This is a genomic window from Flavobacterium sp. HSC-61S13, from assembly GCF_024171535.1.
Classification (GTDB): domain Bacteria; phylum Bacteroidota; class Bacteroidia; order Flavobacteriales; family Flavobacteriaceae; genus Flavobacterium.
Genome location: NZ_JALJZV010000001.1, coordinates 461,371 through 519,041 on the forward strand (window position 1 = coordinate 461,371; position 57,671 = coordinate 519,041).

At 33.7% G+C, this 57,671-nt stretch carries 47 protein-coding genes, 1 other RNA gene and 1 pseudogene (2 of these 49 only partly in view); 33 read left to right on the plus strand and 16 right to left on the minus strand.

Annotated elements, in window-relative coordinates:
* The 3 genes in view from L1275_RS01965 to L1275_RS01975 are tightly spaced (at most 41 nt apart) and all read left to right on the plus strand, a layout consistent with a single transcriptional unit that may run on beyond the window.
* On the plus strand, positions 1–269 hold the end of the coding sequence (locus L1275_RS01965; RefSeq protein ID WP_253469159.1) for a DNA-3-methyladenine glycosylase I. The gene continues 310 nt to the left of window position 1, outside the view; 269 of the gene's 579 nt are visible here — the last part of the coding sequence; the start codon falls outside the window, past its left edge; it ends in the stop codon at positions 267–269.
* 41 nt (positions 270–310) lie between these two features.
* Positions 311–1,108 (plus strand): HipA family kinase, encoded by a 798-nt coding sequence (locus tag L1275_RS01970; protein ID WP_253469161.1) that lies wholly within the window; start codon positions 311–313, stop codon positions 1,106–1,108.
* Entirely contained in the window at positions 1,095–1,469 is a 375-nt protein-coding gene (locus L1275_RS01975; RefSeq protein WP_253469163.1) for a DUF3037 domain-containing protein, read from the plus strand. Before L1275_RS01970 ends, L1275_RS01975 begins: the two co-directional genes overlap by 14 nt.
* Positions 1,470–1,570: 101 nt before the next feature.
* Here the strand turns inward: L1275_RS01975 and L1275_RS01980 are convergent, their stop codons facing one another.
* The 4 genes from L1275_RS01980 to epsC form a co-directional block, all read right to left on the minus strand.
* On the minus strand, positions 1,571–2,641 hold the full coding sequence (locus L1275_RS01980; protein WP_253469164.1) for an alanine racemase: 1,071 nt from the start codon (positions 2,639–2,641) through the stop codon (positions 1,571–1,573).
* 2 nt (positions 2,642–2,643) lie between these two features.
* Complete coding sequence (locus tag L1275_RS01985; RefSeq protein ID WP_253469166.1) at positions 2,644–3,087, minus strand: GNAT family N-acetyltransferase; 444 nt, start codon at positions 3,085–3,087, stop codon at positions 2,644–2,646.
* A gap of 253 nt (positions 3,088–3,340) precedes the next feature.
* Positions 3,341–4,279: a cysteine synthase A gene (gene cysK, locus L1275_RS01990; protein ID WP_253469168.1), complete on the minus strand. Its 939-nt coding sequence runs from the start codon at positions 4,277–4,279 to the stop codon at positions 3,341–3,343.
* A gap of 7 nt (positions 4,280–4,286) precedes the next feature.
* Positions 4,287–5,114, minus strand: coding sequence for a serine O-acetyltransferase EpsC (epsC, locus tag L1275_RS01995; RefSeq protein WP_253469170.1), 828 nt, complete (start codon positions 5,112–5,114; stop codon positions 4,287–4,289).
* Between the two features lie 917 nt (positions 5,115–6,031).
* Between epsC and L1275_RS02000 the strand changes: the two genes are divergently transcribed.
* The 18 genes and pseudogenes from L1275_RS02000 (at position 6,032) to L1275_RS02085 (ending at position 30,494) form a co-directional block, all read left to right on the plus strand.
* Positions 6,032–7,018, plus strand: a complete 987-nt coding sequence (locus L1275_RS02000) for a helix-turn-helix transcriptional regulator (protein ID WP_253469172.1) — start codon at positions 6,032–6,034, stop codon at positions 7,016–7,018.
* Between the two features lie 3 nt (positions 7,019–7,021).
* A complete protein-coding gene (locus L1275_RS02005; RefSeq protein ID WP_253469174.1) occupies positions 7,022–8,026 on the plus strand; it encodes a helix-turn-helix transcriptional regulator in 1,005 nt (334 codons plus the stop codon).
* Positions 8,027–8,157: 131 nt separating this feature from the next.
* Complete coding sequence (locus tag L1275_RS02010) at positions 8,158–8,625, plus strand: peroxiredoxin (RefSeq protein WP_253469175.1); 468 nt, start codon at positions 8,158–8,160, stop codon at positions 8,623–8,625.
* 201 nt (positions 8,626–8,826) lie between these two features.
* Complete coding sequence (locus L1275_RS02015; RefSeq protein ID WP_253469177.1) at positions 8,827–9,732, plus strand: AraC family transcriptional regulator; 906 nt, start codon at positions 8,827–8,829, stop codon at positions 9,730–9,732.
* A gap of 77 nt (positions 9,733–9,809) precedes the next feature.
* A complete protein-coding gene (locus tag L1275_RS02020) occupies positions 9,810–11,264 on the plus strand; it encodes an aldehyde dehydrogenase family protein (RefSeq protein ID WP_253469179.1) in 1,455 nt (484 codons plus the stop codon).
* A gap of 99 nt (positions 11,265–11,363) precedes the next feature.
* A complete protein-coding gene (locus L1275_RS02025) occupies positions 11,364–11,999 on the plus strand; it encodes a LysE family translocator (protein WP_253469181.1) in 636 nt (211 codons plus the stop codon).
* Between the two features lie 239 nt (positions 12,000–12,238).
* Positions 12,239–12,430, plus strand: coding sequence for a cold-shock protein (locus L1275_RS02030; protein ID WP_219291584.1), 192 nt, complete (start codon positions 12,239–12,241; stop codon positions 12,428–12,430).
* A 587-nt stretch (positions 12,431–13,017) separates the two neighbouring features.
* Entirely contained in the window at positions 13,018–16,185 is a 3,168-nt protein-coding gene (locus tag L1275_RS02035) for a SusC/RagA family TonB-linked outer membrane protein (protein ID WP_253469183.1), read from the plus strand.
* An 11-nt stretch (positions 16,186–16,196) separates the two neighbouring features.
* Positions 16,197–17,669 carry a SusD/RagB family nutrient-binding outer membrane lipoprotein gene (locus L1275_RS02040; RefSeq protein ID WP_253469185.1) on the plus strand — a complete coding sequence of 491 codons (1,473 nt, stop codon included), beginning with the start codon at positions 16,197–16,199 and terminating at the stop codon, positions 17,667–17,669.
* A 7-nt stretch (positions 17,670–17,676) separates the two neighbouring features.
* Entirely contained in the window at positions 17,677–20,139 is a 2,463-nt protein-coding gene (locus L1275_RS02045) for a phosphocholine-specific phospholipase C (RefSeq protein ID WP_253469187.1), read from the plus strand.
* Between the two features lie 591 nt (positions 20,140–20,730).
* Positions 20,731–20,967 (plus strand): annotated as a pseudogene (locus L1275_RS02050) (DUF4138 domain-containing protein); the annotation flags it as partial.
* 206 nt (positions 20,968–21,173) lie between these two features.
* Positions 21,174–24,167, plus strand: a complete 2,994-nt coding sequence (locus L1275_RS02055; protein WP_253469189.1) for a P-loop NTPase fold protein — start codon at positions 21,174–21,176, stop codon at positions 24,165–24,167.
* 179 nt (positions 24,168–24,346) lie between these two features.
* Positions 24,347–26,227 carry a P-loop NTPase fold protein gene (locus L1275_RS02060; RefSeq protein ID WP_253469190.1) on the plus strand — a complete coding sequence of 627 codons (1,881 nt, stop codon included), beginning with the start codon at positions 24,347–24,349 and terminating at the stop codon, positions 26,225–26,227.
* Positions 26,227–27,087: a hypothetical protein gene (locus L1275_RS02065; RefSeq protein WP_253469192.1), complete on the plus strand. Its 861-nt coding sequence runs from the start codon at positions 26,227–26,229 to the stop codon at positions 27,085–27,087. The genes L1275_RS02060 and L1275_RS02065 overlap by 1 nt, the downstream gene beginning before the upstream one ends.
* Positions 27,074–28,396: a Qat anti-phage system QueC-like protein QatC gene (gene qatC / locus L1275_RS02070; RefSeq protein ID WP_253469194.1), complete on the plus strand. Its 1,323-nt coding sequence runs from the start codon at positions 27,074–27,076 to the stop codon at positions 28,394–28,396. The genes L1275_RS02065 and qatC overlap by 14 nt, the downstream gene beginning before the upstream one ends.
* Complete coding sequence (gene qatD, locus L1275_RS02075) at positions 28,397–29,122, plus strand: Qat anti-phage system TatD family nuclease QatD (protein WP_253469196.1); 726 nt, start codon at positions 28,397–28,399, stop codon at positions 29,120–29,122.
* A gap of 76 nt (positions 29,123–29,198) precedes the next feature.
* Positions 29,199–30,074, plus strand: a complete 876-nt coding sequence (locus L1275_RS02080; RefSeq protein WP_253469199.1) for a hypothetical protein — start codon at positions 29,199–29,201, stop codon at positions 30,072–30,074.
* A gap of 21 nt (positions 30,075–30,095) precedes the next feature.
* Positions 30,096–30,494 carry a hypothetical protein gene (locus L1275_RS02085; RefSeq protein ID WP_253469201.1) on the plus strand — a complete coding sequence of 133 codons (399 nt, stop codon included), beginning with the start codon at positions 30,096–30,098 and terminating at the stop codon, positions 30,492–30,494.
* Positions 30,495–31,455: 961 nt separating this feature from the next.
* Here L1275_RS02085 and ssrA read toward each other — a convergent pair.
* Positions 31,456–31,852: a transfer-messenger RNA gene (gene ssrA / locus L1275_RS02090) on the minus strand.
* Between the two features lie 376 nt (positions 31,853–32,228).
* On the opposite strand from ssrA, the gene L1275_RS02095 reads away from it, so the two are divergent.
* Positions 32,229–33,437: an NAD(P)-dependent oxidoreductase gene (locus tag L1275_RS02095; RefSeq protein WP_253469204.1), complete on the plus strand. Its 1,209-nt coding sequence runs from the start codon at positions 32,229–32,231 to the stop codon at positions 33,435–33,437.
* A gap of 65 nt (positions 33,438–33,502) precedes the next feature.
* On the opposite strand, the gene L1275_RS02100 is transcribed toward L1275_RS02095, so the two are convergent.
* Positions 33,503–35,746, minus strand: coding sequence for an FUSC family membrane protein (locus tag L1275_RS02100; protein ID WP_253469206.1), 2,244 nt, complete (start codon positions 35,744–35,746; stop codon positions 33,503–33,505).
* 171 nt (positions 35,747–35,917) lie between these two features.
* Between L1275_RS02100 and def the strand changes: the two genes are divergently transcribed.
* The 5 genes from def to L1275_RS02125 all read left to right on the plus strand — a co-directional run bounded on the left by def (position 35,918) and on the right by L1275_RS02125 (position 40,478).
* Positions 35,918–36,505, plus strand: a complete 588-nt coding sequence (gene def / locus L1275_RS02105; RefSeq protein ID WP_253469208.1) for a peptide deformylase — start codon at positions 35,918–35,920, stop codon at positions 36,503–36,505.
* Between the two features lie 56 nt (positions 36,506–36,561).
* Positions 36,562–37,002, plus strand: coding sequence for a DUF5606 domain-containing protein (locus tag L1275_RS02110; RefSeq protein WP_253469210.1), 441 nt, complete (start codon positions 36,562–36,564; stop codon positions 37,000–37,002).
* Positions 37,003–37,126: 124 nt separating this feature from the next.
* Positions 37,127–37,912, plus strand: coding sequence for a nucleoside triphosphate pyrophosphohydrolase (gene mazG, locus L1275_RS02115; protein ID WP_253469212.1), 786 nt, complete (start codon positions 37,127–37,129; stop codon positions 37,910–37,912).
* A 187-nt stretch (positions 37,913–38,099) separates the two neighbouring features.
* Positions 38,100–40,025 carry a S8 family serine peptidase gene (locus tag L1275_RS02120; RefSeq protein ID WP_253469214.1) on the plus strand — a complete coding sequence of 642 codons (1,926 nt, stop codon included), beginning with the start codon at positions 38,100–38,102 and terminating at the stop codon, positions 40,023–40,025.
* A 258-nt stretch (positions 40,026–40,283) separates the two neighbouring features.
* Positions 40,284–40,478 (plus strand): CsbD family protein, encoded by a 195-nt coding sequence (locus L1275_RS02125; protein ID WP_253469216.1) that lies wholly within the window; start codon positions 40,284–40,286, stop codon positions 40,476–40,478.
* Positions 40,479–40,710: 232 nt separating this feature from the next.
* On the opposite strand, the gene L1275_RS02130 is transcribed toward L1275_RS02125, so the two are convergent.
* The 3 genes from L1275_RS02130 to L1275_RS02140 form a co-directional block, all read right to left on the minus strand.
* Complete coding sequence (locus tag L1275_RS02130) at positions 40,711–41,547, minus strand: OmpA family protein (protein ID WP_253469218.1); 837 nt, start codon at positions 41,545–41,547, stop codon at positions 40,711–40,713.
* A gap of 78 nt (positions 41,548–41,625) precedes the next feature.
* Positions 41,626–42,624 (minus strand): glycosyltransferase family 2 protein, encoded by a 999-nt coding sequence (locus tag L1275_RS02135; protein WP_253469220.1) that lies wholly within the window; start codon positions 42,622–42,624, stop codon positions 41,626–41,628.
* A complete protein-coding gene (locus L1275_RS02140; RefSeq protein ID WP_253469222.1) occupies positions 42,625–43,077 on the minus strand; it encodes a type I restriction enzyme HsdR N-terminal domain-containing protein in 453 nt (150 codons plus the stop codon).
* Positions 43,078–43,128: 51 nt separating this feature from the next.
* Between L1275_RS02140 and holA the strand changes: the two genes are divergently transcribed.
* Both holA and L1275_RS02150 read left to right on the plus strand, forming a co-directional pair.
* Positions 43,129–44,133 (plus strand): DNA polymerase III subunit delta, encoded by a 1,005-nt coding sequence (gene holA / locus L1275_RS02145; RefSeq protein ID WP_253469224.1) that lies wholly within the window; start codon positions 43,129–43,131, stop codon positions 44,131–44,133.
* An 11-nt stretch (positions 44,134–44,144) separates the two neighbouring features.
* A complete protein-coding gene (locus L1275_RS02150; RefSeq protein WP_253469226.1) occupies positions 44,145–44,333 on the plus strand; it encodes a CAL67264 family membrane protein in 189 nt (62 codons plus the stop codon).
* A 67-nt stretch (positions 44,334–44,400) separates the two neighbouring features.
* On the opposite strand, the gene L1275_RS02155 is transcribed toward L1275_RS02150, so the two are convergent.
* Positions 44,401–44,616 carry a hypothetical protein gene (locus L1275_RS02155; RefSeq protein WP_253469229.1) on the minus strand — a complete coding sequence of 72 codons (216 nt, stop codon included), beginning with the start codon at positions 44,614–44,616 and terminating at the stop codon, positions 44,401–44,403.
* A gap of 385 nt (positions 44,617–45,001) precedes the next feature.
* On the opposite strand from L1275_RS02155, the gene ettA reads away from it, so the two are divergent.
* Complete coding sequence (gene ettA / locus L1275_RS02160; protein WP_253469231.1) at positions 45,002–46,690, plus strand: energy-dependent translational throttle protein EttA; 1,689 nt, start codon at positions 45,002–45,004, stop codon at positions 46,688–46,690.
* Positions 46,691–46,859: 169 nt separating this feature from the next.
* Here ettA and L1275_RS02165 read toward each other — a convergent pair whose 3' ends face one another.
* Together L1275_RS02165 and L1275_RS02170 are read right to left on the minus strand one after the other, a co-directional pair.
* Positions 46,860–47,648 carry an alpha/beta fold hydrolase gene (locus L1275_RS02165; protein ID WP_253469233.1) on the minus strand — a complete coding sequence of 263 codons (789 nt, stop codon included), beginning with the start codon at positions 47,646–47,648 and terminating at the stop codon, positions 46,860–46,862.
* A 51-nt stretch (positions 47,649–47,699) separates the two neighbouring features.
* Positions 47,700–48,227, minus strand: coding sequence for a hypothetical protein (locus L1275_RS02170; protein ID WP_253469235.1), 528 nt, complete (start codon positions 48,225–48,227; stop codon positions 47,700–47,702).
* A gap of 129 nt (positions 48,228–48,356) precedes the next feature.
* Here L1275_RS02170 and L1275_RS02175 point away from each other — a divergent pair, with 129 nt between their 5' ends.
* Together L1275_RS02175 and L1275_RS02180 are read left to right on the plus strand one after the other, a co-directional pair.
* Entirely contained in the window at positions 48,357–50,687 is a 2,331-nt protein-coding gene (locus tag L1275_RS02175; RefSeq protein WP_253469237.1) for an ATP-dependent helicase, read from the plus strand.
* Positions 50,688–50,714: 27 nt separating this feature from the next.
* Positions 50,715–51,335, plus strand: a complete 621-nt coding sequence (locus L1275_RS02180) for an L-threonylcarbamoyladenylate synthase (RefSeq protein ID WP_253469239.1) — start codon at positions 50,715–50,717, stop codon at positions 51,333–51,335.
* Between the two features lie 91 nt (positions 51,336–51,426).
* On the opposite strand, the gene L1275_RS02185 is transcribed toward L1275_RS02180, so the two are convergent.
* Positions 51,427–52,431, minus strand: a complete 1,005-nt coding sequence (locus L1275_RS02185; protein WP_253469241.1) for a hypothetical protein — start codon at positions 52,429–52,431, stop codon at positions 51,427–51,429.
* 455 nt (positions 52,432–52,886) lie between these two features.
* On the opposite strand from L1275_RS02185, the gene sucC reads away from it, so the two are divergent.
* On the plus strand, positions 52,887–54,080 hold the full coding sequence (gene sucC, locus L1275_RS02190) for an ADP-forming succinate--CoA ligase subunit beta (protein ID WP_253469243.1): 1,194 nt from the start codon (positions 52,887–52,889) through the stop codon (positions 54,078–54,080).
* Between the two features lie 108 nt (positions 54,081–54,188).
* On the opposite strand, the gene L1275_RS02195 is transcribed toward sucC, so the two are convergent.
* The 3 genes from L1275_RS02195 to L1275_RS02205 all read right to left on the minus strand — a co-directional run.
* Positions 54,189–54,632, minus strand: coding sequence for a DUF1456 family protein (locus L1275_RS02195; RefSeq protein ID WP_253469245.1), 444 nt, complete (start codon positions 54,630–54,632; stop codon positions 54,189–54,191).
* A gap of 113 nt (positions 54,633–54,745) precedes the next feature.
* Positions 54,746–56,728, minus strand: a complete 1,983-nt coding sequence (gene uvrB, locus L1275_RS02200) for an excinuclease ABC subunit UvrB (protein ID WP_253469247.1) — start codon at positions 56,726–56,728, stop codon at positions 54,746–54,748.
* Between the two features lie 105 nt (positions 56,729–56,833).
* Positions 56,834–57,671, minus strand: the 3' portion of a protein-coding gene (locus L1275_RS02205; RefSeq protein ID WP_253469249.1) for an OmpA family protein. 413 nt of this gene lie beyond the right edge of the window; only the last 838 of its 1,251 coding nucleotides appear in the window; its start codon lies off the right edge, out of view; it ends in the stop codon at positions 56,834–56,836.

Genomic DNA, 57,671 nt, shown 5'->3' on the forward strand with positions numbered 1-57,671 from the left:
CGGCTATCTATAACGCACAGCAAATATTGAAAATTCAGTCTGATTATGGTTCCTTTAAGCAATGGTTAGATTTGCAACACCCAAAGAGTAAGCAAGAATGGGTTTTAGTGTTTAAAAAAAACTTTAAATTTACCGGGGGAGAAATTGTCAATGAATTTCTAATGAGTACGGGATATTTGGCCGGTGCACATCAAGTGGATTGCCCTATTTATGCCCAGGTACTACTGCGTAAACCCAAATGGTGTGAAACACCAAATATCGGAGATTAAGACGGAAAAACTTATAAATATTAGTAAATCGCAGCAATATTATGAAGCAAGATCATTTACAACTTCGTACGGTTGATGTTACCAGATACATCACGCCTTTGAGAGAGGGCGGGTCTCTACCGGCTTTAGCCGATGCAGATGATGGTTTCAAGTATGTATTAAAATTTAAAGGCGCCGGGCATGGGGTAAAAGCATTAATAGCGGAATTGCTCGGAGGTGAAATCGCGCGATATCTTGGCTTAGCTGTTCCGGAAATCGTGTTTGCTCAATTGGATGAAGCTTTTGGAAGAACAGAAGCCGATGAGGAGATTCAAGATTTGTTGCAATTTAGTCAAGGGTTAAACTTGGCCTTACACTTTTTGTCTGGTTCATTGACCTATGATCCTGCTACAACGAAAATAGATGCTGTTTTAGCCTCTAAAATAGTTTGGCTAGATGCATTTATCACAAATGTAGACAGAACCTTTAGAAACACCAATATGCTGTTTTGGCATCAGGAACTCTGGTTGATTGATCATGGTGCGGCTTTTTATTTTCATCATGCTTTTACCAATTGGGAAAAAAGTGCCCTCACGCCATTCGCACTAATTAAGGATCATGTATTGTTGCCGCAAGCATCAGAGCTTGACGCAGTAGACAAACAATTTAAAGAGCTATTAAATAATCCCGTTTTAAAAGAAATAGTGAATTTAATACCAGAAGAATGGCTGATTTGGGAGGGTTCCGAATGGAGTTCTGATCAAATACGAGAAATTTACTTAACTTTTTTAACGACTCGCCTAGAAAATTCGGACTTATTTATTAACGAAGCAAAAAAAGCACGACATGCAATTATATGAGTATGCTGTTATTCGATTTGTACCACAGGTAGAACGCGAAGAGTTTTTTAATATTGGAGTGCTCGTCTTTTGTAAACGATCTAAGTATATAAAAGTGAAGTTTTTTGTGGATCCAAATAAATTCCAATTGTTTAAAACCGAAGTTGACTACCATAACTTATTGGAGTACGTTGACGCATTTGAAAACATAGTGGCGGGAAATGCATCCGGAGGACCGATAGCTACTATGGATGTAGCAGAGCGATTTAGGTGGTTAACAGCGGTTCGAAGTTCTTGTATACAAACATCACGACCGCATCCAGGCAGGACCTTAGATTTAGGGCTTCTCCTAGATAAACTATTTGTGGAAACAGTCTTATAGAATGTATAGTCAATCTTAGTTATACGTCGGGGATATAAAAAACGGGCTTGATTTTGTACACGACAAAATCAAGCCCGTTGTATGATGTATTATGATCGATTTTATTCGATTTTCTTATCGACATAGTCAGAGTTCATAATTCTCAATATTCCCATATAATCCATTTTAAATGGAATAAGGTCACCAACTTTGATAGTATCCTTATTTTTGTCCAAATCAATCACAATCATATCCGAACTTGCACCTACAATTTTCATGGAAGGGTCCATTGGACTGATGTGTTCTGTTTCTATATCGAGTAATCCCAAATCAATAATTGCGCGATAGTTGATAGAGCCCTCCAAAGCCGGGTCAAATTCGGTTTTATCACCTAATAAGTTTAGTCCCATTTCTCCCGAAGGAATCATCGGTTTTTCATGCAGTTCAATGACTTCCGCATAAAGCTTAAAAACATCGTGATGCATATGATCTATTAATGTATTATCGTATACGTTAGTTCCCAAATACAAAGTTTCTCCAACTCTAAAATGATTGATAGCAGCCGGTAGGGTAGCATTGAGAATTAAAGGAATCGTCACAGAGGCACCACCTGAAAGATATTTGATCTCCCTATTGAATTTTACCTCTAAAATTTGTTTGTATAGGGACAATTGAATCAATTTGTCTGCATTGGGCAAAACACCGTACATACAAGTTAGATTGGTCCCAATTCCGATGATTTCGATATGCGGTAATTCAAATACTTGCTCATAAAACGCAATAAGACTTTCGCCGAGTATACCTTCTCGCAATTCACCTAGTTCTACCATAATGACCACTTTATGCAGTACATTTTGTTTTACTGCCGATTTAGATAGTAGTTTGATGGTTTCGAGCTCTGTGTTAAAGCTGATGTTGGCATATTTTACAATTTTATCAATACTTCTCTTTGGAGGTGGTTTGATGTAGATCGTTTCAACATGGGGATTGATCTTTTTGACCATTTGGAGATTGGAAGCTCTCGAATCACAAATTTGTTTGGGTTGTAGTTCTAAGAGTTTTTCCAAATACAATTGATTACCGCACAGCAGTTTGGCTACTATAGCCCATTCAATGCCTCTTTTTTCAAAAATCCCCTCGAGAATGTCAAAGTTTTCTTTTAATTTTTGGGTGTTTAAAGTGATAAAAGCCATGATTATTTCTTTAAACGCATTTCTAAATATTTGTTTTCAAAGCCCAATTTTTCATATAACTTTTTAGCGGGATTTTGTGCTTCAACATGTAGGGCAATAGAACCGCTGGTTTGTTTGATGGCTTCCTCCATTAATCTCTTACCGATGCCTTGTCCTCGCAGCAATTGATCCGTTGCGATATAGACCAGTATGTGTTCGGGGATAAATCCGTCCATTTTAGTATCTAAAATCACGACAATACCTGCGATAGCATCCGTGCTTTTTTTAGCAATTAGAATAAAACCTCCCGGTTTATCTTCTTTGGCTAAAGCGTAATTCAAAGCTTTTTCAATATCTACTTTTTCATCGCCGTATTGTTCTAAATGCTGATATAAAAAAGCGATATAGCTTTGTAATTCATTTTCTGACGGTAGATGTTCGGGTGATTTTTTGTTGATTTGAATCATGTAATCTTTTTTTTGCTGATCGTAAAAAAAAATACAGCGAATACAATCTTTGAAAAATAAAGTAAGGTGAGAAAGGGGATTAGCCAGGGCTAAAAACAAAGAAAATATCAGAAGCTGTTTTTTACTAAATCAGCTGGTTTAAATAAAAATATAAGCAAATATAAGAATATTATATTTAAAAACCGCAAAAAAAATATGTTTTAGTCTTTTTTGTTAACAAAAAACCAGAGGTTAACCTCTGGTTTTTTTAACTTTATAGTTTGATTTCGGCACTGTTTTCATCAAATAAATCAGCTATAGACCAATAGCGTTCGCCCGTATCATAATTAAATGTAAGCACTTTGGACCCCTTAGGAATATCCCCTAAGGTTTTGTGTATGGCTGCTAGAGAGGCACCCGTTGAGATTCCGGCTAGTATACCTTCTTCTTTCGCTATGCGTTGCGTAAATTTAAAAGCCTCCTCTTTACCTACTTTTATGATTCCATCAAATAATTCGGTTTTTAGTATTTGAGGAACAAAACCTGCTCCGATACCTTGAAGTGGGTGAGGACCTGCTTGACCACCGCTTAAAACGGCCGACAATTCCGGTTCTACAGCATAAACTTTAATAGCAGGAAAGGCCGTTTTTAAAACTTCTGCAACTCCTGTGATATGTCCACCTGTTCCTACACCAGTAATCAAATAATCCAAGCCTTCTGGAAAGGCTTCTAAAATTTCTTGAGCCGTTGTTTTTCTATGTATGGCTGGATTGGCAGCATTATTAAATTGTTGCGGAACCCAGGAGTTTTCCGTTTTTGCAGCCAAGTCAATGGCTTTATTTACAGATCCGGTTGTGCCTAATTCCTTTGGTGTAAGTACAAATTGTGCGCCGTAAGCCGACATCAATTTTCTTCTTTCCATACTCATGGATTCCGGCATAACCAGTATCAATTTATATCCTTTAACAGCACATACCATAGCCAAGCCAACGCCCGTATTTCCTGAGGTGGGTTCAATAATCGTAGTATCCTTATTGATCAAACCCCTGTTTTCAGCATCTTCAATCATTGCAAGTGCAATACGATCTTTCAAGCTTCCTCCGGGATTACTCTTTTCCAGTTTTATCCAAACCTGAATATCTGCGGGAAATAATTTATTAATCTTGACATGAGGTGTATGACCTATAGTGTCTAAAATGGTATTTACTTTCATGATATTTCTATATTATAAAGTTAATAGGTTCTGGAATAATTTCTTTGTCCTTGGTATATATTTTACTTTTATTGTAAATAATAGAATGCGGTTTAACACTTTTTGTCAACCATACGTTACCACCGATTACGCTATTATGTCCTACAACGGTGTCTCCTCCGAGAATTGTGGCCCCTGAATAGATCACTACATGATCTTCAATGGAGGGATGGCGCCTCAGATGTGCTTTATCTTTTGATACTGAAATGGCACCGAGAGTAACCCCTTGATACAATTTGACGTGATTTCCAATAGTCGTTGTTTCTCCAATAACGATTCCTGTACCGTGGTCAATAAAAAATGAATTTCCTATGGTCGCTGCTGGATGTATGTCTATTCCAGTTTTATTATGTGCAAACTCGGTCCAAATACGAGGAATTAATTTGACTTGCTGTAAGTGCAACTGATGCGCAAATCGATAAATAGAAATGGCATAAAAACCGGGATAGGATATCAATATCTCTTGCAAACACGTTGCCGCAGGATCATTGTCCAAAATGGCATTCGCATCACTGAGAAGCTTAAAATAAATATGGGGTAATGCTTCAAAAAACTGATCTACGATCACTTGTACTTGTGAAGCATCGTGAAAGGAATGAAATAAAATGGTGGTGAATTCGCTTTTTAGACTATTTAACCGTATTTCAATAGCTTCCTCGGAAAGGTATTTTTTATCTTCGAGTTGAAATAAAAAGCGAAACAATACATCGGTAAAACTCTCGATGCGCAATTTGTCTAAAAAACTTGCTGAACTACGATTGCTCTCTAATAAAGTCTGAATAAAGGGATCTTTCATGTTTTTTTTGTGGTTATTTACACATTCTAAAAATAGCAAAAAGAACTGTATCTTTGTTGCTAAGCGATAACAGAACCAGCACTGTTGTACTAAATCTATTGCGATTGAGTAAATTTAATATGTTTATAATGTAAATATACTTTGTTTATTTACAGGAAATCACAGATTACCCATTTTTAATATTTTTTTAATAATTGGTAAAAAAATGTACTAAAATATCGTTTTTTGCAAAATAAAATTCACCGATAGAGCAGTATTATCACTGATTTATTTATTTCAATAAAATTGCTTTGTAAAAGTATTTTAACATTTTTTATCTCAAAAGGACCTACTTTGTTAAATATGGGGTTCGGTGCTTGTAAACACAGAAAACTAAGCTAAATTTGTTCTCAAGTTTATGAAGAGCAATCAAAATGTTTTATATATAAACGGAAAATTAGACTTTTTTATTTTTAAGTTTTTCTTGAGCTGGCTACTTATAGGGAAAATTTGGTTTTGTTGTTTTGTTGGTCTTTTTTGAAGTATTAAAATATTTTATTTTTTGATTTTATTTTTTTCAATACAGTCCTTTTCCATATGGGGCTAGAAAATAAATCGATCAGATATGTAAATTTGCTATGAAAAAGGAAACCTGTAAAGAAATTTACAGGTTTTTTTTTGCAAAACTGTTTTGGAATTAGGATCAAAAAAATGATATATACCATAATCTTCAAAAAATACTATAAGATCATTTTCTAATTATAAATATTTATTAATATTATCATAACTAGTGCTAATATTTTAAATATATGACCCATAATTTATATATTTGTGAGTAAGATTACACTTGATTCTCATTAAATTTCTTTAAATATTTTAGTGAGTGATTGATTCAATTTATTTGCGGCTATTTCTTTTATTTAAAACCTGCATCTATCATGACTGTTATTGAACCATTTTACAGAGCCGATCTGAATTGGATCGAAGTATTGTCACAAGCCATTGGTGGTATTGTAGATAATAATTTTATAAAGGGTAATAATTCCACATACGAAGGTATTCACTATGTACTCCCAATAGAAGATAATATCACAGCTATGCTGGAAGATACTTTATACAAGGAGGATGTTCACTTCAAGTATACCAATGAGCAAGCCAAGTTTGTCGGTTTATATTTTTACAGTGCTGACGAGCGCGATATTGACTTCAGCGTGGACGATCAGGAACACAATAAATTGGGAATCCTCAACTACAATTTTTCGATTGCAGATAGCAGTTTGGGTTTAAAATACAACATTAGAAAGGGAACTAAAGCATTTACGATTTGTATTTTTATCAATAGAGAACTCCTAAAAACTTATATAAAAAATCTACCAGAGATGGCTTTTATCAGCGAGGACATGTTTAATCTAGAGAAAAACACCATAGTTCGGTTGGATAGAATGTCTCCTAAATCGTCTTTGCTAATCGATACCTTCCGGAAAGTATCACGCGACAATTCCTTTTATGAATTTCATTTTAAAGGACTTGTGTATGCTTTGATTTCGGAATATTTGACGCAACTAAATTTTAATAAAATTGTAATTGGAAAAGCCATAAATGAGGATTTTAGGTCGATATTAAAATCCAAACTTTTTTTATTGGATTCCATTGAAGGAGATTTTCCTGGAGTAGATATTTTAGCAGCTCAATTACTGATGTCGACTTCAAAATACAAAATTCTTTTTACCAAAATTACCGGTTTAAGTCCAGGATTATACTTCCAAACCAATAAGTTACAGCGCGCTAAAGAACTACTGGCTACCGGACAATATACCATAGGAGAGGTTTCAGAAAGACTGAAGTATTCAAGTATTTCCTATTTAGCCAAACGCTTTAAAGAGACCTATGGCGTATTTCCTAAAGAATATCAAAATTTACTGTAATTCATGGCAAATTCAACCATAAAATTTAAACATACTTTTAGTCTTTCACCACAATGGCGACAAAAGTTTGTAGATGAACTTGGAGCTACAATTCTCAATAATCCGTCCATCATGGAGTTTGATAAAAAAATGGCATCCGGCAATTGTTTTTTTACGGAAATTATTCCCGGATTATCTGTTTTATTGATAGATGCTGTTATAAATACTCCCATCGAGTTTACACGCTTGGCGTCTGAAGATGACTTTTGGATCATTTACTTTGATTTGAGTGACACTTTAAATAAGCACAGAATTAACAAGCATAATTTTGAAATAGGGGATCGTTCTAAGTTTGGTTTGGGTGTTTTAGACAGTCATATCAGCAGTACCTATGTTGCTGATGAACACAGTTGTATTTATTCATTGCGTATTTTTATCGACAAAAAATTAGTAGCTGAGAGTCTGAAAAAAATCGATCTAAATCAGCAGTTTAAAGGTGTTTTTGATCGCAATAAAAAGAAAGTTTTTTTCTATAAACACATTGACAGTAGAAGTAAAATTGAGTTGTTTAGCTTGAAAAAACAGTCGATAAAAGGACCTAATTACGATTTAAAAATTAAAAGTACCGTTTACAACTTACTCGCTTATTTTTTTGAGAGAGCTAGTGAAGTTTCAACTGCTAAAGTAACTTATGAAAAAGATGTAGAGGCCATAAATAGGAGTCAGGATTTTTTAATTTCAAATTTGTATCATCCTTTTCCAGGTATAGATGAATTATCGCGAATCGCGAATATGTCTGCTTCAAAATACAATAAGTTATATAAGATTATCTACGGTATGAGCCCTGCTTCGTATTTTAAAGATCGAAAATTAGAATTATCTAGGGAGTTGTTGTCAAGTGGTCATTATAAATACATCAACGATATCGCTTTAGAATTAGGTTACAGTAAAACAACTTATTTCACCATGATATTTAAAAATAATTTCGGTTATTTACCCAGTGTAATATTTATAAAAAAAGAGGAATAAAAACGAGTCTTTTACAGTTGTTTTGCATTTCTTCTTAATTTATTTTTGTGTCTTGATAAGATCACATTCATAATTTTTATTTTGCATTAGTAGAGAAGTGACGACCCAATCAACAAAACAACCTAAATTTTATGAAAGCACCACTGAATATTGGAGATCGAGTACCTAATTTCGCACTAAGCGATCAAAACGGTAAAGTTTTTAATTTGGAAGAAGAACTAATCGACAAAAAGTTGGTGCTATTCTTTTATCCCAAAGACGATAGTTTGGTATGTACCCAACAGGCTTGTGCGTTTCGTGATGCTTATAGTGAATTGGCTGTATATGGTGCTCGTGTTATCGGTATTAATTCAGGAACTGTAGAAAGTCACCAAAACTTTAGCCAAAATCAACGTTTGGGAATGACACTACTCAGTGACCCTCATAGCGTGGTTTTAAACCTTTTTGGTGTTAAAAATTGGTTGTTTTTAACTGGGAGAGAAACTTTTATATTGGATCAAACCGGAATAATATTATTTAAATACCGCAATTTATTTAGTGGGAAATCGCATCTAAAAAAGGTATTGAAATTTCTACAATCCAACGCCCAGACCCAATAACCAATTCCATGTTTTTACCTCATTTAATTAATCTTAGTTTACAGTAAGCTTTACTGCGATTTCTTCTTTAATTAACACTAATTTATAAAACAATTCCTTTAAACGACTTATTTTTTAGTTAAAAATATTTTCCTTTTCGATTGAATTTTAGATATTTAGCACTTTGAATATTTAATTAGTTTTTTTTCAAAAGCTCGAACAATGAAAAACAGTCCATTTTGTTTTGATATGCGAGATGATTGTAAAAGAGATTTTAATCTAAAAGAACGAAAAGAACATATAGAAACCCATAGAATTGATTGGGATCAGCCTATCGTTAACATGCCTTTTCAAAGAAGAAATTTTTTTATTATCAGTTTAATCAAATCGCCGATTAATTTTGTTTTCTTAAATAAGCAGATTACGGTCCAACGACCGGTATTGTTTATTTCAAATCCATTATTGCCCTTTTCAGTACATACGAATAACTGCAGTCAAAGTGGATATGTTTGTCTTTTCAACCAATCTTTTATCAATAAATACTTTAAAGATACCCTGATATCTAAAGCGCTGTTGTTTGACACGGAAGAGATTCCATTATACGATCTCACAGGATTACAATTGGATTTTATAAGCCAAATGTTCGAACAAATGATGCTGGATTTAAGCTCCGATTATCTTTATAAATTTGAATTATTGCAAAATTATTTATGCATTATGATTCATTATACTTTAAGTATCAGAAATCAAACATTTAGTAAGCTTTATAGCGGCTCTAGTCGTATTGCTTTTCTCTTTAAGCAAGCTATGGAAAATCAATTTCCGATTTTGTCACCACGTCAGGTCATCAGCTTGCGTAATCCAAGCATGTATGCGCAGCATTTAACGATACATATCAATCATCTCAATGCCGCTGTTCGTGCTATTTTTGACAAGACAACTACTCAAATGATCTCCGAACGCTTGAGTAATGAGGCTGAAATATTACTGAGTACAACCGATTGGACTGTTGTCGAAATTGCCAGTTGCTTGGGTTTTGAATACGTCACTTATTTTAATCGTTTTTTTAAAAAACAAACAGGGTGGACTCCCGTAGCTTATAGAAAAGCACATTTTTTCTTTGATTGATATACATTTCTAATTGATTTGTATTTTTACTGTTGGCTATTAATATTAAAATTTGGGCGAATTTTAAATATAGCCTTATGGCAATTGCTTCAGACAGAAAAAATATCCATCCAGATGCCATCAGTTTTTTATTAAATCAACCCAAAAAATTATTTATCGGAGGAGAATGGATTCCCGCTCAATCTCAAAAAGTTTTTAGAACCATAAATCCCGCAAACGAAACCGTTTTAGCCAAAATTGCCCAAGCAGATAAATATGATGTTGATTTAGCGGTAAAAGCCGCTAAAAAAGTACTCCGTGACCCCAAATGGTCCAAAATTACCGTTCATCAGCGCGCAGACTATCTGTTTAAGATTGCTGCGATACTCGAGCAACATTCAGAAGAAATGGCAACGATTGAAACACTTGACAACGGTATGCCTCTAGCAACCAGCAAATATCACGTAGCCTATACCATAGAAATATTCCGATATTTTGCGGGATGGATTACCAAACTTAGCAGTAAAAGCAATGTATTAAGAGAGCCCATAGGGGTCATTGGTAGCAATATATCACACCACGGTCCTCTTATTAGTATTGGTGCAAAAATTGCTGCTGCAATTTCGACTGGAAATACCGTGGTGCTGAAAGTGTCAAAATACACCCCCTTAAGTGCTTTACGTTTGGCTGAATTGATCGTAGCGACTGAACTTCCCAAAGGTGTTATTAATATCTTAACAGGTTTTGATACAACAGCTGGTAATGCGATAAATGCCAATCCTGATCTGAATAAAATATCATTAAGTGGCGCTGTGCTTACAGGTAAAGCCTGGTTGTCGTCCTCTCAAATAAGATATAAGCAAGGTGTGCCAATTAATTTCGCAGGCAAATCGCAATTTATGATATTTGAAAATGCGGATCTCGAACAATCCATAAACAGTGCTATGGCAGGCTTTACTTCCAGCACGGGACAACTGAGTATTGGCGGTTCACAAATACTCGTGCAACAGAGTATTTACGATGACGCTCTGCAAATGATCAAACAAAAACTGACAGCAATACGCGTCGGCGATCCATTTGATCCGGCAACTCAATTGGGACCACTATTATCTAAATTACAGCTAAATAAAGTTAGTAAACAGCTCACAACGGCCGTACAATCAGGTGCAACGATGGTGAATGATGCAGTTGCTGATTCGTTTACAAACGGTTATTTTATACAACCTTGCATTTTGACTAATGTCAAAACCAATATGCCCATATACAAAACTATGGTTGAGGGACCCATAGGTTGTTTAATTGCATTTACAGATCAGCAAGATGCCATTTTAAAAGCGAATCAAGCGGGGAGTAGTTCGGCCCTATCCATTTGGACTAAAGATGTTGGTTTGGCCAATAAGGTCTCCACATTGGTTAAAACAGAGTTGATTTGGATTAATTCCTATTTTGAAATCAATACCGCTAACCCTAATGGGCGTTTTAAATTATCTGGATTTAATGGTGAATTTGCCGAGGAAGTGATAAAAGCTTATACTCAGGTAAAATCCATCTAATAACTCCTTGCAGTAAAATAGATCCATGGCGTTTGTGCCCATCAATAATTTTAATTTATTTTCAATGCGATAAATGGTCGCCATTTTTATAACCTATCTATGATACCAGCTGATGAAATCTTGATCTTTGCGTTAGCCGCATTGGTCATGGCAATAAGTCCGGGACCTAATATGATCTATTTAATTTCCAGAACCCTAACACAAGGACAAAAAGCTGGTTTTGTATCCCTAATTGGCGTGGTTTGTGGTTTCTTATTCCATATCGCATTAGTATCTTTTGGATTGACAGCTGTACTCCATACAGTTCCATATGCGTATATGCTTATAAAATCGACGGGTATTGTCTATCTCTTGGTTTTGATTTATAAAACGTTAAGGCGTAAAGATGAAAAACTTTTTCAATCTAATGGCTCATTAAAAATGGACTCCTCTAAAAAATTATTTAAAATAGGTTTTTTTACCAATCTACTCAATCCAAAGACAGCGGTGTTTTATATGTCGTTTTTTACACAGTTTATCAAACCACAATACGGCTCCATCGTAATTCAAAGTTTAGAACTTGGATTTGTTCAGATTTTTGTCAGTTTTTCAGTCAATGCTGTTGTTATTATTTCTGCTGCTAAAATCATCACTTTTTTTACTGTCAAACCCTTATTTCGAAAGGCACATAAATGGTTGATAGCAAGTGTTTTTGCTGGAATAGCTATCAAAATGGCTTTTACCAAAGTTCGGTGAATTGTCGTGAGTCGTAAGTTGAGGATACGAATCACGAATCAAATCGAGATAAATTTATCTGAATTAGTAAAATAAAGATGTTTTATATGCGACAATCTGAAACTTAAAATCTCTAAAATGAGATAATGAAAATGAAAGTAAATAAATACAAATAAAATATTTAAATAAAAAATTAACAAAACACTTGATATTACATAATCTCTATTTATATTTGTTAGTATAACATTTAAATAAAAAGCATGAAAAAAGGTACAGTAAAGTTTTTTAACGAAGCCAAAGGTTTTGGATTTATTAAAGAAGATGGTTCATCACAAGATATTTTTGTTCACAGTACAGGTCTATTAGAAAGTATTCGTGAAGATGATGAAGTAGTTTTTGAAGTTGAAGAAGGAAAAAAAGGATTGACTGCAGTTCAAGTTAGACGCGCTTAATTTATTACCCTTCTTTAAAGTTCTTTTGATACTTAAGTACATAAGGATTTAAAAAACAAATAACCACTAGCTACTATAAGATGTTAGTGGTTTTTTTATACGTATAACTTTCGTTAGTTAGATTATATTTTTTTGCTTTTATAATGTCATACTAAATAATCCAGCACGTATTATCTCTTGTTGTTAATCGGGATAAGGTTCGTCATAGTTAAAGTAAATTCAGCCCTCTCATAATACAAATACGGAATTTCAAAATATTGAAAACAAGACTACTAATCTAGAAAGAGGACTCGTGTAGTCAAGCGAATGCTATCTACGATCATAAATCACATTCTTTTTTTAGGTGTTTTGACTAAGGGCCTACTTGTGCTTAGTGTCTAATTTGTAGTCGATACTCTTTATCATCAGTATAAAAACGCCCGAGCTCGCGTATTGGTATGAGTATAAACGTCTATGTTAACTTATTATTTATAGGGGACTTGATTGATAATCTTAAGTTAAAATTAACGAACTCTTTCTTGTTTTTCTGGTAACAGCCTAGCCTTACAAAATAAGAATCTTTGCCCTATAAAAATTATAAACTAATCATGAGGCAAAAATTACTACTTTGTAATATCATTTTTCTAATGTGTATTACTACTGCTTTTGCACAAGCTAAGCGCAGTATTACCGGACTAGTACTCGATGAAACTGGTATTCAATTACCAGGAGCATCCGTTGTTATTAAAGGGGAAAATACGGGAACAACTACTGATTTAGATGGGAAATTCACCTTAGAGGTGGACGATAAAGATGTGATTATCGCTTCATTTATTGGGTATAGATCGAGTGAAATTACGGTCAATAAAACCAGCGTTTTTACTTTTAATTTGGTGCAAGAACAATCCTCTTTAGATGAAGTGGTTATTACTGCATTAGGAATCACTAAAGCAGAGAAAAAAATTGGTTATGCGACTCAGAGCATTGATGTAAAAAGAGTTCAGGAGGTAGCTACGGCTAATATGGGGAGTTTGTTAAGCGGTCAAGTGGCCGGTCTACAAGTTTCTAATCCACCAGGAATGCTGCAATCTCCTAAGTTTTCATTGAGAGGAAAAAATCCTCTTATCGTAATTGATGGTACTCCAGTTACAACAGATTTCTACGACGTTTCACCTCAGGATATCGAAAACATCAACGTACTAAAAGGAACGAGTGCGGCTGTTTTATATGGTTCATTGGGGCGAAATGGTGCCATTATGATTACCACAAAAAATGCCAAGGTTGAAGGTGTAGAGGTTGTGGTATCCCAAAATACTATGGTAAGTGCAGGATATACCCTTTTTCCAAAAACACAAAATGAATACGGAAGTGGTTCCGATGGGAAATATGAGTTTTGGGATGGAAAAGATGGAGGGATTAGTGATGGAGATATGATTTGGGGTCCGAAGTTCAAGCCAGGGGTAGAAATTGCGCAATGGAACAGCCCCATCCGCGATAAACAAACAGGAAATGTTATTCCGTGGTATGGTAATGTTGAAGGAACCCAGTATAACGATAGATCGCGTTTTGAAAGAGTTCCGATTGCTTGGGAATACCATGATAATCTTAAAGATTTTATGGAAACAGGGATTATATCACGTACCAATTTTGCTGTAACCAACAAAGGTGCTAAGGGTTCCTATAGAATAGGCGGAGATTTTACTTATAACAAAGATCGTATCCCCAATACAAGTATGTATAAAGGTAGTTTAAACTTTAAATCAACAACGTATATCAACGATAAGTTGACCTTAGATTCTAAACTTGCATACAGTCGTATACATTCGCCTAATGTACCTAATTACGACTATAATCCAAGCGGACACATGTATACTATTCTGATTTGGATGGGAGACGATGTTAACGGACGTGATTTAAAAAACAATTTATGGGTTCCAGGCATGGAGGGATATAGACAGGCAAATTATAATTATGCTTGGTACAACAATCCTTATTTCGGGACTGAGAATTTTAAGCGAATTTGGAACAAAGATGTGATCAACGGACAGCTTAGTTTAAATTATAAGGCTACAGAAGATTTGGTATTACAAGGTCGGGTTTCGATGATTTCTACGAATAATAATACCGAACTGCAAAGTCCTAAATCCTATTTTAATTATAGTGCTTCTAGAGAAGGGGGATTTAGTTTAGACAGTAACGATCGTTTGGATATCGACTATGATTTTCTTGCGATGTATACTAAGGACATCACAACTAATTTTGCGATCAATGTAAACACTGGAGCCTCATCGCGTTACTACCGATTGACCAATGCCTATGCTGCAACAGATGGTCTGACCGTGCCAGGAATTCATAATTTAGGAAATTCAACAGGGCCGGTTACTGCAACAAATTATATCGAGAAAAAAGCCGTGAATAGTGTGTATGGAACTGTAGAGTTTGATTTGTACAATGCCTTTTTTTTAAGTTTCGCTGCTAGAAACGATTGGTCATCTGCTTTATCTAAGAGCAACAGATCCTATTTTTATCCTTCAACGTCTTTGAGTGTTGTATTGTCTAATCTAATCGAGATGCCGCAACAAATCGATTATTTAAAATTATACAGTTCTTGGGCTAATGTTTCGAGTGATTTAACTCCTTACCAGTTACAGTCCGCATATTCCCCAGTGAATCCGTCTTTTAATGGCAATCAAATGGTGGAATACCCGAATGCGATTTTAAACCCGTTTTTACTTCCTGAAAAATCAAAAACCTACGAACTCGGTTTGTCTAGTTCATTATATAAAAAGCGATTAAATGTCGATTTAACCTATTACCGAGGAATCGATTCTAATTTCATCATTGATTATCCGGTATCTGAAGCTTCTGGTTTCAATAATATGAAAGTTAACGGTAACGAGTATACTACAAACGGTTGGGAAGTATCCTTATCAGGGATACTCGTTAAGAACGATGATCTCCAATGGAATTCTTCAGTTAACTGGAGTACCAGAACGAAACGATTGACAAAAATACACGAAAACGCCGATAAATTTGGAAACCTAAGGTTGAATGACCGGGTGGATTCCTACTATGGTACAGAATGGATGAAATCACCTGAAGGGCAAGTAATTTTAGATGAAAAAACCGGTATGCCGACTGCTAACAAACAAGCCACTTATTTAGGTCATGGTGATCCAAAATGGACCTTGGGTTGGAATAACAGTGTAAAATATAAAAATTGGAATTTGAATATCGGGATAGACGGTATTTGGGGAGGTGTAATGCGTTCTGAAGTTGTAGAAAAAATGTGGTGGGGAGGAAAGCATCCGGAGTCTGTTCGTTATAGAGATGAAGAATATTCAACCGGAAAAGCGGTATTTGTTCCTAGTGGGGTGAATGTTATTTCTGGAGAATTGGTTACCGACGTACAAGGAAATGTGGTTAGTGATAACCGTGTTTTTAAAGAACATACATCAGCGATTAGTTGGCAAAGTTGGGCACAGAATTATCCTTATCGCGCTCGAGTTACCGAAAAGGAAAGCAAGCTCTTTGCGAACGTATTTGATAGAACTTATTTCAAACTTAGGACAATCAGTTTATCCTATGACTTTACACCGATGATTAACTCCAAAAAGATCAGTCAATTATCTGCTTCCTTGACGGGATACAATTTATTGATGTGGAAAAAATCAAAAGGATTGTATTCCGATCCAGATTATGATACTGCAAATGTTAACGATATCCAAGATCCTTCTACACGTTGGATTGGAGTGGGATTAAATGTCAAATTCTAATTATTAAATTTATGAAAAAACATATTAAAGTGATATTCGGATTCCTTCTGGCTCTTTCCGTTGCGGGTTGTCAAGATTTGGATCAACTCAATGAAGATCCCAACAAAATTAAAGACGCTGATCCTTATTTATTATTGACAAAAGTCGAAAAGAGTGCCTTTTCACTACAGAATATCGATAAAGAGTATGCTACACGTATGATTATACAAACGGATGGTGAGAGCGCGTATCAGTATTTTAAATGGGGAAGCATGGGCTTTGACCGATACAAAGATTTATCGCAAAACAAAAAGATGATGGATGAGGCCACTCGAACAGGTAAGGGAGAATATCTGGCTATTGGCCATTTTTTAAAAGCGCACTTGTTTTATGACTTGACAATGACTTTTGGAGATATTCCTTATTCAGAAGCTTTACAGGGAGAAGGCGCTATTCAATTCCCCAAATATGACGAACAGGAAACCGTTTTTGTTGGCATTTTAGACGAGCTGGAAAAAGCCTCGAACACCCTAAAGTTAGATACTTCACTTAAGGGGGATATTATTTATAATGGAAACCTACAACAATGGAAAAAGTTAATCGCGTCCTATAAATTAAAAGTATTGATAAGTTTGTCTAAAAAACAAAAGATCGGTGGCATTGATGTGGCACAGCGCTTTAATGAAATCTACCAAAATGGGGGATTGATGGAAAGCAATGCAGATAACGGTCAAATCACTTTTTTTGATCAAGCGGGCAGTAGATATCCACAATTCAACTCGAGTTCTTATGGGTCTAGTATGTATATGTCTAGTACTTTTATCAATTTACTAAAGGAATTAAAAGATCCGAGATTGTTCACTTTTGCACAACGAACAGCAATGGCTTTGGAGCAAGGCTTAGCAGAAAGTGATTTTACCGCTTATAATGGTGGTGATCCAACTGTACCTTATGCGGAAAACGAAAAACTGGTGCAAAGTAAAAATATCTCCAAAGTCAAGAGTCGTTATTATCAAGACCCTACTGCGGAAACTAACGTGATACTCAGTTATTCGGAACTTCAATTTATTTTGGCAGAAGCTGCGGCAAGAGGCTGGATAGCAACTAGTGCAGAAACATTATATTTGAAGGGAATCAAAGCTAATTTTGACTATTATGCCCAATATGCAAAAAATCAGGCACAGTATTATACACTCGAAAACTACCAAACCTATACTGCGCAAGCAACAGTTCAGTATAAATCGGGTGATTTAAACTCTCAATTGCAACAAATACTAACTCAGAAATACTTGATTATGTTTCATCAAGCCGGTATGACCGCTTATTATGATTATTTGCGTACCGGTTATCCAGAGTTAAAAATACAACAGGGAATTACAGCTCCCACCAGATGGCAATACCCGAGTTCCGAATACAATAGAAATCAAGCTAATTTACAACAAGCCTTAGACCGTCAATTTAACGGTTCTGATAATATCAGGGGTGTAAGCTGGTGGTTAAAATAAGATCGATATGAGTACTACTAGAAGAGATTTTATAAAAACATCCTCCCTTTTTATGGGGGGGATAACCGTTTTAAATGCGATGCCCTTATCCATTCAGCGCGCATTGAGTATAGAAGCAGAGTCGGGATCAACCTTTTTAGATGCCGAACATATCGTATTTTTAATGCAGGAGAATCGCTCTTTTGATCACTGCTATGGTACTTTAAGCGGGGTTCGCGGTTTTAACGATCCAAGGGTTATCCAGCAACCCGATAAATTACCTGTTTGGTTTCAAACCGATGTAGACCAATCTATTTATGGCCCTTTTCGCCTTGACATAGAAAACACGAAGATCACTTGGATGGGAAGCTTGCCCCACAGTTGGAAAGACATGGTTGAAGCTAGAAATGACGGAAAAATGAATCAATGGTTGATAGCAAAAAAACCAGGAAACAAAGAATTCTCCCATATTCCGCTTACCATGGGCTATTTTACTCGCGAAGATATTCCTTTCTACTATGCTTTTGCGGATGCCTTTACAGTGTGCGACCAACATTTTTGTTCTTCATTGACCGGTACCAGCGCCAATAGATCTTATTTCTGGGCCGGTGCTATTAGAGAGAATCCACGGGATCCCAATTCCATGGCTCATGTCAATAATGGACAAATAAACTATCAAGATGTAGGCTGGAAAACCTATCCTGAACGGCTGGAAGAACACAATGTTTCTTGGAAAGTGTATCAGAATGAATTGAGTGTCCCTGTTGGATTTACAGATTTAGAGGAATCGTGGTTGGCTAATTTTACCGATAATAATTTGGAGTTTTACAAACAGTATCACGTTCGTTTTCACCAAGCACATATACGGTTTAAAGAGCTAGAATTAACTCGTGTGCAAGAGCAACTAGGACAAACAGAACTCACTGTATTAGAGAAGCAAAAGCTTCAAAAAGAGGAAATAATGTTGGAGGATTATATCCAAAAATATTCCCCAAAGGCATTTAGTTCTCTAAGTGCCCTAGAGCAAAATATTCATAACAAAGCCTTTACAACCAATATTGATGATCCGGATTATCATAAAATAGAAGAAATAGAATACGAGGAAGATGGTATAACAAAAAAAGTACAGGTACCCAAAGGAGATATATTCCATCAATTTAGAAAGGATGTGAAACAAGACCAATTGCCGATGGTCAGTTGGTTGGTTGCGCCGTGTAATTTCTCAGATCACCCTGGAGCTCCTTGGTTTGGGGCCTGGTATGTATCCGAAGTTTTAGATATACTAACAAAAAATCCTGAAATTTGGAAAAAGACTATTTTCATTTTAACCTACGATGAAAACGACGGGTACTTTGATCATGTGGCTCCGTTTGTGCCTCCCTTGAACACCGACTCCAGCCAAGGTAAAGTTTCCAGTAAAATCGATACACAGGACGAATGGGTAACCAAGGCACAGGAGAAAAAAAGGGATGCAAAAAGCAGTATTTCGAGCCCTATAGGTTTGGGGTTTCGAGTTCCCATGGTTATTGCTTCGCCGTGGACTAGAGGAGGATGGGTAAACTCAGAGGTATGTGATTTGACTTCGACCTTACAGTTTTTAGAATATTTTATCGAAAAGAAAACCGGTAAAAAAATCGTTGAAAACAACCTGTCAGCATGGAGAAAGGGAACTTGTAGTAACTTGACTTCGGTTTTCCAGCCGGCTAATGATCTCGGCGATTTAGCGATCAATTTAGTGGATAGAGATCAGTATGTACAACGAATCTTATCAGCAAAAGACAAAAATTTACCACATGGTTTTTCATCGTATTCCAAAGCTGAATTGGAGCAAAACAAAGTTTGGAATCGTTTAAAGAACTTTCCAAAACAAGAAAAGGGTGTGAAAAAAGCCTGTGGTTTGCCCTATAATGTCAATGCCAACCTGAACCTGGACAACGGTGTTTTAAATATCGATTTCTCAATTGAAGCCAATAAACTGAAAAATAAGGAATACTTAGCGCCCATACAAGTGTATGCTCATAGCAGTTACCGAAAAGAGCGCGGTAAGAATTGGAATTTTAGCGTCAACGAAGAGGATCCTTTAAATTATCAATGGAATATCGCGGATTTTGACGGAGGTATTTATGATTTGGGTATTCATAGTTTCAATGGGTTCTATAGAAGCTTTAAAGGCGCTAAAAACGACCCTAATGTGGGTGTTTTTTTATTAACGCATAGCAATCAAACCCTCAGTATCGTACTTAAGAACAAATCCAGTCAAAATTTATCTTTTTACGTACAAGATGTAATTTACACCAAAAAAAGCGATAAGATCGTAGTCGGCGCATACTCAGAACAACGTGTAGAGCTGCAGTATACCGATTCTAAAGGTTGGTATGATGTTCAGATATCCCTTGCTGATCATGAAGTTTTTAATTACCATTATGCTGGTCATATTGAAAATGGCAAAAGCAGTATTACAGATCCTTACATGGCCAGTTTTTCGAAATAGTAAGAAATCTAGTGTTTTTAAAACTGGGGTGAATTGGATTTTAGCTGTTTATCTGTAGTATGAGTCTTTTTAGGGCACTATAAACCTGAATACAAAGTTTCTTGCAGTTGCATCAACCATTATTGAACTATTGAGGATCTTATAAAAAACAATAGTGGCTCATACCAATTTTACCGATCACTAAAAGACAACAAAAAACCGCTAACCTTTAAATAGGGTTAGCGGTTTTTATTTGTGGAGTCGCCGAAAGAATTGGATGGTAAAATATCTCTAAAACAATCAAAATACAAATTTTCAATTTACTGATATATATATATATTTAACCATTTAGTATTAATGATTTTGTTTTATATATTACTTCAAGAACGTACAGAAAGCATACACGTTTTTCTATATAAATTCCTAGTATATTTTTCTTTAAAACTAACTAATAATACAACATGAATATACTTCTAATTTACTTAAAAATATTGAAAAATTTTAAATGATATATCTCTGATTAACATCACTATACGCTGTGTGCTTTTTGCTTAGTAAACATTGTTTTCTATTTTACGTAATCCTTGATGGACATAGTTATTTAATAATAACATTAACTATATTAGTTTTAAAATTAAGGATAGAAGAACTATAAAACGCACTACAGTGCAAGAAGTGAGTTTGAAACTGATTAGAAGTTATAGTGATTCTCAGATTATTAATAATCAAAGTAAACAAGACAATGTCTTTATGTTAGACCAGTTTATCTTATCTGATAATCAAGTTTTTATAATTGAAATTAATGAGAAGAATGGGGTAAGGAATCAGGTTTTGAAAGTAGTAAATTAAAATATTTTAAAGTCTAAGAAAATTAAAAGGTTTCATATTAGATAATAATACAGTTGAATTATTTAGGGGAGCCATACTAAATGTAGTATGGCTCTATATCTTTACATTTCACTCAAAATAATGAAAGGTTTACTAATTTGTATTAGGTTTTTATATTAACATAAAATAGCTTTACAAATAATTTAAGTAAATAGCTTTTTATAAAAATGCAGTATAAGTATACTTTATCAATTAAAAGATATTGGACAAAGAGTGATACACAATCATTAATGGTCCTTTTTTTATTTAGTGTTTTCTGGTTTTCTTTTGAAATTAAGGTTGTAGAATGGTTAGAACTAAATATATCTAAACCGTATACAGACAATTTAGAATATAGTGTTATAACAATACTTCTAATGTTTATATTAATACTATATCTAGTTGTTAGTATAACTCCAAAGCTATTTACTGCACGGAAATTTATACCATATAAGAGTATATTGTGTTTATCTTTTTTTGTTTACCTTTTTTTCAGGTATCGTTTAAAAGAACTATTTAATGTTGATTTTGAATATTATAGTATAGGTATTTTAGATGTGTTTTTTACTATAATTGGATTATTTACGTTTTTATCATTTATTAATAATATTATAATAAGAGAGAGAGTCGAAAAACCTAAAAAAGTAGGTGCTTTAGAAGGTATAGAGTTTCTACTAGATCATTATATCTCTTCAGAGAAAGAGGATAAGTTTAATTTTAAAAAGAAGGTTATCAATTTATTAAGACAGATTGATAGGCTAAAGGAACAAAACATCTTTGTTGATGGCAAATCTTTTAGTATTGGTATTGTGGGTAAATGGGGGTACGGCAAGAGTTCTTATCTAAATTTATTAGAAAAAGAAATTAAAAAGAATGAGGATCAATATATTTTTGTAAAATTCAATCCGCGGCATTCAAAAAGTATTGATACTATTCAAGTAGATTTTTTTCAAAACTTTTTTGACAAATTAAAAATTTATGATTCTAGATTTTCAAATTCATTTAATAATTATCTAAAATCACTTCAGATTCTAGATTCTAGCAGTTTTATTGATTTCTTTAGAAGTGGATATAATGAATTACTAGGTATTGAACATGAAAAGGATATTATTAATCAATCAATTCAGCGTATCGATAAGATTATTGTTGTTATTATTGATGATTTAGATCGTTTATTGGCAGACGAAATTATAGAGGTTTTTAAAATAATTGACGGAACAGCATCTTTTTCTAACACTGTGTTTTTAACAGCTTTTGATAAAGAGCACGTTAATAAAATTATTGATGAAAAATACACAAATGAAGATAGCTTGTTTTCAGATAAATTTTTCAACGTGGAGATTTTTCTACCAGCAATCCCTAAAACAATAATATATAATTTTATTGAAGAGGTGTTAACAGATACTTTTGGAAATAAGATTATTAATAGTGATGAATTTCAATTTGATTTAAGAAAGGAATTAATCGATTTAAAGTTTCATATAGTAAATAATATCAAAACCCTAAGAGATGCTAAACGCTTTTTAAACAGTTTCCATAATCAGTTCTATTTAGTTAAAGATATATTAGTTTTTAAAGAGTATTTTTTACTTAGTTTAATAAAATATAGGTATTATAATATTTACCTAACTATACAAACAGAAATGTTTTCTAGTATACAATTTGTTGATATAGATGCATCACATAACAGACTATTTATTGATCTGAATTTAAGATTGGATAGTCTATTAAAGACAATAGGTGTAAAACACTTTAAAAGTGATTTTTTAGACTATGGGAATGATGTAAATAAGAGTCCAAAAAGTGAGAAGCAAAAAGTTGAAGAAAGTATAGATAAAAGTATATTATCTATATTAAAGGCACTATTTAATGATTTTAATATCCAGAACCCAAACTCAATAGGGAATAGAGATATGTTCGATTTTTATTTTGACGAAAATGATAATGTAGAAGATTATAAAAATACAGCTGTTTATTTTAAACTATTATTTGATAAGGAAGAGAGAGTTGTAAAAGAAGAGATTAATAAAAATATTATTAACAATAATGTTAATAAACTATTAGAATTTATTGATAAAATCAGATTTGAGTCATTAAAGAATAATGATAGTATTATTAAATATATTAACTTATTGTTTTACATTAATGGGAATCTTATAGATCAAATAATAATAAAAGAGAAACTATTGAATTTGTTTAAAGTTCAGTTTGTTAAAGATTTAGCAGCAATTGGTTTAATTGATAGTATTGATAATTTTAAACTTTTTTTAAAAGAAAAATTACAGAGTAATGAACCTTTTTATCCTTATTTAATAGTTAAAGATTTAATAGTTTCTATTATTTTAAATGATAAATTGTACCTATTTGAACATCAAGAGATATTAAAAATTTCAATAAATAATTTCAATAAGTATTTATATGATAATAAAGATTATAACGTTTTACATCGTGAATTGTTATTATCTTGTATTAATGATTTAGTTGGTAATCAGGGAAATATAATTTTAGATGAAGATTGTTGCTTAAGGGTTAGAGAATTAATTCAAAAGAATCCTGACAAGTATTTTGATAGTTTTGTTAAATTAGGTATGAAATCTTTCGATCCACAATGGAATAGTATTACCTGTGATGGATACTGGAAGCAAATATTTGAGACAAAAGATAATTTTGAAGAGGTTTTATATAAAAATGAACTCAATAAAAAATCTTATATAGATAAAGTCAGAAATTTTTGGGAATTATATTCAAACAATAGCTTTGAGCCAATTGAATATAGAGATAATGGGGTAGTCCAAGATAAAATTGACGAAAATCTGTTTGAGGAGGTAGAAGAATTAAATAATTTAAAAGGTCAATTAAAAGAAGTACTGATAAATGATTCAATATTATTATGGTATGAAATATTGGAAAATACTAATCCTGGACATTATGGAGCTGAGGTTATAGATATAAATATTGAAGAATCTAAGATATTATTATTAAACGTTTTTGAGGGAGATTTTAAAATTGATAACGTATATCTGTATTTTACTGCTCGATTAGGTTCGAGTAAAGGAAGTAATATGCCCTTTAATAAAAATATTAATGTAGAAGGTAATTTTAAAGTTGATTATAATGGAAATGTTATTATAAATAGTTTGACATCGACTTCTTTTATTTATTTGTTTGAAGAAGAAAATTAATATTTTGAAATAGATGAAAGTATTTATTCTTTCCAATAACGGACGATGAAAAACAAACCATAATTTGTTCTTAACTAAGAATAAATTATGGTTTGCTTTTTTTATAGTTATTAGTATAAAAATATTTGATACTTTTGATTATATAGGTTATGTGAAAATTATTAAAAAAACAGATAATTATGTGGGCAGATAATGAAACTTCTGATGATTTACTAGGCTTTAAAGTTCATGCGGATCTTTTAGTAGATGTTATAAATGATGAGAATGTACTCCCAGTAACAATTGGTGTGTTTGGAGATTGGGGTAGTGGAAAATCCAGTGTTTTAAAAATTGTTGAAAAACAGTTAATAGGAGACAATAAAGATGGTTTTAGAGATGGAACTTTAGTTTTATATTTTAATGGATGGGTTTTCGAAGGATATGATGACGCAAAAGCTGCTCTATTGGAATCTATAATAGAAAAATTTGCTAAACATAAAACACTGGGATCAAAAGTTAAGGATGAAACGAGTAAACTTTTTAAATCTGTAAAGTGGATGCGTTTAATGGGATTGGGATTTAAAAAGATTGCTGTTCCTGCAGCTAATGCTTACCTTACAGGGGGTGTTTCATTAATTCCATACTTATTAAGGGAGTTTTCTCAATTAGATGCTACAGAATTATCTGATAAACTTCAAGGTGAAGAGGCCGAAAATTTTTTAAATAGTATAATCAGGAAGAATGAAGATGACGAAATCACAATGGTTCGTGAATTTAGAGAGGATTTCAAAAAAATGCTTGATAAATCAAATATTAAAAAATTAGTTGTAATTATAGATGATTTAGATAGATGTACTCCAGATAGGCTAATTGAAAATTTAGAAGCTATAAAATTATTTTTGAATGTTGACAAAACGGCTTTTGTAATTGGAGCAGATCCAAGAATTGTCAGACATGCAATAGAATTACGATACAAAACCGATGGCATTGAAAATTCTTCAGATGTAGAAAGTCGAAATGATAGAATTGTTAGTGACTATTTAGAAAAATTAATACAAGTTCCTTATTATTTACCCAAATTAACTGATAATGAGGTGGAAACATATTTATCGTTGCTATTTTGTCAAAAAGAGCTTGGTAGTAATTTTAATAAGGTTTTAGAAGCGTTTTATTCAACTAGAGAAAATAATAGATACGATGTATTTGGATTAGGTGATATTGATTCAATACTTAAACCCGAAGAGAAAAGTAAGTTAACAAGTAGTGTGTCAATAATTGCTTCATTAGCTCCTATTATTACTGAAGGATTAAAAGGTAATCCCCGCCAAATTAAGAGATTTTTAAATACTTATTCATTAAGAGATAGATTAGTAAGGGTAGCTAAAATACATGATTTTAAAATGGATGTTTTAGCTAAGTTAATGGTACTTGAATACTCTTCACAAAGCTTATTTAGACAAATTTATGAATGGCAATCAACACAAAAAGGTGAGTCTAAAGAAATTATAGAATTAGAATCACTTGCAAGTAAAAATAGCATTGATATTATCAAAGATAAATATTCTGCTGATTGGGGGACTGAAAAATCAGTAAAATGGTTAAATGCAGAACCAATATTAACAGGAATAGATTTAAGGGATTATTATTGGATTACAAGAGATCAATTAACAACATCAATAAGTGGTAGTTCATTAATATCACCACATATTAGATCATTAGTTAAGAAGTTAATTGAACCAGTTTCAGGTTCTGCCTTAACTAGAACAGTATCTAAAGAGATTAAAAATAAATTAAATGGCGATGATTATACTACTTTAATGTCTTTACTTGAAAAAGAACTTACTAAAGCTCCTGAAAAGACTGAAATGCATGAAGCTTTTATTGAATTAATGGCTGAAAATTGTCCAAATGTCATTGATGCTTATATCAGAGTCATTAAGAAAGTAGATAATAATAAAATTCCATTCAGCCTTGCACAAAATTTTAAATTAATTGAATCAAAGAATTCAGGTGTAAAAAAACTATATAATCTGTTTAGTAAAGAAAGTTCAATTTATAATAATATAAATGCTGACAATTAATGGGAACTACACAAAGAATCAATCCAGGAGTAGTTAATCAACCCAACTGGGGGGATTTAGCAAATTCAATTACTCAAATAGCTAAGACCCTAGAACAGGAAAAAAAGCTTGATGAAGATGATGAGAAGAATAAGAAAGAATCTAACAAAAATGATAATGAAAAAGAGATAGCTAGTGATAGTTCTAAACAGTATAAAAAAATATCTGATAGAAGAACTGAACATGTTAAATCACTATTTACTAATCTAGTAAAAACAGGTGGTGGGCGTAAAGCTATATCATCTGGTAAATCATCTTCTATTGGTAAAGCAGGACTGAAGTCTGCGAGTAAACTTACTAGTTTCTTTATCAATGTCGCTAATAATGGTCTTGATCAAGCCTTAACTGATATTGGTTTTGGTTCACTTAAGGGAAAATCTTTCAATGATGTAATTGACTATTTATTAATTTATTGTTCAGATTCAAATCAGGGGATGGATGAGACCGCTGCGAATAAAGCATCATGTGAGATTATGAAAGAAATTGCATTTCAATCAGGTAATGATGTAAACGAATATCAAAATTTAATAAAAGAATTGGTTGATGGTAAAGGACTATCGGATACATTATGTAAGTTTTGGGGGTTATATATTTTTGAACATTTATCCCAGCGTTTTGAAGAAAAAATACAACAACAAAAAGGAGAAGAAATTAGTAAGGACACTTTTAAAGTTATAAAAGATGACATCTTAGGTAGAGTAAAAGTTTTAAATACACAAAGAGCTGTATCCAAAATAGATTGGAATAAGGATGAAGGTAAAAAAGAAATTGAGAAAATATTTGATTCAATTATAAAGATTATTTGTAATGAAAAGAATTAAAGTACATAGCCCGATTTATAATAATAAATCGGGGATTTTATCCATAGGACTATCAGGGGAAGAGGAAGAATTTTCAACAGTAAGCATCGATTTTAAGACTTTACTTCCTTTTGCAAACTTAGTTAAAAGTCAAGTGAGAGATTTTTTCTTTATTTCTTGTGCTGTTTATGGTATTGATCGTTTCATAAACCGTAAGTATCATTCAGTTGATGGATGGTCTAGGGAACTACAAATTGAATTTCCTGTTTCAGATATGGATATTTGGAATAATGTAAAAGAGAATTTAGAAGAATTATTATCCTTTTTGACAGGAGATTATTGGACTATAGAATTTTATAAATCTACATATATTTCTCCAGAGTTTACTTTGGCAATTGAGTTTCAAGAAAGTTTTAAACAAGTTAATCTTTTTTCTGGTGGATTAGATTCATTAATAGGTGCAATTGATTATATAAGTACACATCCTGATGATAAGGTTTTATTTACCTCACATTATGATCCTCAAATGAAAGGACCTAAAAGGGATCAGGAATATTTATTAATGTTGTTGAATAAACAATATAAAGGACAGTTTGATTACATTCCTTCAGTTAAAGTAACATTATCTAAAACAACTACAAAACGAGAAACTACATTCAGAAGTCGCTCAATATTGTTTATAGGGATTGCTCTTATAATCTCACAAGGAAAGAATGTTAAAGATATTGTTGTACCTGAAAATGGGTCAGTGTCTTTAAATTATCCGTTAAGTCCATCAAGAAGAACTTCTTGTAGTACAAGAACAACACACCCTTTTGTATTGGATATGACTAATTTAATTTTAAGTAAGTTAAAAATTAATAGTGATATATCTAATCCTTATGAATTTAATACTAAAGGTGAAATGGTTGATAGTTGTAAGGATATAGAATTTTTAAGACAGATAATCAGTTTTTCAAATTCATGTGGGAAGAGAGGCCATAGAAAAACTTGGATAAAGCGTTCTGCAACCCATTGTGGAGTATGTATGCCTTGTATATATCGTCAAGCCTCTTTACTAAATCAAATTGATGAAACTGAATATGGTTCAAGCATTAATTCATTAATACCATTTGGAACTAAAAAGGGTCAAGATGTAGGCATTTGTTTAGATTTTCTTAGAAAGGATATAACTAAAGAGGATATTAAAACAGAATTAATAGTGAATGGTATTAAAAATATTGATAAATTAAAAAACTATGTTGAAGTTGTTGGGCGTACAAGAGCTGAATTAAAAAATTGGTTTACTAAAAATGGAAATTCTATAATTAAAAATAAAGCAGGATTCTAAATGTTAGATACTCATTGCCATATTGATTTATATAAAAATCCCAAAGAAATATTAGAGTTTTGTGAGAACAATAAAATAACTATTATTTCGATGACTAATTTACCTAGTCATTTTGAAATGGGATTACCTTTTTTTGATGAAAAAAAGCATGTCAGAATGTCTTTAGGAATGCATCCATTATATGTAGAGTTACATAATAGTGAATTTCATTTGTTTGAAAAATATTTTCATCAAACATCATATATAGGTGAAATTGGATTAGATTTTTCTAAAATAGGTATTACTAGTAAAGAAATGCAGTTGAAGTCTTTTACAAAGATTTTAGAGTTGGTATCTGGTCAAAAAAAACTATTAAGTATACATTCAAGAAAAGCAGAAAATGAAGTATTAGAAAATTTAATAAATTACAGAATTAAGAATGCTATTTTTCATTGGTATTCTGGAGGGTTAAATCTGATCAAAAGAATAGTACAGGAAGGATATTATTTTTCAATAAATTCAGCGATGATAAAATCGGCGTCGGGACAAAAAATAATATCTACAATACCTAAAAATAATATATTAACAGAAACAGATGGGCCTTTTATTGAAAGAGAAAATATTCCCTTGATGCCTGGTGAAGTTGAAGATGTACTATTGTATTTAGCCAAAATATGGAATGTTTCATTTGAACAATCGAAAGAAATAATTAGGAATAATTTTAAGAATCTGATAAATAATTTATAATAACATAAAAATAAACATTAAAAATAGTTATTAATTAATGAAAATCTAATTGATTTTTTTATATATAGAATACAAAATGATAATTCAAAAAAAAACGATTCAAAAACTCAGAGAATTAATTAATGAAGAAACAGAATACAGGTCAGGTCCTCAATTAGTTGATTTTTTTAATGATTTAGGTTTTAATGATATATATGGGCAAGGTTTTCCTTCAAGATGGTTATATACAGAAAATAATTTAATAAAAATAAATGGAACACCTGAATTGGATAAATGTTTAAGAGCAGTGTTTTCACCTCTGAATTTTATAGGTAGATTTAACGAGTTGGATTCTCATATAGCTACTTTTAATGAGTATTTATCTTTTGATAATTGGATAGTTATCAGGAATGGCAAGGAAATAACTTTCCAAAAGATTGATGATGCGTATTTTAATAAAAATTCATCTCATATAGCTAATGATAAAGATATAAAAGAAGACCAATTCTTAAATAGGGTTTTTTCAGAAGTCAATTTAGATAAACTAGAATTGGAGTATTCTATTACTGAAATATTAAAATTAAGAATTGAGGAAATAGAGAATTGTTTGGCTTCTGATTCACCTCTTTCCGTTATTTTTTTATGTGGAAGTACATTAGAAGGGATTTTATTAGGAGTTGCCACCAAGTTTCCAAAAGAATTCAATACAGCAAATTCTACTCCAAAAAATGATGAAGGTAAACCTAGACAGTTTCAGGAATGGAATTTGAATAGTTTTATTAATGTAGCATATGAAAATAACATTTTAAGAGAAGACGTAAAAAAATTTAGTCATAGTCTTAGAGATTTTAGAAATTATATACATCCTTATCAACAATTATATAGTGGTTTCAATCCAGACATCCATACTGCAAGAATAAGTTTGCAAGTTTTAAGAGCAGCAATTAATCAAGTAATGAATTATAAAAAATAATTTTTTATAAAAATAAGTAACATGCATAGAATGCCTATTGCTAAATATAGAAATATAAGTAATAATATTGATTGTTATACAGTTGATAATTCTTATTCAGATTTCGATAGAAATAGTTTTACATGTGTTAGTTGTAATGTTAAAATTGAGTTTAGTAGGCAACCGAAGAACTCAACTCTAGGACCTTTTTTTGAAAATAGGAAGAATATCTCTCATTTAGATTCTTGTAAAATAACAAGTATTGTTAATAATTATCTTCAAAGGAGGGGGATAGAGGAAAAAGACATACATGAAAGTATAGCAAATATTTTGTGTATGATTATTCCTTATACCAAAAGATTAAATGATGTGAAAAGAAACTATACTGAAAGAGAAATGCTTATTAACCTACTTTCTTCTAAGGTAACTAAGAGATTTTAAAAATCAATAAAAGATTTAAGCCCTAATGAGGTTAATCTATTTGAAATTATAACAGAAGATAATCAGCTGGTTAAATTAAAAGATTTGGTACTAAAATAAGATGAGATAATAGAAAAGTTGTGTCAAACACAGATGCTATTTGTTTGTATTTTGGAAAGAAAAATTAAAGATATACAAGAAGTAACAGGAGGGAGTATACGTTTGAATCTTTCAATAAGTAAATGGTATAAAAGAACTTAACCATTTCATCTATTTATACCTAAATGTTATATAACTAAGAATGAGAAATCTATTAAAAAAGTTTCGAACAAAAGATTTTATTGCTATGAAATGGCAGAAAAGAGTGGAGATTTTTTTAAAATAGATCTTTATTCAATAGAACATCAAGTGTTGTTTTTAGATAAATCAACTGTATTTATTTTGAATATTATGATTTATAATTAAAGTTGATTAAAATATTTTTTGTCTTTGATATTGAATGAAGTGAAATACTTGAAAGATCATCGATTTAAAAGCTCAGCTAATTCATGGCACACAAGAGAAAGCAGCTATTTATAAGACTTACGGAGTAGGGTGTAAATCCCTCTTTAATACTTTTGATCCAAGAAGATAAATAAGATATCAAAAAAAAGAGATAAAACCTAAAATTTAGGATTTATCTCTTTTTTTAATATATCAATCTTACGGATAAAAATAACACCTTATTTTAAATGCTATTATTAAAGTTAGTTTTTAAGAAGAATACCCCAAATGTAACTTTTACAGTATAATTTTTTTTTTAACTTATTCGATTAACAATTATTAACTACGAAATATAGTAAAAACATTACTTTTTAGACAAAAAAGTAAAGATAAAACAACATACAAATGAGTATATAAAAGGATCCGAAAAATAAAAGCGTACAGATTTGGATATAAAAAAAGTCTAACTATTTAATTATCAATAGTTAGACTTTTTTATTTGTGGAGTCGCCGAGAATCGAACTCGGGTCCAAACAAGCAATCAAAAAGCTTTCTACATGTTTAGTTCCTTCTTAGTTTTTCGTCGACAAGCTTGGCTAGGAACCGCCACCTGTCGCTTATTCTCTTAATTTCAAAAACCCGTCGAGACTAAAGGTTTCCTAGGTTTATTTTTACGGTTCTCCTAATTAAAACGCCACAAACCAAGGCTTTTTTGGAGAATCTAGCTTTCTCACCTGGTGAGAACTAGGCAAATCTTACTATAATTCAGATTAAGCAGCTAAAGCGTAATTATTTTCGCCGTTTGAAAAGTTTGAAAAATGATATTTACGAGCTGTTTTTCAGCGCTCGACATGCTTACAATCTAATTCCACTTGCTGTCAAAGCCAATCGACCCCAAATGTTATTTGTTTAGATAAAACAAAAGAACGAATGGCAAAGATAAAATAAAAAATCGAGAGCTGCCGTGTTTTTGGCGATTTAAAATTTATTAAAATATTGGCAAAACAGCCTTCACTTGGTTTTAAACAACCCGATATCTTATCGTAGAATTGAATCATACCTGAATAATTAATAATTTTTTTAAGGCAGCGAAATGAAATCGCCATTTTCCTTTGCAAAAGGATTAAATAAGCTTAAATTTGGAAGATTATACTAATAATAGCCTTAACAATACTTTTATGGAATCTACATTATAGATTGGTTTGTGACTTACAAGCATCAATCAAAGTAGATCGTCCCATTTAATATCTATAAAATAAATATATTCTACCTATGAAATTTGGACTTATAAAAGAGAGAAAGAGCCCTCCAGATAGACGCGTTGTTTTTAGCCCTACGGAGTTGGTTGAAGTGACAAAACGTTTCCCTGAGGCACAGTTTGTAATTGAATCTTCGGATATTCGTGTATTTTCAGACCAAGAGTATAAGGATTTGGGGTTTGAAGTCAGTGATGATCTTTCCGATTGTGATGTATTAATTGGGGTTAAGGAAGTACCTATTGATGCGCTTATCCCAAATAAAACCTATTTCTTTTTCTCACATACCATAAAAAAACAAAGTCATAACAGAGCCTTATTACAAGCCTGCTTGGACAAAAACATTCGATTGATTGATCACGAAACCTTGGTCGATGAAAATAATAAACGTCTTATTGGTTTTGGTAGATATGCTGGTATCGTCGGTGCTTATAACGGATTTAGAGCCTTTGGAATTAAATATGAGTTATTCAATTTAGTCAAAGCGGAATTGTTATTACACAAAGAAGATTTGATCGAACGTGTGAGTAGACCGTATTTGCCACCTGTTAAAGTTATTCTAACCGGACATGGTAAAGTTGGTATGGGCGCAAAGGAGATACTAGACGGTATGAAAATGAAGCAGGTTTCGATAGAAGACTTTTTGAATAAAGATTTTGATGTACCGGTCTATGCGCAAATTGATGTTACAGACTATTATAAGAGAATTGATGGAAGCACAGTCTCAAAAAGTGATTTTTATCAAAATCCAGATTTATACGAATCGAATTTTGAAAGGTTCTCGCGTGAAGCAGATATTTTTATTGCCGGCCATTTCTATAAAACGGGTGCTCCTAAAATTCTTAGCCAAGCCATGCTAAATGGTGCACATAATCAGATTAAAGTAGTGGCTGATATTTCTTGTGATATCGATGGCCCCATCGATTCAACTATCCGTACATCTACCATAGCGGATCCTATTTACGGTTATTATCCGAGAGAAAATAAAGAAGTAAGTATCGAACACCCCGCAGCAGTCGTTGTGATGGCAGTAGATAATTTACCCTGTGAGTTACCTAAGGATGCTAGTGAAGGTTTTGGAGAATCCTTTATTGAACAAGTGATTCCGGCTTTCTTTAATCAAGATAAAGACGGCATTTTTAAAAGAGCAACTGTCACAGAAAACGGTAAATTAACCGACAAATTCCTTTATTTAGAAGATTTTTTAGCGGAAAAACAAGAGTAAATCCTAACATTATATTGAAAAAGGGATCATCATTTGCACCATGATGATCCCTTTTTTTAATTAGGCTAAGCAGCAAAAACCGTTTTCTTTAGATTTTTCTTGTAAGCCAATTTCTTGGCAACTTTTAATATTTGTTCAGATAAGTTCGTTAACCAGATTAATTGCTCAATAACGAGTTGTGATTCTTCCATTTTTACTTTGATGTCTTCATCATCATCGATCGACAGTTTTAATTCCTTTTCACGAATGTCTTTCAAATAGGAAAAGCTGATCTCATATTCTTTTTGTTCATCTTGCGTCATGATATACCGTTCTTTCGAAGAATCTTGAATAACCTCAATGGTCGTATTCAAATTCTTAACGATCGTATCCATCACCACGTTAAAAGCTTTAGACGCCTCCGTGGTTTTGTGTGACTGAATGTAGGTTCCTATAGAGGCGGCAGACGATAATAACGTATGGTTTAATACTGCTAATTCATAGAGTTCTGAACGGTATTTCTGTTTGGATTTAGGTTCTTGTATCATTCTTTGGAATGAGGACATCAGATTTCCGATTTCAATAAATGCATATTTACGAGTCAAGCGATAAGGTAAAGTTACTTCTCCTTTTTCGTTGTAGTAAATCGAAATTTCTTTTAGATAATCCCTATTGGCTTTAATCGATTTAGTCAAATGTATGTTTAGATTCAAAAATTCCCAAGACGGCCATAACAAATAGTTGGCACCAAAAGCCAGTACTGCACCGATTAAGGTATCAATGATACGGTAGGTGAGCAGGTCCATAAAATTAGGTGTCAAAATCCCATAAATCAAGACTACATAAATCGTTATAAAAGTTACGCCAATTTTGTAGTCGGTATGTGAAAACCAATATCCAACAATCATGGTAAAGATCGTTAGCACGGCCAAAACGGTAGTATTGTCGATAAAAGCCAATAATCCAAAGGCAACAAGTCCTCCGGCCACTGTTCCGATAACCCGCTCAAAGGAACGCTGTTTGGTTAGTCCAAAACCAGGGCGCATAATAACAACAATGGTTAATAAGATCCAATATCCGTTGAGTAAATTAAAGATTTGACCGATCATAAATCCTAGTAGAATCGTGATGGTTAGTCGTAAGGCATGACGAAAAATAGTAGATGAAAAATTCATATTTTCCTTCAGCGTATCCCAGCGGTAATGTTGTGGAGTCAAAAATTTCTCAAGATCTTTATGTTTCCCTTTTAAATCATTCTCTGTAACGGTATTGGTTAAAACGCGCTCTAATATTTTAATTTTTTCAATCTGTTTGCCAGCGTAGTGAATGACATTTGAAAACATCAGAACCGCTTCAGATGTAGAGTCGGACTGATTGTTTTTTTGAAATTGATAAAGTTTGTCCTCAATCTTTTTTAGATCGTCAGTCAAGGAAGATATTGCGGTATATTTTTTACCTATATTCAATGAAAGAGAAATATTAGAAATCGTACTGGCAAACTGATCTGCCAATTTTTTATAATCTTCAATAATATCTAAGTGATCCTTAAAAAGTACATATAACTTTTTGTGATCAAAAGCCGTTGATAGCGCAATTTCTTGAATATCCACTAAAGCTGTGAACGCCACTAACATTTTTCGGTTGTAGGAAGAGTTCCCAGTATTGGCTTTATTTCTGACGAGGTATTCTCGGAGATTTTCGTGTATCTCATTGAGTTTAACCTGGACATTCAATTGTTCTTCAATAATCTTATCTCTATTGGCATCCTTAGCCCATAGATTAGCACGCAATTTCAAATATTCGGCGGTTAAATCCATACATTCTGACGTTTGCAAAGCTGCATATCTTCGTGGTCGAGCTAGATTAAACAACAGCGATACGACCAAATACAGTATTCCGCCCATCAAAAGCATTAGGCAATGCATATATAAATCTTTACCTTGATACGGATGAACAAAAGCTAAACTGACGGCTAGTAGGCCGGTAAATGATAGCATATTTGCGCGATGTCCATAAACGGAAATCATACATAATGCGAATATAATGCTTAGAAAAACGGGATAAAAAAGGAAAGTTCCAACCACAGTGCATAATACCAAGGTAATAGTTGGAATTAATAGCGCACCTACTAATAGTCCGACAACCTTGTGTTTTAGGTTGCTGGGAATATCTACTGGGGCAGTCAGTAAAGCTCCCATGGCAATAGTGAAAGCGAGCGTAAATTCCTTGTAGGGCATCAACACCAAAAAGGGAATAATAGAAGATATGGTAATTTTTAATGAGTCGGTAAGGTGTAGGTTATCCGTGAATTTTCTCGCTGTCTTAAACATAGCTATTCCGTGGGCAGATTTAAAATTAATTTATTGTGATCAAGATTGTCTAGGCAAGATACTGCAAAATAAATACCAAAATTTGTATATTGTAATAATTCTTTCTGTTTTTTTGATTAATTTTGTGTTTGCTTAAAATTTTGAGCAGCATAAATATTAAACAAAACTATTATGATATTACCAATTGTGGGTTATGGTGATCCTGTATTGAGAAAAGTAGGAGAAAATATTGGCCCAGATTATCCGGAATTAGCTGATCTTGTAGAGAATATGTTTGAAACGATGCATCGTGCGCATGGAGTAGGATTAGCAGCACCTCAAATAGGTTTGGCAATTCGATTATTTGTAGTAGATTGCGCTCCATTCGCAGAGAATGATGATGTAACAGAAGAAGAAGCCCTATTTTTATCGACTTATAAAAAAGCTTTTATCAATGCTAAAATTCTAGCAGAAGAAGGTGAAGAGTGGGCATTTAATGAGGGATGTTTAAGCATACCTGATGTTAATGAGGATGTATACAGAAAAGAATTAGTGACCATTGAATACTACGATGAAAATTTCGTAAAACACGTGGAGCAGATTGGTGGATTAGCGGCAAGGGTGATTCAACATGAATACGATCATATCGAAGGAATCCTTTTTACTGACAAAATCAATAGTTTAAAAAAACGCTTGAATGCGCGTCGTTTGCAAAACATATTTGAAGGGAAAATCGTACCGAATTATAAGATGAAGTTTGCTTCAAAAAAGGGTAGATAAAATAAAAAACACCAAAGAAGATATTTGTTACTTTAAAATTAAAATAATTTCAAAAGATGAGTTTAGATAGAATATTAGCCATTTCAGGAAAACCGGGATTGTATGAATTGAAAGTACAAACACGTACAGGTTTTGTTGCCGAGTCTCTAGTAGACGGAAAAAGAAGTACCATTGGATTGAAGCATAATGTAAGTTTGCTTTCTGAAATCTCGATGTATACCTATGATGATGAAGTAAAATTATTTATTGTATTCAAATCTATTGCCAAAAAAGAAAATTACCAAGCAGCGGTTTCTCACAAAGAGGACAATGCGGTATTAACGACTTACTTTAGAGAGATACTTCCTCAGTTTGATGAGGAACGGGTTTATGTATCGGACATTAAAAAGGTTTTAAACTGGTATAACATTCTTCAAAACAGAGGTATGATTACTGAGGAGGCCTTTGGCGAGCATGCTGAAGCAGCAGCTCCGGTAGTCGAAAGCGTTGAAAAATAAATTTTAAAATCCCGTTTTAACGGGATTTTTTTTTACCCTTAAAGGTCCTGATATCCTTATATGGTCAAACAATATTAAATTAGTGGCGATCGTGACCACTGCTCATTAAAACCTAATCTTAGATATGCAAACTAGAGAATTACAATTAAAAGCCATAGAACGGCTATTAAACATCATGGATGACCTTCGAGAAAAATGTCCTTGGGATCAAAAACAAACCATGGAGAGTCTTCGACATTTAACTATTGAGGAAGTCTATGAGCTCGGAGATGCTATTTTGGATGATGATTTAATGGAAATCAAGAAAGAATTGGGCGATGTTTTACTACATATCGTTTTCTATGCCAAAATCGGTAGCGAGAAAAAGGCTTTTGACATCGCTGATGTGGCGAATGGAATTTGTGATAAATTAATATCAAGGCATCCACATATCTATGGCGATGCCCAGGTGAGCACAGCTGAAGAGGTAAAACAAAACTGGGAAAAATTAAAACTCCAAGAGGGTAATAAATCGGTTTTAGGCGGAGTTCCCAAAAGCCTCCCTGCCTTGGTTAAGGCAAGTAGAATTCAAGAAAAAGTCCAAGGAGTAGGCTTTGATTGGGACAATAGAGCTGATGTTTGGAATAAGGTAAAAGAAGAATTAGACGAATTTGAACAAGAGGTAAATTTGAATCAAACCGACAAGATGGAGGAGGAGTTTGGTGACGTATTGTTTTCCTTAATCAATTATGCGCGTTTTTTAAAAATAAATCCAGAAACAGCCTTAGAGCGAACTAACAAGAAATTTATATCTAGATTTCAATATATTGAACAAAAAGCTTCAGATTTAGGTAAAACGATAACCGATATGAATTTGGAAGAGATGGATCGATATTGGAACGAAGCAAAAAAACTAAAAATTAACTTATAGTGAATACTATTTTTTTTAACTATATCTAAAACAAAATTACGAAGTACATCTATATTACATGATTTATGATGAGTTTTTTGTCATATATTAACTATTTGAATAAATTAAGATCCAGAGTAGTAGTAAAAAAAACGTTTTAAATGTTTAAAAAGTGTTAGTTTTATGGACTAGTTTTTAAACTCCAATTATGAAAATTAAATTACAATATGCTTTTTTTGCATTTGCGGCTTTGACCTTTACAGCACAAGCACAAAATATGCAAGTGAAAGCAGCTATTTCGAAAAATACTCAAGTAGATTTTTTAAAAAGCTTTGCTGCTGCAGATGAAACATATGCCATAGAAAGCCAGTCGAAAGCACAAGAATTTGCACTTGCAAAAGGATTGCCTTTAAGTGGTTTTGACAAGGATGGCAATTATTTTGCAGTATATGAAATTGATAAAAAAGGGAATTTAATTTATTATAGTACAAAAAACGCAGGATCTAGAAAGACCGCTCGAGTTGATAATATCAAAACAGAGTTGGGATTAGACCTAAATGGAGAAGACATGACTGTGGGGGTTTGGGACGGTGGAGTTGGTTTATCAACCCATGTAGAATTAGATGGTCGAATTATTTTTAAAGATAAAAGTACCGCTGTCAATCGTCATGCAACGCATGTTATCGGAACTGTAGCTTCTGCAGGCACCAATAATGCAGCATCTAAGGGAATGGCGCCTAAAGCCACGATATGGAGCAATGACTGGAACAAAGACACTTCCGAAATGGCTGCACAAGCAGCAGAAGGTTTATTGGTTTCTAACCACTCCTATGGCGTTGATACTACGAACGAGAATTTTCCAATTCCAGTAGACTATTTTGGTTCCTATGATTTTACCGCATATCGATTTGATATGATTGCGTTTAATGCACCATTTTATCAGCCAGTTGTTGCAGCTGGAAATGATCGTCAAAGTTTCCTTAGATTAAATCCATCAAAAAAAGGAAATGATTTATTACTGGGTTCTTCTCTAGCTAAAAACTCGATTATTGTAGCTGCTGTTTTTGATGTACCCAATTATACTAGCTCCAATCAAGTTGCCATGTCACCTTTCAGCAGTTTTGGACCAACCGATGATTTTAGAATAAAACCGGATATTTCAGCTAAAGGGGTTCAGGTTTTTTCGACAAACAATAATGTTGATAATAAATCGTATGAGACTCTAAATGGTACGTCAATGGCAGCTCCCGCTGTTTCAGGTGTATTAATTCTATGGCAACAATACGCTATTCAAAAAAATGAAAACCCATATAGATCAGCAACACTGCGTGCTCTAATGGTTCAAACAGCTGATGAAACAGGAGCAGATCCTGGACCAGATCATAAATTTGGTTGGGGATTAATCAATGCTAAACGCGGTATTGAAGTGATTTCAGAAAGCAAATCGGATTTAGCCTTAATTAATGAATTGACTTTAACACAAGGAGCTACCTACGAAAAAGATATTACAGTTACAAAATCGGGAACTAATTTAACAGCTACTCTTGCGTGGACGGATAGCCCGAGAAATATAAATGATCAATTTGCTGAATATTTGGATGATCCAACACCTGCACTTGACAATGATTTAGATTTGAGAATCTATAAAGATGGTACTGAATATTTTCCGTGGAAGCTAAATAAAGATTTCAACCTACCATTTGCTTTAAAAGGTGATAATGATGTCGATAATATTGAAAAAGTTGAAATTCCTAATGCTGAACCAGGTATCTATAAGTTAGTCGTATCTCATAAAGATCAATTGTCAAGAGATAAACAAGATTTTTCTTTAGTGGTTAGCTCCACACAGGGAACCTTATCCATAGAAGACAATGTAAAGCTAGAAAATGAATTAAAAATATGGCCAAATCCAGCTAACGATAGGATTACCATTGAAGGCAGTGTAGAGCAATTGAAAGGGGCAACAGTCGTATTGTATGATATTGCTGGTAAAGCAATACTACAAGTAAACAACGCGGATACCTTTTCTTCTAATTGGACCATCCCTTTGAATAATTTATCTTCAGGAGTTTACTTTTTAAAGTTTAAAAATGCTGGAGCACAAATGACTAAGAAGATTTTAGTCAATAAATAACAACATTTACTTGTTTGAATTTTAACGAGTAAATAGCATATCAAGCAGTAATGTACGCAAGTTCATTGCTGCTTTTTTCTTATATCATAGGTAAAAGTACAACGTTGCTAATGAGGTAGATAACTAAAATATATTGGTTGCTATTTGAGCGAAAATAATGTAATTTCCACAAAGTAACATTGCTGTTTTAACTTTAAATTGGGAGCCTGTTTAAAATGTTTTTAATATATTTATATTCTAACCTAATAATTATCAATTATGGACAAACTAGAAATAGAAGGAAAATGGAATCGAATTAAAGGGGCTGTAAAACAAAAATACGGTGAATGGTTTGACGATGATAAAGCTTTCGCAGAAGGAAAGTTTGACGAAATGGTCGGAAAAATACAAGAAAAAAGTGGAAGAACTCGTGAGGAAATTGAAAAGGAACTCAAGGAGTGGAAAGAAGATTAATAGAGATGGGGCTTATACAAATGTATAAGCCCCATTTTATTGTTGGACACATCGTCTTTTCATAATCACTGGCCTTCCTATAGCGTGAACGAATTTACAGATGGATAGAGATACCGATCTACTCAAAGCTACATAATGACACTTAGCTTCGAATCATCGCTTAAAATCGTTTGTAGGCATAAAAAAAGACCGTCGAAACGGTCTTTAATTATAACTATCTAAAATGTCATGATTAGCTTTTTGCTAAAATTTTCATTTCTTTCTCAATCATATCATAGAATTGGTCAATTCTAGGCATGATGATGATTCTAGTTCTTCTGTTTTTCTGTCTGTTTTCTGGTGTATCATTAGATACTAAAGGAACATAAGAACTTCTACCAGCAGCGATTAACTGTTCTGGTTTAACACCTAAATCATTTTGTAAAATTCTTGTGATTGAAGTAGCTCTTTTAACACTTAAATCCCAGTTATCTTCCATCATAGCATTTTTGATAGGCACATTATCTGTATGTCCTTCAACCATACATTCGAAATCCGGTTTGCTATTAACAACCTTAGCTACTTTCGCTAAAATTTCTTTAGCACGATCGCTAACTACATAACTTCCGCTTTTGAAAAGTAATTTATCAGCAATAGAGATAAACACAACTCCTTTTTCAACATTAACTTCGATATCTGGATCGTTGAAGCCAACTTCTCTTTTTAAACTGGTTACCAAAGCTAAAGTCACAGAGTCTTTCTTAGAAACCGCATCTTGAAGGCGCGAAATTCTAAGATCTTTCTCTTTCATGCTTTCTAATGATTTCTCTAAGTTTTCTGCTCCTTTAGAAGATAAAGTAGTTAGATTACCCATATTGTTTAACAACTTATCATTAGTCTCTTTTAATAAATCAGCATGAGATTTTAAAGATTCTTTTTCCGTTAAACATGTATTTAATTTAATAGTACAAGTATTCAATAAATCTTGAATCTCTTTGTTCTTGCTTTCTAGAGCGGCAATCTTCTTTTGACTCCCACAAGAGCTCAAAGTAATTGCCAAAATAGATAATCCTAAAATGACTTTTTTCATAATAAATAATGATTTGTTATATATTGCTAATCTATCAAAAATTGTGCAATTATTAAAATAAATTAAACGAAACTAATGTTAAAGTATTTGTTTGAAATATTTCTTTTTTTCTATAAAATATTGCTTGGCGATGCTTTGACAATAGTAATAGTCCTCTTGTTGGTTCACGGCTCGTTTCTTGAAGTAGTACGCAGCCTTCTTATAGAAGTGAAAATGAGCTTGAATCACAGCAAGACAATGCTTGGGATTTCCTTGAAACAAAAATTTAATACCCGCCACACCGTCGAGACAAAGACGTATAAAAATCATCCCAAATAAATTTTTACGGGGAAGGTTTTTTAATAACATAAACAGCGAATTTCTAAAGTTTAAATAGGTTTTTCGCGGGTTCTGATAGTCCAAAGTGGCTCCTCCGACATGATATACGGTTGATTGGCCGCAATAAAAAACTTGATAACCGTGATTTTTTGCACGCCAACACAGATCAATCTCTTCTTGATGTGCAAAAAAATCAACATCAAAACCCTGCAGTTGTTCAAAGACATTTCGACGTATAAAGAAACAGGCTCCTGAAGCCCAAAAAATCGGTAGCGTATCGTTGTATTGTCCTAAATCGGTCTCTAGAGTGTCAAATATACGACCGCGACAAAACGCAAAGCCAAAACGATCGATATATCCACCCCCTGCGCCAGCATATTCAAATCTAGATTTGTCTTTATAATCGAGTATTTTCGGTTGAATAATCGCAATATTCTGTTTTTGGTCAAATAATTCGATAATCGGTAACAACCAATTTTCAGTAACTTCAATGTCGGAATTTACCAATGCCAAATAGGGCTCGGTCACTTCTTTTAAAGCCACATTATAACCCATGGCATATCCATAATTATCATGGTTACTAATGATTTTGACCGATGGATAATGATTTTTGATATAGTATATTGAATCATCCGTAGAAGCATTGTCTGCAACATAAATCGATGCATTTGGGGAGTATTCAACTATGGAAGGCAAAAATTGTTCGAGTAATTTTTTACCATTCCAATTTAAAATGACAATTGCAATTTGAGGCATCATTTAGGATTTTAATTGATATATAGGCAATTCTGACAAAAAGTGGTATTTCTCCAACTCAAAATCCATCTGACAAAAGTAATGATTTAAACCGTTTGATATATACAGTAAATCGGCTTGTAATAATAGATTATAACGCGCAATTTGATCAAAAGTACTTTGGGTAATTTTGACCTCTGGCGCTTTACATTCAACCAATAGAAATATTTCGCCATTGGGCTTAAAGACAACTACATCATAGCGTTTAGTTAAATCATTTATTTTAATGACTTTTTCGACATTAATCAATTGCTGTGGGTAATTTTTGTTAAATATCAAATCGTGGACAAGGTGTTGGCGTACCCATTCCTCAGGGGTAAGCTGAATAAACTTTTTCCGAATAATATCAAAAATAGCAAGCTTATTTTTAGTATTTTTGAAGCGAAATTCAAATGAAGGAAAATTTAATTTTTGCATAACACAAAGATATTTTTTCTAACGACAAAGAACAATTAAACAAAAAATATTTTGGATCAGGTAATACAAATTACAAAAGATATCAAAGCAGGAACTATAGCACCCGTTTATTTTCTAATGGGTGAAGAACCGTATTATATCGATAAGTTATCTGAATTTATTGAAAAGAATATTTTAACGGAAGATGAAAAGAGTTTTAATCAGATGGTGTTATATGGCAGAGACGTCAGTATGCAAGAGATTATTTCCAATGCCAAACGATTTCCTTTAATGGCCGAACGCCAGGTAATCATCGTAAAGGAGGCTCAGGAACTCATTAGAACTATTGATCAGCTAGACGATTATTTAGAGCATATACAACCAAGTACCGTATTGGTTTTTTGTTATAAATACAAAACCTTAGACAAACGTAAAAAGGTTTATAAAAACATTCAGAAAAAAGGCGTGCTTTACGAGAGTAAAAAGCTGCGGGAATATCAGATTGAAGCTTGGTTAAAACGGGTGGTTTCCGGTAAGGGTTATAATATCGAACCCAAAGCCGCGGCGATGTTAGTAGAGTTTTTGGGTACGGATTTAAGTAAGATTGCTAACGAACTCGATAAGTTGACCATTATTTTGCCTAAAGGCAGTGAAATAACGGCAGAAGTGATTGAGCGCAATATTGGTATAAGCAAAGATTTTAATAATTTCGAAATGATCAAAGCTATAGTAGATCGCGATCAATTAAAAGCCTATAAAATTGCGCATTACTTTTCACAAAACACCAAAAACAATCCTTTGGTTTTAACTTTAGGGTTGGTCTATTCGTATTTCTCTAAGCTGCTCTTGTATCATGGTCTTAAAGACAAGTCTGCTACCAATGTGGTTAAGAATTTAAAAATTAGTCAATACGGTCTTAAGGACTATGAAATCGGTTTTAAGAACTATCCAATGAGGAAGGTCAGTCAAATCATTTCAATTCTAAAGGATATCGACCTAAAGAACAAAGGAGTGGGGGCATCAGCCATGCCACAAGGGGATTTATTAAAGGAAATGCTAGCTAAAATTTTTAATTAATATATTTTACCATGAGTAACAAATGGAATAAAAACAAAATTTTGGGATGGGCAACACTGATCATGATTGCAATGGGAGTAATTTTAATAGCCTTAGGGATATTTAGATACAATGAAGTTGCCGGATGGGGATTTGTTGCAGTAGGAGTAGGATTCTTCGCTAATGCCTGGGTTTTTAGTGCACTTAAAGGAAGGGTGTAATTTTTTAAAATAAAGTATAATAAAGATAAAAAAGATCGGATAAACCGATCTTTTTGTTGTTTTGAACTTAAATCATATCGTAATCCAAGTGATTGCGATACAGTCTGATGGTACCATTTTCTAAGGTAACCAATAATTTGCCATGATCTGCCCAAACGGCATTGATAACAACATCTCCGATATGCATAGTTATTTCATCAACACCTTCCGAGTCTTTTAAATGGACATTGGTGTTTTCTACTACAATATTGTTGGCAATAATTAATTTTTGACTGAATTCCATAAATGTGATTTTTCACTAATTTAATTAAAAAAAAGGGTATTCAACAAATAACAAACTCCTATTTTTTGTAAGATTTTAATAACGCGATACGACAATTTTCCTAACAAGTTGATATGCTGCGAAATACTTTAAGTACAAATTTATCAACTCCGGCAAATATTTTTTTGGATTTGTGAATCGCGCTTTTATTTGATAAAACGGTTAAAGGAGCCCGGCTCTTTTCCTTAAGGACAAAAATCAGCATCAAAAACTCTTAGCGCTCTGGTAGGATTTATATTAAAACTTTATATTTCTTTTATCGCAAATAATGTATTAATTTTGATTTTTTGGAAAAGTTGGGTAAAACGGATCTAAAAAAAACACTTAAAAACTAATCAAACATTGTATGTCAGACGATAAAAAAGTTATTTTTTCAATGTCGAAGCTGAGTAAAACTTATTCTTCGACCAATAAACAAGTCTTAAAAGATATTTATTTAAGCTTTTTCTATGGAGCAAAAATTGGTATTCTAGGTCTTAATGGTTCGGGAAAGTCTTCTTTGCTTAAGATTATTGCTGGAGTTGATAAAAACTATCAAGGAGATGTGGTTTTTGCTCCGGGATATACAGTTGGATATTTAGAACAAGAACCGATCTTAGATGAGACCAAGACGGTTATTGAGATCGTCAAAGAAGGAGCTGCAGAAATTGTGGCTGTTTTGGAGGAGTTCAATAAAATCAACGATATGTTTGGTCTTCCAGAAGTTTATGAAGATGCAGATAAAATGCAGAAACTGATGGATCAGCAAGCGGTTTTACAAGATAAAATTGATGCTGCAGGAGGATGGGAATTAGAAACCAAGTTAGAAATAGCTATGGATGCATTAAGAACTCCAGAGCCCGACACTCCAATTAATATTCTATCAGGAGGAGAGCGCAGACGTGTGGCCTTATGTAGGTTGTTATTACAACAACCGGATGTATTGTTACTAGATGAGCCTACCAACCACTTAGATGCTGAATCGGTATTATGGTTAGAACAGCATTTACAACAATACCCAGGTACTGTTATCGCAGTAACGCATGATCGATACTTTTTGGATAATGTAGCTGGATGGATCTTAGAATTGGATCGAGGAGAGGGAATTCCTTGGAAAGGGAACTACAGCTCGTGGTTAGATCAAAAATCTACTCGTCTACGACAAGAGGAAAAAATAGCTTCTAAACGTCGAAAAAACTTGGAACGTGAGTTGGATTGGGTACGTCAAGGTGCCAAGGGAAGACAAACCAAACAGAAAGCACGTTTACAGAATTACGATAAATTATTAAATGAGGATCAAAAATCGTTAGAAGAGAATTTGGAAATATACATTCCGAATGGTCCCCGCTTAGGAACACAAGTTATCGAAGCCAAACACGTTTCTAAAGCATTTGGTGATAAATTGTTATATGAAGATTTAAACTTTACTTTACCACAGGCTGGAATCGTTGGTATTATCGGACCTAACGGTGCTGGTAAATCGACTATTTTCAGAATGATTATGAATGAACAGCAGCCAGACTCAGGTTCATTCGAAATCGGAGAAACGGTTAAAATTGCTTATGTCGATCAATCGCACAGCAATATCGATCCCGAGAAAACAATCTGGGAGAATTTCTGTGATGGTCAAGAATTGATTATGATGGGAGGTAGACAAGTCAATTCAAGAGCTTATTTAAGCCGTTTTAACTTCGCTGGATCCGATCAAAATAAAAAAGTAGCCACTTTGTCTGGTGGAGAGCGTAACCGCCTTCACTTAGCCATGACTTTAAAAGAGGAAGGTAACGTATTATTACTGGATGAGCCTACCAACGACTTGGACGTTAATACGCTACGTGCTTTAGAAGAAGGTTTAGACAACTTTGCTGGATGTGCAGTAATCATTTCCCACGATAGATGGTTCTTAGACCGTGTTTGTACACATATTCTAGCGTTCGAAAACGATTCTCAGGTTTATTTCTTTGAAGGATCCTTCTCTGAATATGAGGAAAATCGTAAAAAACGTTTTGGTGATGTGGCTCCGACACGTGTGAAATATAAAAAATTAATTAGATAGTTTTTCACTTTCTAAAATCAATACTTAAAGAGGTCGTATTTTAAAAATACGACCTCTTTTTTATTATGGGTAATGTCGCGTTAAGAAAGCTTAAGATTCGAGTATTCGCATCTCATGAAGTAAAACTGTTTCGTATTTAGCCCCTTGAATACTGATACATTACGCTGTTTTACTTTTGAAGTTTTAATTCTTCTAAAACCGTTTTTAGCGCGGCATTAAACTCTTCGGGTTTCTCAAGCATCGGATAATGACCGGTTGCTTTAATAACCATACTGTCGTAGTCTTTAAAGTATTTGTTATTGCTATTCAAATCAATGCCCTCCGAATCGGAAAGAATTCCTCTCACTGGAATAGTAATCATTTTAGACAGTTTCTGGACATCCATTTCATATAAAGGCTTCAATGCATTTATAGCCAGTTCAGAATCGTTTTGAAGGAATTCATTTTGAAGCTGTTGTTTTACTGCAATAGGCGTCTCTTCAACAAAAAGATAGGCCGGCATAATGTCTTCAATGGCTGATTTAAAGTCGTTACGGTAAAAATCAAACATGTACTGCTCGGCCTGTTCAGGTGTAAACACTTGATCTAAATCTTTTAAAGTATCTATTAAAATTAACGCTTTTACCTGAGGAAGATCTAAGGCTGCTTGAAGTACATATGCACCAGACATCGAATGTCCTACTAGTATAACATCGGCCACATTTATCTGGTTTACCACCGTTTTAATATCATCAGCATATTGTTCCGCAGTCCAATTCTTCCTAGTTCTATCGGATTTTCCATGCCCGCCTAAGTCTATTTTAACAACCGTATAGCTGTCCTTTAAAAAAGTCTCTTGACCGTTCCACCAATTGACGTTTCCAAGCCAACCGTGTACAAAAACGATCGCCGTATTTCCTTTGCCCGTTTCTGTGTAGTGCAATTTTACACCGTCTGTAGATAAAATATATTTTTCCATGGATAGGTTATTTATTCGTTCTTTATGAGAGCTGTTTTATGGACCCGTTTTCTAACTCAATAATATACGTGCTTCTTCCTTAACAGTTAATAAGGCAGTAGCTATCGGATTATTTTCTGGAAAACTACTTTTAAGTAAAGCTTGACGCAAATCGTTGGCGTCGCGATTATGCTGATTAGCAGCTTGAGTACTTATTTCTTGTACTAATTTATTCTTAGCATTTTTAACCACAGTCCAAAGATTTTCTGAAATATAAATCTGTTGTGATAAATTGTATTCAAACTCCTGTTCTATATGTTGTACTAATAAGGTTTCATAAGCGGTTTTTCCCAATGAAATTGGAGCGATACGAACCAATAGATTCTTTAAATCGTTGCGTTCTAGAAAGAGTGTTAATCTTTCGTATGCTTGTAAGCGCAAGGTAAATTTATCTTTTTCTAGATTTTGAGTCGGCACAGCGGCAGACTCTCTTTTGTCATTTTGTTTGACAAATTCTGAAAAATAAAAATACGCAACAGCACCTGTAACTATGGCTGGAAAAGTGTAGGAAAAAGTCTCTAATAAAAAATCAAACTGCATAGTTTCAAACGGATTAAGTAAATACCAAAATAAACACAATTTTGCTAGACTATCAAAATTTTTTTAAGCCGTTAAAAAACTTGTTATAACGGCTAAGGAGTAGTATTTTTGAATTTTGGGATCGAAATTATGCAAAACTATATAAGTCAATTGAATGAGGCGCAACAAGCGCCTGTACTACAGAAGGATGGGCCAATGATTGTGATCGCTGGAGCAGGCTCGGGAAAAACCCGTGTTTTGACTTTGCGCATTGCCTATTTAATGCATCAAGGCGTCGACGCTTTTAATATTCTTTCGCTAACCTTTACCAATAAGGCAGCGCGGGAGATGAAAACACGTATTTCGCAAATCGTAGGAAGTTCGGAAGCCAAGAATCTTTGGATGGGAACTTTTCACTCGGTATTTGCTAAAATATTGCGTTCAGAAGCTGATAAATTGGGATATCCTTCCAATTTTACGATTTACGACTCACAAGACAGTTTACGTTTGATTGGGCAAATCATCAAGGAGATGCAGTTGGATAGAGATGTATATAAACCCAAACAAGTTTTGAGCAGAATTTCATCCTTTAAGAACAGCTTGATTACAGTCAAGGCATACTACGATAATCCTGATTTACAAGAAGCAGATGCGATGAGTAAAAAACCTCGTATGGGGGAAATATATCAACATTATGTGGACCGTTGTTTTAAATCTGGAGCCATGGATTTTGACGATTTACTGTTGAAAACCAATGAGCTGTTAACGCGTTTTCCAGACGTTTTAATGAAATACCAAGATCGTTTTAGATATATTTTAGTGGATGAGTACCAAGATACGAATCACTCTCAATATTTAATTGTGAGAGCCTTATCGGATCGCTTTCACAACATTTGTGTTGTTGGAGATGATGCACAAAGTATTTATGCCTTCCGCGGTGCCAATATCAATAATATCTTAAACTTTCAAAAGGATTACGAAAACGTACAAACCTATCGTTTGGAACAAAACTACCGTTCTTCGAAAAACATTGTAGAAGCTGCCAATACCATAATAGATAAGAATAAAGTCAAACTGGAAAAAATCGTTTGGACCGCCAACGACTTTGGACCTAAGATAAAAGTACACCGTTCTTTGACTGATGGAGAAGAGGGACGATTTGTAGCCGGAACCATTTTTGAGGAAAAAATGCGCAACCAGCAAAAGAATGGTGATTTTGCTATTCTATATCGCACCAATGCGCAATCTCGAGCGATGGAGGATGCCCTGAGAAAAAGAGATATTCCGTATCGAATTTATGGAGGATTGTCTTTTTACCAACGTAAAGAGGTGAAGGACGTTTTAAGTTATTTGCGCTTGGTAATCAATCCTAAAGACGAAGAAGCTTTGGTACGTGTAATCAATTATCCCGCTCGTGGAATTGGCCACACTACAATCGATAAATTGACCATTGCTGCCAATCACTATAAGCGATCGATCTATGAAATCATGGAACACATTGATAAAATCGACTTGAAGATTACTGCGGGAACAAAAAATAAATTGACGGATTTTGTCAATATGATTAAAAGCTTCCAAATCTTAAATGAAAATCAAGATGCGTACTTCTTAACGGATCACGTTGCTAAGAAATCGGGATTGGTTCAAGAATTGAAAAAAGATGGTACTCCCGAGGGAATTACCAAAATGGAAAATATAGAAGAATTACTAAACGGTATCAAAGACTTCACTGATGGACAGAAAGAGGTTGATGGTGCGCGAGGAGCATTAAGTGAATTTATGGAAGATGTTGCTTTGGCGACGGATCTCGATAACGACAAAGGCGATGACGACCGCGTAGCTTTGATGACGATTCACTTGGCGAAAGGTTTGGAATTTCCAACGGTATTTTGTGTCGGAATGGAAGAGGATTTATTCCCGAGTGCTATGAGTATGAGTACGCGTAGTGAACTAGAAGAGGAGCGAAGGTTGTTTTATGTTGCCTTGACCCGAGCAGAGCATCAAGCTTATTTGACCTATGCACAATCTCGTTATCGTTGGGGAAAATTAGTAGATAGTGAACCTTCTCGATTTATAGAAGAAATAGATTCTCAGTATTTGGAATACTTAACGCCTACGGAAACCAATTACCGCTACAAACCGCGTATCAATAGTGATATTTTTGGCGATGTCGATAAATCTAAACTGCGTCAACAAAAACCGCTAAGTGGAACACCTCCAAGCACTTTACAACAAGAAGACACTGTTGACCACAATATTCGCCGATTAAAACCTGTCACATCCCATGCGGGACCGACCGTTAAATCAAACGTAGACTATGGATTAGAAGTCGGTCAAATTGTGATGCATGAACGATTTGGTAAAGGATTGATTGTTAATCTAGAAGGAGCAGGAGCTGATAAAAAAGCAGAAATTAAATTTGATGTGGGCGGGTTAAAGAAATTGCTATTACGATTTGCAAAATTGCAAATTTTAGGCTAACTTATACCGTAGTAAACACGAAATATTATGGCAAAATTCATTAAAATATATCCCGACAATCCCAACGCTAAGGAAATTGCGAAAGTAGTAACCATCCTTAGAAATGGGGGATTGGTGATCTATCCAACTGATACCGTTTACGGTTTAGGCTGTGATATAACGAACTCAAAAGCATTAGAAAAAATAGCAAAAATCAAGGGGATCAAACTCGATAAAGCTAATTTTTCATTTGTTTGTCATGATTTGAGCAATATATCGGATTATGTTAAACAGATCGAAACATCGACTTTTAAGATTTTAAAGCGCAGTTTACCCGGTCCTTACACTTTTATTCTTCCCGGAAACAATAACCTTCCCAAAGAGTTCAAAAAGAAAAAAACCGTTGGTATACGTGTACCCGATAACAGCATTGCGTTAGAATTAGTTCGACAGTTGGGTAATCCCATTGTATCTACCTCAATTTATGATGAAGATACTTTGGTTGAATATACCACCGATCCAGAATTGATTTTTGAAAAATGGCAAAACATCGTCGATGTAGTCATCGATGGTGGTTTCGGAGATAATCAAGCCTCTACTATAATAGATCTGTCTGGTCCCGAACCCGAAGTCATCAGAGAAGGTAAAGGAAGTATTGACGTTTTTTAGATTTTAAAAAGCTGTCTTCTTAGACAGCTTTTTAAAATCTACATCAATTGGTGTTTTTATAGGTAATTTACTTCGATTATAATAAAACTCTTTAATTCGAATTCCTTTCCTTTAGTGTGATAAAATAATCAAACTTGGTGTTGAGTATAAGCGACATTTGATTATATAATCGACTATCAAAGATGATTTCATTTAAAAATTGATCGGATTGTGTAAGATCTTGATCGTATAAAATATCAAAGCTTTCTTTTTTGCCGAGGCATACTAAAATTATATCTTGTATATAAAAGGAGTACTTATTGCCTTGATTATCATAGAAATTAGTATTCCTTGGAAGATAATATAAGAACGATCTCAAATGATCAACGGGTAGCAATTGATTGTTCCATACATGCCCATTACAATATTGATGGACAAATTTTACGATAGCATCTGAATCTGCTGCTAGTCCATCTTGATAAATAGCATCACTAAGAGCTAGAAATCTACGATCAAATAACCATTTCACTATGAGATTGGCACATCTTTTACTAAAAGCGAAAGACTCTTGATTATACCTACTTTCGAAATATACGCTTGATATTAATTCGGATTGCTCAATAACTGATACGTTACTAGATGCAGACAAATTCTTTTTTTTATCCCAAGTATAAAATACTTTAAGCACTGTATCGGGATCCATTTTCATCTCATAAATAGACTCATCGCTATACGTACTAGCAGCTTCACCCATAATTTTCTCTATGGCTTCTACGGAAAGAATGGGAGCGGGGATTACATCCCAAAAATCTTGAGGTTTGGGATCTGGTTTCTTAGCAGAATCCTCCTGGTGCGTAAATTGTATGCTAGACAAGTAAGCAACAAATTTATAATCGTCGTTCTTAGGGCTTATAGGCGGCTGAAATCGATCATTTGTAATGTCGTATTTAAACCAGAAGGAAATGTTTAGTGGTTTGTAGATAATACTTTTAGACCCTTGGTTGGGAGTAATTGTTTTGGGTAGTTTACCCAATTGATATTTTTCAAAAAACATCAGCAGTTTAGGATCATTCGATGCCAGCCCAATTAATTCTATTAAGTCACTTTGTTTCATCATTACTATACATTTTAAGACACTTTTTACTTTTAAATAACCAGCAAATGGTATCCACTAAGCAATGATGATCTACTAAAAACAAGATCAATCATCCGCAACGTATCAAAAGCCATTCCTGCACTATCATTTCAATAATAAAAGCAAGTTTAGCCTATTTTTAGATAATTAATTATAGTCGATTGGTATTTAGTGTCTTTCACTTGGCGTTTCGTTAATTCCAAACTCTTGCCGTATTGTTTTGTTATAAAAATGAAGAAAATCATAGGCTTCTTAAATCGGTGATTACTGACAGTAAAATAACTAACAACGCTTTAAAAAACGATTGTCAAAACAATACTTTAGTTCCCTAAATAGAAACAGTCAAAAAACAGATAAGTAGTAAAAATATTAGGCTTTTCCATTGAAGTTTGTTATTTTTGTAATCAGTTTATATTTAAAGCTAAACATATTTCACTATGAATTTACACGAATTTCAAGGTAAACAAATATTAGCAAGTTACGGAGTAAGAGTACAACGTGGCTATGTTGCTAACAACGCGGAAGAAGCGGTAGAAAAAGCAAAACAATTAACGGAAGAAACAGGTACTGGTTGGTATGTGATCAAAGCTCAAATTCACGCAGGTGGACGCGGTAAAGGTGGAGGCGTTAAATTGGCTAAAAATTTAGATCAAGTAAAAGAAATTGCTGGTCAAATTATTGGTATGGACTTAATAACTCCGCAAACTCCACCACAAGGAAAAAAGGTAAACCGCGTATTAGTTGCCGAGGATGTTTATTACCCAGGTGAAAATGAGCCGTCTGAATTTTACATGTCAGTACTTTTAGATCGTTCTAACGGTCGTAATATGATTATGTATTCTACTGAAGGAGGTATGGATATCGAAGATGTTGCTGAAAACACTCCACATTTAATTTTCAAAGAAGAAGTAGATCCTAGTGTTGGACTTCAAGGTTTCCAAGCAAGAAGAATTGCTTTTAACTTAGGTTTATCAGGAAATGCTTTTAAAGAAATGGTTAAGTTTGTAGATGCACTTTACAATGCTTATGTAGGAAGTGATTCATCAATGTTTGAAATCAATCCAGTTTTAAAAACTTCAGATGACAAGATTTTAGCTGTAGATGCAAAAGTTTCTTTAGATGACAATGCACTTTACAGACAAAAAGAATATGCTGAAATGCGCGATATCTCAGAAGAGAATCCAATTGAAGTTGAAGCAAAAGAAGTAGGTCTTAACTATGTTGATTTAGATGGTACAGTTGGATGTATGGTAAACGGTGCTGGTTTAGCAATGGCTACTATGGATTTAATTAAATATGCAGGTTTTGAACCAGCTAACTTCTTAGACGTAGGTGGAACTGCTGATGCTAAACGTGTTGAGACAGCTTTCCGTATTATCTTAAAAGATCCTAATGTTAAAGCTATTTTGATTAACATTTTTGGTGGAATTGTTCGTTGTGACCGTGTTGCACAAGGTGTTGTTGATGCTTACAAAAATATGGGTGACACGATCAATGTGCCAATCATCGTTCGTCTTCAAGGTACCAATGCAGAAATTGCAAAAGAATTAATTGATAATTCAGGTATGCCTATTTTATCTGCTGTTGAATTTCAAGAAGCTGCAGATCAAGTTAAAGCTGCTTTGTCTTAATCAATCCAAGATATCGTTTTATTAAAAAAGCCTGAACTTATGTTCAGGCTTTTTTAGTTATAAAAAAAACGTCGTTGAAATCTAGGTTCCAACGACGTTTTATATCGTTTACTCGTTATCCTTCTTCTTAGGTTTTCCGTTATTGTACTTAACATTACCTAGTGGGTTGAATTTCTTGTTTTTTAAATCCGGTTTTTTATCTCTCGATTTAGAAAAAGTTTTAGGTTTTGCATGACTTGAATTAGTATCTCTATCCTTGCGGTCCTTCTGATCGTATTCTTTTGAAGGTTTAGGTTTGTGAGATTTAATCACATCCATGGGAACTTTTGGTTCTTCTTTAGTTCCTCTCAAATGAATGACTAATGCATTTAAAAAATTTCTCAATACCTGATCACCACATTCCACATACTTAGGATGTTCGGGATCTCTAAAAAAATTCCCAATTTCTCCTTTCGAAATTCTAAAATCTACTAATTCTAAAATTTCTATGATTTGATCATCGCGTAATTGCAAGGCAACACGTAATTTTTTAAAAATATCGTTATTTGTCATTATGGTGATTGATTTGTACAAAAGTACAATTATTATGTGTATTTGACTATTCGTTTATGGCTTTATTCGTGATTCGTTAGTCGACTTACGAATTCCGACTTTCGGCACTCGAATTACATTTTCTCCTTTAAACTATTGATTTCATCACGCAGTTTGGCTGCTTGCATAAAATCCAAATCTTTGGCTGCAGCTTCCATAGCTTTTCGCTTTTCGCGAATTACTTTTTCGATTTCAGCTTTACTGGCATATTTCAAACTATTTTCGGCAACAGCAGAAAAATGCGTAGTAGGATCCGACAATACATCTTTGGTCAGTTCGCCAGAAATCTTTTTATTTAATGCTTTGGGTTCCAGACCGTGTTGGATGTTATAAGCATGTTGTTTGCTGCGTCTGTACTCGGTTTCATCCAAAGTTTTCTGCATACTGGCTGTAATTTTATCGGCATACATGATAGCACGACCGTTGATATTTCGAGCAGCACGACCGACGGTTTGCGTCAACGAGCGATGGCTTCTCAAAAAACCTTCTTTATCTGCATCAAGTATAGCTACTAACGAAACTTCTGGCAAATCCAAGCCTTCACGGAGTAGGTTGACACCGATTAGTACATCAAAAATACCTTTTCTAAGATCCTGCATGATTTCCACACGTTCTAAAGTATCAATATCAGAATGTATATATCTACAACGTATTGACATCCTATCGAGATACTTAGCCAATTCTTCAGCCATTCTCTTTGTTAAGGTCGTTACTAAAACGCGTTCATCAACTTCAACCCTTTTTTGTATTTCTTCAATTAAATCATCAATCTGATTGAGACTTGGACGCACTTCTATAATCGGGTCTAATAATCCAGTTGGCCGAATAACTTGTTCTACATAAATCCCCTCAGACTTTTCTAGTTCGTAGTCTGCTGGTGTAGCCGAAACATAAATGACCTGATTTTGCATACTTTCAAACTCCTCGAATTTTAAAGGACGATTATCCATAGCTGCAGGTAATCTAAAACCGTATTCAACCAGATTTTCCTTACGAGATCGGTCACCGCCATACATGGCATGGACTTGTGAAATGGTCACGTGACTTTCATCAACAACCATCAGAAAATCATTGGGAAAATAATCCAAAAGACAGAACGGTCGGGTGCCGGGTAAACGACCGTCTAAGTAACGAGAATAATTCTCAATTCCAGAGCAATAGCCCAGTTCACGAATCATTTCCAAATCAAAGTTCGTGCGCTCCTCTAATCGCTTGGCTTCTAAATGCTTTCCGATTTCTTTAAAATAATCGACCTGTTTGACCAAATCTTGTTGAATTTCCCATATAGCATTTTGCAGCACATCAGGAGAAGTGACAAACATATTAGCCGGGTAAATATTCAGTTGGGTATACTTTTCAATTACTTGAGAATCCTTGGGATTAAAAACTTCAATATCTTCAATCTCATCGCCAAAAAAGTGAATTCGAAACGGGTTATCTGCGTAACTAGGGAAAACTTCGACCGTATCTCCTTTAATTCTAAATGTACCAGGAGTAAACTCAGCTTCGGTGCGGGAGTACAAACTCTGTACGAGTCGATGTAGAAACTTTGTTCTACTAATAACTTGATCCAGCTCGATAGTCACGACGTTTTTTTGAAATTCTACAGGATTTCCAATACCGTATAAACAAGACACGGAAGCGACAACGATGATATCACGTCTACCCGAGAGTAGCGACGAGGTAGTACTCAACCTCATTTTCTCGAGTTCTTCGTTAATCGAAAGATCTTTTTCTATATAAGTCCCTGTTACCGGAATAAAGGCTTCGGGTTGATAATAGTCATAGTAAGACACAAAATATTCTACAGCATTGTTTGGGAAAAACGATTTGAATTCTGAATACAACTGTGCTGCTAATGTTTTATTATGTGCTAAAACAAGCGTAGGCTTTTTTACTTCTTGAATAACATTCGCAATCGTAAAGGTTTTTCCTGAACCGGTTACACCTAAAAGTGTTTGATACTTTTCCTGATCGATAATTCCTTGAGACAGTTTTTGTATAGCAGTAGGTTGATCCCCTGTAGGTTGATAATCCGAAACTACTTTAAAATCCATAGTGATAGTTTTTACAAAAGTAAGGTATATTCTAGATATTAAGGTATAAAAAAAGCGCAAGATAAACTTGCGCTTTTTGAAGTAATATTATAAAATTCTAACAAATTATTTTACTTTGAATACAACTCTACGAGCGATTTCACGAGCTTTGTTTGAAGATTTTTCAACTGAATCATCTACACCGTTTCCAGCAACTGAAATTTTAGAAGCAGCAACACCTGATTTTACTAAGATGTCTTTAACTCTTGTAGCACGTTTTTGAGATAGTTGTTTGTTGTAAGTAGAATTTCCACCTACAGCATCAGCATATCCAAGAACTTCAACAGAAGAAGATGGGTTACTTCTTAAGTAAGTAACTATGAAGTTCATACCTTCAGTAGAAGCAGCAGTAGGTTCTGATTTGTTGAAATCAAAATATACAGCAACATAACCTTTGTTGATTAATTCTTTAACCAATGCGCTGTCTTCAACAGTCATTGTTTCCACTTTTTGGTTTCCGTATTTCTCTTGTAAGTAAGATTCGAAACTATCTGGAATACCATTATTATTTTTGTCAATTGATCTACCTTTTACATCAACCATTGCTCCAGCTGGAGTATTTGGCTCTTGATCTAAATAATCTGGCACACCATCATTGTCAGAATCAATCATTTTATTTTCAACATCTGTTAATCTGCTGTCTAATTCAGCCAATTTGTTTGTTGAAGAATCTCCATAATACCAGTCAGCATGTGTTCCATGTCCACCTAAGTAGATTGAAAGACCTAAAGTAGCATTATAAAGTGTTCCTTGTAAACCTCTAAGATCTGATACATCAGTATAGCCATCAAAAGAATTGTTTTGTCTAGCATTTTTGATCATCGTGAAATCTGCATTTAACGCAACTCTTTCAGATAATTTCAACTGACCTGTAATACCTGCTATCACATTAGCCATTTGATCA

Coding starts and splice junctions, on each gene's coding strand:
- L1275_RS02080 (WP_253469199.1), top strand. CDS start 29,199: ATGATAATTCAAAAAAAAACGATTCAAAAACTCAGAGAATTAATTAAT.
- L1275_RS02060 (WP_253469190.1), top strand. CDS start 24,347: ATGTGGGCAGATAATGAAACTTCTGATGATTTACTAGGCTTTAAAGTT.
- L1275_RS02030 (WP_219291584.1), top strand. CDS start 12,239: ATGAAAAAAGGTACAGTAAAGTTTTTTAACGAAGCCAAAGGTTTTGGA.
- sucC (WP_253469243.1), top strand. CDS start 52,887: ATGAATTTACACGAATTTCAAGGTAAACAAATATTAGCAAGTTACGGA.
- L1275_RS02165 (WP_253469233.1), bottom strand. CDS start 47,648: ATGGAAAAATATATTTTATCTACAGACGGTGTAAAATTGCACTACACA.
- qatC (WP_253469194.1), top strand. CDS start 27,074: ATGAAAAGAATTAAAGTACATAGCCCGATTTATAATAATAAATCGGGG.
- L1275_RS02015 (WP_253469177.1), top strand. CDS start 8,827: ATGAAAAACAGTCCATTTTGTTTTGATATGCGAGATGATTGTAAAAGA.
- L1275_RS02085 (WP_253469201.1), top strand. CDS start 30,096: ATGCATAGAATGCCTATTGCTAAATATAGAAATATAAGTAATAATATT.
- L1275_RS02045 (WP_253469187.1), top strand. CDS start 17,677: ATGAGTACTACTAGAAGAGATTTTATAAAAACATCCTCCCTTTTTATG.
- L1275_RS02120 (WP_253469214.1), top strand. CDS start 38,100: ATGAAAATTAAATTACAATATGCTTTTTTTGCATTTGCGGCTTTGACC.
- L1275_RS02005 (WP_253469174.1), top strand. CDS start 7,022: ATGGCAAATTCAACCATAAAATTTAAACATACTTTTAGTCTTTCACCA.
- L1275_RS02195 (WP_253469245.1), bottom strand. CDS start 54,632: ATGACAAATAACGATATTTTTAAAAAATTACGTGTTGCCTTGCAATTA.
- L1275_RS01975 (WP_253469163.1), top strand. CDS start 1,095: ATGCAATTATATGAGTATGCTGTTATTCGATTTGTACCACAGGTAGAA.
- L1275_RS02020 (WP_253469179.1), top strand. CDS start 9,810: ATGGCAATTGCTTCAGACAGAAAAAATATCCATCCAGATGCCATCAGT.
- L1275_RS02095 (WP_253469204.1), top strand. CDS start 32,229: ATGAAATTTGGACTTATAAAAGAGAGAAAGAGCCCTCCAGATAGACGC.
- L1275_RS02100 (WP_253469206.1), bottom strand. CDS start 35,746: ATGTTTAAGACAGCGAGAAAATTCACGGATAACCTACACCTTACCGAC.
- L1275_RS02125 (WP_253469216.1), top strand. CDS start 40,284: ATGGACAAACTAGAAATAGAAGGAAAATGGAATCGAATTAAAGGGGCT.
- mazG (WP_253469212.1), top strand. CDS start 37,127: ATGCAAACTAGAGAATTACAATTAAAAGCCATAGAACGGCTATTAAAC.
- L1275_RS02055 (WP_253469189.1), top strand. CDS start 21,174: ATGCAGTATAAGTATACTTTATCAATTAAAAGATATTGGACAAAGAGT.
- L1275_RS02170 (WP_253469235.1), bottom strand. CDS start 48,227: ATGCAGTTTGATTTTTTATTAGAGACTTTTTCCTACACTTTTCCAGCC.
- L1275_RS02140 (WP_253469222.1), bottom strand. CDS start 43,077: ATGCAAAAATTAAATTTTCCTTCATTTGAATTTCGCTTCAAAAATACT.
- L1275_RS02035 (WP_253469183.1), top strand. CDS start 13,018: ATGAGGCAAAAATTACTACTTTGTAATATCATTTTTCTAATGTGTATT.
- L1275_RS02110 (WP_253469210.1), top strand. CDS start 36,562: ATGAGTTTAGATAGAATATTAGCCATTTCAGGAAAACCGGGATTGTAT.
- epsC (WP_253469170.1), bottom strand. CDS start 5,114: ATGAAAGATCCCTTTATTCAGACTTTATTAGAGAGCAATCGTAGTTCA.
- L1275_RS02065 (WP_253469192.1), top strand. CDS start 26,227: ATGGGAACTACACAAAGAATCAATCCAGGAGTAGTTAATCAACCCAAC.
- L1275_RS02180 (WP_253469239.1), top strand. CDS start 50,715: ATGGCAAAATTCATTAAAATATATCCCGACAATCCCAACGCTAAGGAA.
- L1275_RS02000 (WP_253469172.1), top strand. CDS start 6,032: ATGACTGTTATTGAACCATTTTACAGAGCCGATCTGAATTGGATCGAA.
- uvrB (WP_253469247.1), bottom strand. CDS start 56,728: ATGGATTTTAAAGTAGTTTCGGATTATCAACCTACAGGGGATCAACCT.
- L1275_RS02155 (WP_253469229.1), bottom strand. CDS start 44,616: ATGGAATTCAGTCAAAAATTAATTATTGCCAACAATATTGTAGTAGAA.
- L1275_RS02175 (WP_253469237.1), top strand. CDS start 48,357: ATGCAAAACTATATAAGTCAATTGAATGAGGCGCAACAAGCGCCTGTA.
- L1275_RS02010 (WP_253469175.1), top strand. CDS start 8,158: ATGAAAGCACCACTGAATATTGGAGATCGAGTACCTAATTTCGCACTA.
- L1275_RS02040 (WP_253469185.1), top strand. CDS start 16,197: ATGAAAAAACATATTAAAGTGATATTCGGATTCCTTCTGGCTCTTTCC.
- L1275_RS01980 (WP_253469164.1), bottom strand. CDS start 2,641: ATGGCTTTTATCACTTTAAACACCCAAAAATTAAAAGAAAACTTTGAC.
- L1275_RS02150 (WP_253469226.1), top strand. CDS start 44,145: ATGAGTAACAAATGGAATAAAAACAAAATTTTGGGATGGGCAACACTG.
- L1275_RS01985 (WP_253469166.1), bottom strand. CDS start 3,087: ATGATTCAAATCAACAAAAAATCACCCGAACATCTACCGTCAGAAAAT.
- L1275_RS02135 (WP_253469220.1), bottom strand. CDS start 42,624: ATGATGCCTCAAATTGCAATTGTCATTTTAAATTGGAATGGTAAAAAA.
- cysK (WP_253469168.1), bottom strand. CDS start 4,279: ATGAAAGTAAATACCATTTTAGACACTATAGGTCATACACCTCATGTC.
- L1275_RS02185 (WP_253469241.1), bottom strand. CDS start 52,431: ATGATGAAACAAAGTGACTTAATAGAATTAATTGGGCTGGCATCGAAT.
- def (WP_253469208.1), top strand. CDS start 35,918: ATGATATTACCAATTGTGGGTTATGGTGATCCTGTATTGAGAAAAGTA.
- qatD (WP_253469196.1), top strand. CDS start 28,397: ATGTTAGATACTCATTGCCATATTGATTTATATAAAAATCCCAAAGAA.
- L1275_RS02130 (WP_253469218.1), bottom strand. CDS start 41,547: ATGAAAAAAGTCATTTTAGGATTATCTATTTTGGCAATTACTTTGAGC.
- ettA (WP_253469231.1), top strand. CDS start 45,002: ATGTCAGACGATAAAAAAGTTATTTTTTCAATGTCGAAGCTGAGTAAA.
- L1275_RS02025 (WP_253469181.1), top strand. CDS start 11,364: ATGATACCAGCTGATGAAATCTTGATCTTTGCGTTAGCCGCATTGGTC.
- L1275_RS01970 (WP_253469161.1), top strand. CDS start 311: ATGAAGCAAGATCATTTACAACTTCGTACGGTTGATGTTACCAGATAC.